52 protein-coding genes (2 of these 52 only partly in view) are annotated in these 57,671 nt (G+C 42.0%); 31 read left to right on the forward strand and 21 right to left on the reverse strand.

Annotated elements, in window-relative coordinates; genetic code table 11:
• From accD to CCS02_RS03515, 6 genes are all read left to right on the forward strand, one after another.
• Window positions 1-749: the 3' portion of an acetyl-CoA carboxylase, carboxyltransferase subunit beta gene (gene accD, locus CCS02_RS03490; protein WP_072839205.1), read on the forward strand. The gene continues 115 nt to the left of window position 1, outside the view; only the last 749 of its 864 coding nucleotides appear in the window; its start codon lies off the left edge, out of view; its stop codon occupies window positions 747-749.
• 4 nt (window positions 750-753) lie between these two features.
• On the forward strand, window positions 754-2,010 hold the full coding sequence (folC, locus tag CCS02_RS03495; RefSeq protein WP_100635813.1) for a bifunctional tetrahydrofolate synthase/dihydrofolate synthase: 1,257 nt from the start codon (window positions 754-756) through the stop codon (window positions 2,008-2,010).
• Window positions 2,011-2,013: 3 nt separating this feature from the next.
• The gene (locus CCS02_RS03500; RefSeq protein ID WP_232617150.1) at window positions 2,014-2,622 is read left to right on the forward strand and encodes an SPOR domain-containing protein; all 609 of its coding nucleotides are present in this window, start codon (window positions 2,014-2,016) and stop codon (window positions 2,620-2,622) included.
• 75 nt (window positions 2,623-2,697) lie between these two features.
• The gene (locus CCS02_RS03505) at window positions 2,698-3,231 is read left to right on the forward strand and encodes a CvpA family protein (protein ID WP_072839203.1); all 534 of its coding nucleotides are present in this window, start codon (window positions 2,698-2,700) and stop codon (window positions 3,229-3,231) included.
• Between the two features lie 77 nt (window positions 3,232-3,308).
• Window positions 3,309-4,814 (forward strand): amidophosphoribosyltransferase, encoded by a 1,506-nt coding sequence (purF, locus tag CCS02_RS03510; RefSeq protein WP_100635815.1) that lies wholly within the window; start codon window positions 3,309-3,311, stop codon window positions 4,812-4,814.
• Between the two features lie 99 nt (window positions 4,815-4,913).
• The gene (locus CCS02_RS03515) at window positions 4,914-6,089 is read left to right on the forward strand and encodes an O-succinylhomoserine sulfhydrylase (protein ID WP_198515325.1); all 1,176 of its coding nucleotides are present in this window, start codon (window positions 4,914-4,916) and stop codon (window positions 6,087-6,089) included.
• A gap of 102 nt (window positions 6,090-6,191) precedes the next feature.
• On the opposite strand, the gene CCS02_RS03520 is transcribed toward CCS02_RS03515, so the two are convergent.
• Together CCS02_RS03520 and CCS02_RS03525 are read right to left on the reverse strand one after the other, a co-directional pair.
• On the reverse strand, window positions 6,192-9,404 hold the full coding sequence (locus tag CCS02_RS03520; RefSeq protein ID WP_100635819.1) for an efflux RND transporter permease subunit: 3,213 nt from the start codon (window positions 9,402-9,404) through the stop codon (window positions 6,192-6,194).
• Between the two features lie 11 nt (window positions 9,405-9,415).
• The gene (locus CCS02_RS03525) at window positions 9,416-10,510 is read right to left on the reverse strand and encodes an efflux RND transporter periplasmic adaptor subunit (RefSeq protein WP_100635821.1); all 1,095 of its coding nucleotides are present in this window, start codon (window positions 10,508-10,510) and stop codon (window positions 9,416-9,418) included.
• Window positions 10,511-10,770: 260 nt separating this feature from the next.
• On the opposite strand from CCS02_RS03525, the gene CCS02_RS03530 reads away from it, so the two are divergent.
• The 4 genes from CCS02_RS03530 to CCS02_RS03545 are packed head-to-tail and all read left to right on the forward strand — an operon-like array spanning window position 10,771 to window position 17,819.
• Window positions 10,771-12,702, forward strand: coding sequence for an ATP-binding cassette domain-containing protein (locus CCS02_RS03530; RefSeq protein WP_100635822.1), 1,932 nt, complete (start codon window positions 10,771-10,773; stop codon window positions 12,700-12,702).
• A 3-nt stretch (window positions 12,703-12,705) separates the two neighbouring features.
• Window positions 12,706-13,314: a DUF2760 domain-containing protein gene (locus tag CCS02_RS03535; protein WP_100187688.1), complete on the forward strand. Its 609-nt coding sequence runs from the start codon at window positions 12,706-12,708 to the stop codon at window positions 13,312-13,314.
• Between the two features lie 3 nt (window positions 13,315-13,317).
• On the forward strand, window positions 13,318-15,096 hold the full coding sequence (locus CCS02_RS03540; protein WP_100635823.1) for an Hsp70 family protein: 1,779 nt from the start codon (window positions 13,318-13,320) through the stop codon (window positions 15,094-15,096).
• 2 nt (window positions 15,097-15,098) lie between these two features.
• Window positions 15,099-17,819, forward strand: coding sequence for a hsp70 family protein (locus tag CCS02_RS03545; RefSeq protein ID WP_100635824.1), 2,721 nt, complete (start codon window positions 15,099-15,101; stop codon window positions 17,817-17,819).
• Window positions 17,820-17,869: 50 nt separating this feature from the next.
• Here CCS02_RS03545 and CCS02_RS03550 read toward each other — a convergent pair whose 3' ends face one another.
• The 7 genes from CCS02_RS03550 to CCS02_RS03575 all read right to left on the reverse strand — a co-directional run bounded on the left by CCS02_RS03550 (window position 17,870) and on the right by CCS02_RS03575 (window position 24,448).
• On the reverse strand, window positions 17,870-18,703 hold the full coding sequence (locus tag CCS02_RS03550; protein ID WP_100635825.1) for an ABC transporter ATP-binding protein: 834 nt from the start codon (window positions 18,701-18,703) through the stop codon (window positions 17,870-17,872).
• Window positions 18,700-19,785 carry a FecCD family ABC transporter permease gene (locus tag CCS02_RS03555; RefSeq protein ID WP_100635826.1) on the reverse strand — a complete coding sequence of 362 codons (1,086 nt, stop codon included), beginning with the start codon at window positions 19,783-19,785 and terminating at the stop codon, window positions 18,700-18,702. Before CCS02_RS03555 ends, CCS02_RS03550 begins: the two co-directional genes overlap by 4 nt.
• Window positions 19,782-20,801 carry a FecCD family ABC transporter permease gene (locus CCS02_RS03560; protein ID WP_072839192.1) on the reverse strand — a complete coding sequence of 340 codons (1,020 nt, stop codon included), beginning with the start codon at window positions 20,799-20,801 and terminating at the stop codon, window positions 19,782-19,784. The genes CCS02_RS03555 and CCS02_RS03560 overlap by 4 nt, the downstream gene beginning before the upstream one ends.
• Before the next feature lie 5 nt (window positions 20,802-20,806).
• A complete protein-coding gene (locus CCS02_RS03565) occupies window positions 20,807-21,748 on the reverse strand; it encodes an ABC transporter substrate-binding protein (RefSeq protein WP_100635827.1) in 942 nt (313 codons plus the stop codon).
• 266 nt (window positions 21,749-22,014) lie between these two features.
• On the reverse strand, window positions 22,015-22,842 hold the full coding sequence (locus tag CCS02_RS03570; protein WP_232728810.1) for a lipase family protein: 828 nt from the start codon (window positions 22,840-22,842) through the stop codon (window positions 22,015-22,017).
• Between the two features lie 197 nt (window positions 22,843-23,039).
• On the reverse strand, window positions 23,040-23,195 hold the full coding sequence (locus CCS02_RS22125) for a hypothetical protein (protein ID WP_157789903.1): 156 nt from the start codon (window positions 23,193-23,195) through the stop codon (window positions 23,040-23,042).
• A 335-nt stretch (window positions 23,196-23,530) separates the two neighbouring features.
• Window positions 23,531-24,448: a ParB/Srx family N-terminal domain-containing protein gene (locus tag CCS02_RS03575; protein WP_100635831.1), complete on the reverse strand. Its 918-nt coding sequence runs from the start codon at window positions 24,446-24,448 to the stop codon at window positions 23,531-23,533.
• Window positions 24,449-24,645: 197 nt separating this feature from the next.
• Between CCS02_RS03575 and CCS02_RS03580 the strand changes: the two genes are divergently transcribed.
• Window positions 24,646-25,110, forward strand: coding sequence for a GNAT family N-acetyltransferase (locus CCS02_RS03580; RefSeq protein ID WP_072839188.1), 465 nt, complete (start codon window positions 24,646-24,648; stop codon window positions 25,108-25,110).
• An 84-nt stretch (window positions 25,111-25,194) separates the two neighbouring features.
• Here CCS02_RS03580 and CCS02_RS03585 read toward each other — a convergent pair whose 3' ends face one another.
• On the reverse strand, window positions 25,195-26,253 hold the full coding sequence (locus CCS02_RS03585) for a 2,3-butanediol dehydrogenase (RefSeq protein ID WP_100635832.1): 1,059 nt from the start codon (window positions 26,251-26,253) through the stop codon (window positions 25,195-25,197).
• 336 nt (window positions 26,254-26,589) lie between these two features.
• On the opposite strand from CCS02_RS03585, the gene CCS02_RS03590 reads away from it, so the two are divergent.
• A complete protein-coding gene (locus CCS02_RS03590) occupies window positions 26,590-27,201 on the forward strand; it encodes a MarC family protein (protein ID WP_072839186.1) in 612 nt (203 codons plus the stop codon).
• A 30-nt stretch (window positions 27,202-27,231) separates the two neighbouring features.
• Here the strand turns inward: CCS02_RS03590 and CCS02_RS03595 are convergent, their stop codons facing one another.
• Window positions 27,232-27,717: a putative 4-hydroxy-4-methyl-2-oxoglutarate aldolase gene (locus tag CCS02_RS03595; protein WP_072839185.1), complete on the reverse strand. Its 486-nt coding sequence runs from the start codon at window positions 27,715-27,717 to the stop codon at window positions 27,232-27,234.
• Window positions 27,718-27,818: 101 nt separating this feature from the next.
• Entirely contained in the window at window positions 27,819-28,334 is a 516-nt protein-coding gene (locus CCS02_RS03600; protein ID WP_100635834.1) for a hypothetical protein, read from the reverse strand.
• A 37-nt stretch (window positions 28,335-28,371) separates the two neighbouring features.
• On the opposite strand from CCS02_RS03600, the gene CCS02_RS03605 reads away from it, so the two are divergent.
• The 3 genes from CCS02_RS03605 to efpL all read left to right on the forward strand — a co-directional run bounded on the left by CCS02_RS03605 (window position 28,372) and on the right by efpL (window position 30,637).
• Window positions 28,372-29,526, forward strand: a complete 1,155-nt coding sequence (locus tag CCS02_RS03605) for a M14 family metallopeptidase (protein WP_100635836.1) — start codon at window positions 28,372-28,374, stop codon at window positions 29,524-29,526.
• 3 nt (window positions 29,527-29,529) lie between these two features.
• Complete coding sequence (locus tag CCS02_RS03610; protein WP_100635838.1) at window positions 29,530-29,892, forward strand: nucleotide pyrophosphohydrolase; 363 nt, start codon at window positions 29,530-29,532, stop codon at window positions 29,890-29,892.
• A 172-nt stretch (window positions 29,893-30,064) separates the two neighbouring features.
• Window positions 30,065-30,637, forward strand: coding sequence for an elongation factor P-like protein EfpL (gene efpL, locus CCS02_RS03615; protein ID WP_072839181.1), 573 nt, complete (start codon window positions 30,065-30,067; stop codon window positions 30,635-30,637).
• Window positions 30,638-30,725: 88 nt separating this feature from the next.
• On the opposite strand, the gene trmJ is transcribed toward efpL, so the two are convergent.
• From trmJ to CCS02_RS03630, 3 genes are all read right to left on the reverse strand, one after another.
• Entirely contained in the window at window positions 30,726-31,508 is a 783-nt protein-coding gene (trmJ, locus tag CCS02_RS03620) for a tRNA (cytosine(32)/uridine(32)-2'-O)-methyltransferase TrmJ (RefSeq protein ID WP_072839180.1), read from the reverse strand.
• A 185-nt stretch (window positions 31,509-31,693) separates the two neighbouring features.
• Window positions 31,694-32,998, reverse strand: coding sequence for a J domain-containing protein (locus tag CCS02_RS03625; protein ID WP_100635840.1), 1,305 nt, complete (start codon window positions 32,996-32,998; stop codon window positions 31,694-31,696).
• Window positions 32,999-33,101: 103 nt separating this feature from the next.
• Complete coding sequence (locus CCS02_RS03630) at window positions 33,102-35,477, reverse strand: EAL domain-containing protein (protein ID WP_232728811.1); 2,376 nt, start codon at window positions 35,475-35,477, stop codon at window positions 33,102-33,104.
• Between the two features lie 260 nt (window positions 35,478-35,737).
• Here CCS02_RS03630 and moaC point away from each other — a divergent pair, with 260 nt between their 5' ends.
• From moaC to CCS02_RS03645, 3 genes are read left to right on the forward strand one after another with little or no spacing between them, the layout of a single operon-like run.
• Window positions 35,738-36,220, forward strand: coding sequence for a cyclic pyranopterin monophosphate synthase MoaC (gene moaC / locus CCS02_RS03635; protein WP_100187676.1), 483 nt, complete (start codon window positions 35,738-35,740; stop codon window positions 36,218-36,220).
• A complete protein-coding gene (locus tag CCS02_RS03640) occupies window positions 36,213-36,467 on the forward strand; it encodes a MoaD/ThiS family protein (RefSeq protein WP_100635843.1) in 255 nt (84 codons plus the stop codon). Before moaC ends, CCS02_RS03640 begins: the two co-directional genes overlap by 8 nt.
• Window positions 36,468-36,917 (forward strand): molybdenum cofactor biosynthesis protein MoaE, encoded by a 450-nt coding sequence (locus CCS02_RS03645; RefSeq protein ID WP_100635845.1) that lies wholly within the window; start codon window positions 36,468-36,470, stop codon window positions 36,915-36,917.
• Window positions 36,918-36,964: 47 nt separating this feature from the next.
• On the opposite strand, the gene CCS02_RS03650 is transcribed toward CCS02_RS03645, so the two are convergent.
• A complete protein-coding gene (locus tag CCS02_RS03650) occupies window positions 36,965-38,212 on the reverse strand; it encodes a tyrosine-type recombinase/integrase (protein WP_100635846.1) in 1,248 nt (415 codons plus the stop codon).
• A 332-nt stretch (window positions 38,213-38,544) separates the two neighbouring features.
• Between CCS02_RS03650 and CCS02_RS03655 the strand changes: the two genes are divergently transcribed.
• The 3 genes from CCS02_RS03655 to CCS02_RS03665 are packed head-to-tail and all read left to right on the forward strand — an operon-like array spanning window position 38,545 to window position 39,456.
• Window positions 38,545-38,817 (forward strand): hypothetical protein, encoded by a 273-nt coding sequence (locus CCS02_RS03655; protein ID WP_100187672.1) that lies wholly within the window; start codon window positions 38,545-38,547, stop codon window positions 38,815-38,817.
• Window positions 38,818-38,869: 52 nt separating this feature from the next.
• Complete coding sequence (locus CCS02_RS03660; protein WP_100187671.1) at window positions 38,870-39,142, forward strand: hypothetical protein; 273 nt, start codon at window positions 38,870-38,872, stop codon at window positions 39,140-39,142.
• Window positions 39,143-39,174: 32 nt separating this feature from the next.
• Window positions 39,175-39,456, forward strand: coding sequence for a hypothetical protein (locus CCS02_RS03665; protein ID WP_100187670.1), 282 nt, complete (start codon window positions 39,175-39,177; stop codon window positions 39,454-39,456).
• Window positions 39,457-39,520: 64 nt separating this feature from the next.
• Here the strand turns inward: CCS02_RS03665 and CCS02_RS03670 are convergent, their stop codons facing one another.
• Window positions 39,521-40,942, reverse strand: a complete 1,422-nt coding sequence (locus tag CCS02_RS03670) for a M48 family metallopeptidase (RefSeq protein ID WP_100635848.1) — start codon at window positions 40,940-40,942, stop codon at window positions 39,521-39,523.
• A 35-nt stretch (window positions 40,943-40,977) separates the two neighbouring features.
• Here CCS02_RS03670 and CCS02_RS03675 point away from each other — a divergent pair, with 35 nt between their 5' ends.
• Together CCS02_RS03675 and CCS02_RS03680 are read left to right on the forward strand one after the other, a co-directional pair.
• On the forward strand, window positions 40,978-41,223 hold the full coding sequence (locus tag CCS02_RS03675) for a sulfurtransferase TusA family protein (RefSeq protein ID WP_072839169.1): 246 nt from the start codon (window positions 40,978-40,980) through the stop codon (window positions 41,221-41,223).
• A gap of 12 nt (window positions 41,224-41,235) precedes the next feature.
• Window positions 41,236-42,297 carry an AI-2E family transporter gene (locus CCS02_RS03680; RefSeq protein ID WP_100635849.1) on the forward strand — a complete coding sequence of 354 codons (1,062 nt, stop codon included), beginning with the start codon at window positions 41,236-41,238 and terminating at the stop codon, window positions 42,295-42,297.
• 105 nt (window positions 42,298-42,402) lie between these two features.
• Here the strand turns inward: CCS02_RS03680 and CCS02_RS03685 are convergent, their stop codons facing one another.
• Entirely contained in the window at window positions 42,403-44,028 is a 1,626-nt protein-coding gene (locus CCS02_RS03685) for an alpha-amylase family glycosyl hydrolase (protein ID WP_100635851.1), read from the reverse strand.
• A gap of 189 nt (window positions 44,029-44,217) precedes the next feature.
• Here CCS02_RS03685 and CCS02_RS03690 point away from each other — a divergent pair, with 189 nt between their 5' ends.
• A complete protein-coding gene (locus CCS02_RS03690) occupies window positions 44,218-45,369 on the forward strand; it encodes an MFS transporter (protein WP_100187667.1) in 1,152 nt (383 codons plus the stop codon).
• A 28-nt stretch (window positions 45,370-45,397) separates the two neighbouring features.
• On the opposite strand, the gene CCS02_RS03695 is transcribed toward CCS02_RS03690, so the two are convergent.
• Window positions 45,398-46,279: a LysR family transcriptional regulator gene (locus CCS02_RS03695; RefSeq protein WP_100187666.1), complete on the reverse strand. Its 882-nt coding sequence runs from the start codon at window positions 46,277-46,279 to the stop codon at window positions 45,398-45,400.
• Between the two features lie 93 nt (window positions 46,280-46,372).
• On the opposite strand from CCS02_RS03695, the gene leuC reads away from it, so the two are divergent.
• The 6 genes from leuC (at window position 46,373) to hpf (ending at window position 52,325) form a co-directional block, all read left to right on the forward strand.
• A complete protein-coding gene (gene leuC / locus CCS02_RS03700) occupies window positions 46,373-47,800 on the forward strand; it encodes a 3-isopropylmalate dehydratase large subunit (protein WP_100187665.1) in 1,428 nt (475 codons plus the stop codon).
• A gap of 11 nt (window positions 47,801-47,811) precedes the next feature.
• Window positions 47,812-48,462, forward strand: a complete 651-nt coding sequence (gene leuD, locus CCS02_RS03705) for a 3-isopropylmalate dehydratase small subunit (protein WP_100187664.1) — start codon at window positions 47,812-47,814, stop codon at window positions 48,460-48,462.
• Between the two features lie 29 nt (window positions 48,463-48,491).
• Complete coding sequence (gene leuB / locus CCS02_RS03710; protein ID WP_100635852.1) at window positions 48,492-49,571, forward strand: 3-isopropylmalate dehydrogenase; 1,080 nt, start codon at window positions 48,492-48,494, stop codon at window positions 49,569-49,571.
• Window positions 49,572-49,649: 78 nt separating this feature from the next.
• A complete protein-coding gene (asd, locus tag CCS02_RS03715; protein WP_100187662.1) occupies window positions 49,650-50,768 on the forward strand; it encodes an aspartate-semialdehyde dehydrogenase in 1,119 nt (372 codons plus the stop codon).
• Window positions 50,769-50,932: 164 nt separating this feature from the next.
• The gene (locus CCS02_RS03720; RefSeq protein WP_100635854.1) at window positions 50,933-51,610 is read left to right on the forward strand and encodes a YoaK family protein; all 678 of its coding nucleotides are present in this window, start codon (window positions 50,933-50,935) and stop codon (window positions 51,608-51,610) included.
• 322 nt (window positions 51,611-51,932) lie between these two features.
• A complete protein-coding gene (gene hpf / locus CCS02_RS03725; RefSeq protein ID WP_072839160.1) occupies window positions 51,933-52,325 on the forward strand; it encodes a ribosome hibernation-promoting factor, HPF/YfiA family in 393 nt (130 codons plus the stop codon).
• A gap of 199 nt (window positions 52,326-52,524) precedes the next feature.
• Here the strand turns inward: hpf and CCS02_RS03730 are convergent, their stop codons facing one another.
• Window positions 52,525-55,326, reverse strand: a complete 2,802-nt coding sequence (locus CCS02_RS03730; RefSeq protein WP_100185749.1) for a bifunctional aconitate hydratase 2/2-methylisocitrate dehydratase — start codon at window positions 55,324-55,326, stop codon at window positions 52,525-52,527.
• Between the two features lie 400 nt (window positions 55,327-55,726).
• A complete protein-coding gene (locus CCS02_RS03735; RefSeq protein WP_100185750.1) occupies window positions 55,727-57,484 on the reverse strand; it encodes a formylglycine-generating enzyme family protein in 1,758 nt (585 codons plus the stop codon).
• 88 nt (window positions 57,485-57,572) lie between these two features.
• Here CCS02_RS03735 and CCS02_RS03740 point away from each other — a divergent pair, with 88 nt between their 5' ends.
• Window positions 57,573-57,671, forward strand: partial view of a tRNA-(ms[2]io[6]A)-hydroxylase gene (locus CCS02_RS03740; RefSeq protein WP_100185751.1) — the beginning only. 513 nt of this gene lie beyond the right edge of the window; the window shows 99 of its 612 coding nt (coding positions 1-99); its start codon is at window positions 57,573-57,575; its stop codon lies beyond the right edge, outside the window.

The following is a 57,671-nucleotide window of genomic DNA, read 5'->3' on the forward strand; positions in this document are numbered from 1 at the left end:
TATATCGTCCAGAGTTGGAAAAAAACTTAGATGTTTGTCCAAAATGTAATCATCATCTTCGTGTTGGTGCTCGTCGTCGTTTGGATATTTTCTTGGATAAAGAAGGTCGTCATGAAATCGGTGCTCATCTTGAGCCTGAGGACAAATTAAAATTTAAAGACTCAAAACGCTATAAAGATCGTCTGGCTGATGCTCAAAAAGCAACGGGCGAAAAAGATGCTTTGGTTGCGATGCAAGGTGCTTTGAATGGAATGCCAGTGGTTGCTGTTGCGTTTGAATTTAGCTTTTTGGGCGGTTCGATGGGCGCAATAGTCGGTGAACGTTTTATTCAAGCAGTTAATGTTTGTTTGGAAAAACGTATTCCACTTGTGTGTTTTTCTGCCAGTGGTGGAGCGCGTATGCAAGAGGCGCTAATTTCCTTGATGCAGATGGCGAAAACAAGTGCTGGTTTGGAGCGCCTGAAGCAAGAAGGCATTCCATATATTTCTGTTATGACAGATCCAGTTTTTGGTGGTGTATCTGCTTCTTTGGCTATGTTAGGCGACTTGAACGTTGCTGAGCCAAATGCCTTGATTGGTTTTGCTGGTCCGCGTGTTATTGAGCAGACAGTTCGCGAAAAATTACCTGAAGGTTTCCAGCGTAGTGAGTTTTTGTTGGAAAAAGGTGCGCTAGATATGATCATCAAACGTGATGAAATGCGTAATCGCTTATACAATATCCTGTCTTTGCTGACTAATAAGGTTGCTTAATTAGATGACGCACACGTCATTAGCTAGCTGGCTCTCATATATTGAGAGTCAGCATCCTTCAGAAATAGAGTTAGGTCTAGAAAGAGGGAGCAAAGTATTAGCTCGATTAAATTTATCTAGACCTAAGCATAAAGTGATCACTGTAGCTGGAACAAATGGTAAAGGCTCAACCTGCGCCATGTTGACTCAGTATCTGTGCGAGCAAAATTATTCTGTTGGTACCTATACTTCTCCCCATTTTCTTGCTTTTAACGAACGCATAGCATTGAACGATTTGCCTTGTGACGATGAGATTCTTTGTTGTGCATTCGAGGCAATTGAGGCGGCGCGTGAAGGCATCACTTTGACCTATTTTGAATTCAGTACACTTGCTGCGCTATGGATCTTCGATCAATCCAACCTGGATTATTGGGTGCTAGAAGTGGGGCTGGGTGGTCGCTTAGATTCTGTCAATATGATAGATACCGACGTTGCTGTTGTTACCTCTATTTCTTTAGATCACATAGATTGGTTGGGCGATAACCTAGATGTTATTGCGAGAGAAAAAACAGGCATTGCGAGAAAAGATAAGCTACTCATCAGTGGTGTTGTTAATCCTCCTAGTACTATTGCTAGCACAGCGTTAGAGGTGGGGGCGCATTTGCGTCAAAAAGGTGTCGACTTCCACTTTAAGTTAGATAGCAATACCTGGTCGTGGTCTGGTGATGGGCTTCAGTTTGAAACATTGCCGATACCATCACTTCCTCTGCAAAACGCAGCTACAGTTATTGCAGTTTTGGTTTATATGGGCTTTTCTCCTACGCATGCTGATTTAGTTTCTTTATTTAGCCGTGCGCAGCTAATGGGGCGTTTTCAGAAAGTAGCTACGTTTCCTGATGTGTACATTGATGTGGCCCATAATCCTGAAGCTGCTATTGAATTAGCTCATCGCATAAGCAATTTGCCGATTCAACCAGTTGCTGTCTGCGGTATGTTAAAAGACAAAGATATTGCTAGTGTTATGAAGCATCTTGCAGGCAGTTTTTCTGATTGGTTTTGTTGTGATTTAGCTGGACCAAGAGGGGCAAAGGCAAGCGAGCTTGTTAAGCATATTGTGCATAGTTCACCTTCTCTCGCTTTAAACGCAAAGGCTTTTCAGTCTGTTGGTGATGCTTTTAGTTCAGCTTTAGTGAAAGCTCAAGATGAGCAGCGTTCAGTGATTGTTTTTGGCTCCTTTGTAACTGTCTCGGATTATTTGGCGCTTAATCAATCAAAAGAGTGATTTATGATAGATAGAACCATTACATACAGACTTATTGGCGCCGGCATTATGGTGTTATCAGCGGCCATAATATTACCTTTGATTTTGGATGGTGAGCGTCCAGCTGAGCTTGATGTTCAGGTTCAAGTCACTACTCCCCCGGCTTTTCCCATTGTTGAAATTGCCCCAGTTCAGTCTGTCGATAATTTACCGATAGAGCAATCAATTGGTGAAGATAGGGCGGCAGAGGATATTCGTTTGATTCCAGTTCCTCAATCTGCTAATGACGTTTCAAGTATTAGTGGAGTGGAGTCGACTGTTTCCGCTAAACCTGAGGCCAAACCAGAAGCGAAACCTGCAGTAGAGAAAGAGCCTGTTGAAAAATCGGCACCTGTGCAGGTTGCTGATCGTTGGGTACTTCAGATTGCTACTTTTAAGAGCAAAGAAAATGCTGTTCGTTTAGTCGAAAAGCTTAAAGGGGCAAATTATGATGCCTACAGTTTGACGACCAATTCACTTTATAAAGTGTATGTTGGTCCTGAATTCAAGCGAGAAACCTCCGAAAAAATGCGTGAAGAGATTAAGAAAAAATTTAACTTAAACGGAATTGTTGTTAAATATTCAGTGAATTAGTTCGAGGTTTGGTGTCGTGGTATTTGGAAAATCCTAGGCATCTGTTAAACTTCGCAGCGATTTTTAGAGGTATTCATGGGGCAAATAAGTTCAATGTCGACAATTGATTGGTTGATTATTGCTGTAGTGGTTCTTTCTACTCTTTTGAGTTTAAAAAGAGGCTTTGTTAAAGAGGTTTTATCACTTCTTACTTGGGTTGTTGCCTTTGTTGTGTCGGTAAAGTTCTCAGATCAGATGCAGGCATTGCTTCTTGATCAAGTTCAAAATGACCAGATTCGTTATATTGTTTCTTTTGTTTCCCTATTTATAGCAACGTTAATTGTTGGGTCCTTGGTGAGTTTTTTACTGGGTTCTCTGATTCAAGTAACGGGCTTGTCGAGCACTGATAGAGTATTAGGCATGTTATTTGGCTTTGCTCGTGGTGGTTTGATTGTTGTGGCTTTCGTTTCTTTATTGAGCTTGAGTCCAGCGATAGAAAAAACTGAGTTTTGGAAAACTTCACAATTGATCCCTCAACTGGGTCAGTTGAATGACTGGACGCGTGATATGTTAGGCAAGAGCTCGGATCTTATGGATTCGTCTCTCATTGATCGCGCCCTTGGAAATTAGTTGCTCGAAGTAGCAATCAAATAGATAAAGAACCTTTGCGGCGTTTGTCGCAATTCCCCAACACGAGGATCTAGAACATGTGTGGTATCGTTGGTGTCGTAGGCACGTCTGTGGTTAACCAAGCAATTTTTGATGCGTTAACCCTTCTTCAGCATCGTGGGCAAGATGCTGCGGGTATGGTTACAAGCCATAACGGACGATTATGTTTACGCAAAGACAATGGTCCGGTGAGTGAAGTATTTCGCACTCGCCATATGAAAAAACTACACGGTAACATAGGTATTGGGCATGTCCGTTATCCAACGGCAGGGACTTCTAGTTCAGCAGAAGCTCAACCTTTCTATGTTAACTCTCCCTACGGCATTTCACTTGCACACAATGGTAATTTAACGAATACCGCTAAACTGAAACAAGAAGTGTTTGAATCTGACTTGCGTCATATCAATACAACTTCTGATTCTGAAGTTTTGGTAAACGTTTTGGCTCACGAACTTCATGAAGAAGGGAAGTTGGTGCCAACACCTGAAGATATCTTTAATGCGCTTGAGCGTGTTTACAAGCGTATCGAAGGCGGCTATGCGGTAGTCACTCTGATCACAGGTTATGGTATTTTGGCTTTCCGTGATCCAGATGGCATCCGCCCATTGATTTATGGCTCCCGTCAAACAGATGAGGGCGTTGAATATATGGTCGCTTCTGAGAGTGTGGCGCTTGATGCGGCAGGCTTTAAAATTGAGCGGGATATTCAGCCAGGTGAAGCGATCTTTTTTGATCTAAACCACAATGTTCATGTCCGTCAGTGCACACCAAAAAAAGTAGCGCGTCCTTGTTTGTTTGAATATGTGTACTTTGCTCGCCCCGATACCGTTATTGACAGCATCTCAGTATACAAAGCACGTATTAATATGGGGGATCGTCTTGCAGCAAAAATTCAGCGTGAATGGATAGATCATGATATTGATGTGGTTATTCCAATTCCTGATACAAGCCGAACAGCTGCTTTGCAAATCGCACAAACATTAAATATTCCGTTCCGTGAAGGTTTGGTTAAAAACCGCTATATCGGTCGTACGTTTATCATGCCGGGTCAGGCTATTCGTAAAAAATCTGTACGTCAAAAGCTGAACCCTGTGCCTTTTGAATTCAAAGATAAAACGGTATTACTAGTTGATGACTCCATTGTTCGTGGTACGACGAGTAAAGAAATCATAGAGATGGCGAGAGAAGCGGGTGCGAAGAAAGTATATATAGCATCAGCTGCGCCAGAAGTTCGTTACCCGAATGTTTACGGTATCGATATGCCTGCAGCAAAAGAGCTTATTGCACATGATCGTAATGTCGATGAAATTTGCGAATTAATTGGTGCTGATAAATTGATATTCCAAGATTTGCAAGATTTGATCGATGCATGTATCGATGAGAAGCATTCAGATGTTCGTGAATTCGATACGTCTGTGTTTGACGCAAAATACATTACAGGCAATATTGATGCTGCTTACTTGGCGGGCATTGAAGGCGCGCGTAATGATTTAAATAAAGCTGCGGTTGAAGACCAAGCTAGCGATATGATGCACCCTATGTAATATTTGCATTATCTCGTGACGGATAAAACTAAGCCAGGTCACGCCTGGCTTAGTTGTTTTTGGGAAAAGATTTTTTGAAGCATGTCTTGGAGTGAAGTAATGGCTGATTATAAAGATGCAACGAATGCGATTCGTGCAGGTATTCGTCAAACGCAAGAGCAAGAAAACAGCGAAGCCATTTTTATGACCTCGAGCTTTGCTTATGGTAGTGCAGAAGAGGCGGCAGGGAAGTTTTCCGGTGAAGAGGATGGTAATGTTTACTCTCGTTTTACCAATCCAACAGTAGAGTTATTTGAAAAGCGCTTAGCGACCTTAGAAAAAGGCGAAGCTGCTATTGCAACAAGTTCTGGCATGGCGGCATTAATGACGTTGGCCTACAGTTTGTTAAGTGCAGGTGATCGGGTTGTTTGCTCCCGCAATATCTTTGGCTCAACAGTTAAGTTTTTTAATGCCTATACAACAAAATTTGGTGTTGAAGTGCTTTATGTGGATGCGACAGATTATGCAGCATGGGAAGAGGCGATTAACGAAAACACACGTTTTTGTTATTTCGAAACGCCTTCTAACCCACTGTATGAAGTGGTTGATGTTTCTCGTGTGGCTGCCTTGGCGCATGCTAAAGGTGCGTTGCTTTGTGTTGATACGGTTTTAGCGACACCAGCGTTGCAGAATCCTTTGACGCAAGGTGCTGATATTGTCATGCAATCAGCGACTAAATTTATTGATGGTCAAGGCCGCTGCTTGGGCGGGGCTTTAATTGCCAGCCAAGAAATAGTTGATGTCTTCACTGCCTTTATGCGTAGTGCTGGGCCATGTATGAGTCCGTTTAATGCTTGGGTGTTGTTAAATGGTCTAGAGACCTTGTCTTTGCGTATGACAGCACATTCTGCAAACGCTATGAAGCTGGCTACATATTTAGAAGCGCACCCTAAAGTGCTTAAAGTAAATTACGGCGGATTGCCGAGCCACAAATATCATGAGCTGGCTAAACAACAGCAAAAAGACTTTGGCGGATTGTTGTCTTTTGAAGTGGAAGGTGGTCGCAAGTCTGCTTGGGCGGTCATTAATGCCACGAAATTGATGTCGATTACAGGCAACTTGGGTGATACCAAAACTTTGGTGACTCATCCGGCTACTACGACTCATGGGCGATTGACGGACGATGAAAAAGCCAAAGCTGGTATTACAGAAGGATTGATTCGTGTCTCTGTTGGTTTGGAAGACATCGACGATATTATTGCGGATGTTAAAAAAGCGTTGGACCAATTGGTTTAAGCCTCATTTGTAACCAAATAATCGGTTATAAAAAAGCGGACTTAGAAGGTTTTCTAAGTCCGTTTTTTTGTTTTCAGTTGTTCTATTTTTGACAGCCAAATTTTAGTTGTCTTTGTCAGGTGCGTTCTTATTGTCAGCCGTTCCAAACGGCAGGTCTTGTGTTTCTCCCTTTGGAGCTTCTCTTTCCAATGCCTGTTCTTCTAATACTTGCAGCTGCTTTCGCTCTTTACGTCGATAACCTAAAACCAATAAACAGGGCGTCAGAATAAGCGTTAATGGTGTGGCAAAGGTTAGGCCACCAGCAATGGCAGTGGATAGTTGGGTCCACCATTGAGCCGATGGTGCGCCTATGCTGAAGGATTGGTGAATCAGATCAATATTGAATTGAAACACCATAGGCACCAAGCCAAGGATAGTTGTGATAGTGGTTAGCATAACAGGCCTGAGGCGCTGAACGCCTGTTCTGATAGCTGCTTCACGCACCAACATGCCTTGTTTACGCAAACCGTTGAAGGTGTCGATTAGAACGATATTGTTGTTAACCACAATGCCTGCCAAAGCAATAACACCAACCCCGCTCATTACAATGCCAAATGGCTGCCCTTTTACCATTAGGCCAATGAATACACCCATGGTTGAAAAGATTACCGCACTCAGAATTAATAAACATTGGAAGAAATTATTAAACTGAGTAACCAAAATGATCGCCATGATGAAAAACGCTACACCAAATGCTTTGATCAAAAATACCATGGATTTTTGTTGGTCTTCAGTGTTGCCGCGGAACTCATAGCTAACAGATTTATCTATACCTGCAGCATTTAGTTTTACTTTTATGGCTTTTATTACTTCATCAACGACTAAGCCGTCTTTCACGTCGGCATCAATTTTAATGGTTTTTTTGCCATCGGTCCTGTTTATCACACCTTGCTTCGGTGCTGCATATCGATGAATGAAGTTGCTGGCTGGAATACTTCCTTGGTTTGTAGGGATCTGCAGTTGATCTAATTGATCAAGGCTGCGTTGATTAACGGGATAGCGTAAAACAATATCAATTTTGTCATCGGCTCCTTCCGGTAAGAAATCGCTCAGAGTTATACCTGTTGTAACTAGTTTAATGACATTGCCGAGACTGTTAACGTCGACTCCGTATCGACTGGCTTCTTCGCGATTGATATCAATACGCCATTCAATGCCAGCCAAGGATCTGTCATCACTAACCGTTATTATCTCATCTCTCAACAATAGCTGTTTGCTGATCTCATCAGCGGCAAGATTAAGGGCTTCAGTGTAATTGGAACTAAGCTGTAGCTGGATATCAGCCCCAGATTGTGGCCCACCTTGTTCTTTTTCTGCGCTGATTTCAATGCCGGGTATTTGCTTGGTTCTTTCTCGTATACGATCCAAAATAGCGCCAGCGGAGTCTCGTTTGTACCACTCAATAAACTCCATACTAATGGAGCCAATACTATCTGGTGCAGCGCCATTTCCAGGGGTGGCGTAAGATGTTGCGACGACACTTTTTAGTTCTCTTGTGCCGATAATTTGTTGCTCGACTTGTCTTACCAAAGCATCTTTTTCTTCTAAAGAAAGATCACCCCGGGCTCGTATATCCAAATTAGCGGATTCGGGTTCGATATTAGGGAAAAACTCAATGCCTTTACCAAACTTACCATAACTAGCAAAAATGCTAAGCAGCAGAGCAATGGTGAATAGTAAAACCCAAATAGGATATTCGACTAAACGAGTTAGCGTTCTTCCATAGAAACCTGTTGGTCCAGTAAGTTCGCTTAGGTCACCCGTTTCCGTGATGCGTAAGGCGTGCATGGTTTTTTCGGTGTAGGCACCTTTTTTGCCAATAATAGAACCGATGGTTGGTAATACAATTAACGCCATTACCAAAGACGAAGAAAGCGTCGCTATGATGGTGATCGGCATAAAACGCATAAACTCCCCAACTATGTCGGGCCAAAAAAGCAATGGCATGAAAACCGCTAAAGTAGTAGCAGTAGAGGCTGTGATTGGCCATGCCATGCGTTTAGCTGCTTCACTGTAAGCTTGTCGCTTGGACGCGCCTTCTGCTAGTTTGCGGTCTGCATACTCTGTGACAACGATAGCGCCGTCTACCAGCATGCCGACACTAAGGATTAGGGCAAACAACACCACCATATTGATGGTGTAGCCTTGTAAATCGAGAACCAAAATACCAGAGAGGAAGGCGCCGGGAATAGCGAGGCCAACCAATATGGCGCTTCGTACGCCAAGTGCCCAGACAATAACTATCATAACTAGCAAGGTTGCTGCCAAAACGTTATTGAACAGATCGTTTAGGGAGGTTTCGATGTCGATGGATTTATCACCAGTAAGGTCGTATTCAACACCATCTGGCCATTGTTCGCTTTCGTTCTTTACTGTGGCTTTAATTGCTTCAATGGTCTCTATAATATTTACGCCGACTCGTTTGGATACGGCAAGTGTTATACTGCGTTTGCCTTCTACTCGAGCGTAACTGGTTGGGTCTTCAAAAGTTAGTTCGCCTGTTGCAATATCGCCTAGTAAGACGACTTGATCGCCATCAGCCTTGATTGGCAAATTCAGAATGTCTTCTTTTGTCTTGAGTAGGCCGGGGACTTTTAAAGAAAAGCGCCCAGCGCCAGTATCTAGATTACCTGCCGCAACCAATTTGTTATTGCCAGAAACAAAACTGGCAACGTCAGCCAGAGAAAGATTATACGATTCAAGTTGCTCGGGACGAATGATGATCTGTGCTTGTTGGTCTCGGTCACCACTAATTTTTGCTTCTAATACGCCATCAACCGCTTCAATAGAATCTTGCAGGTTTTTTGCAATGCGACTGAGTGTTGCGAAGCTTACATTGCCAGATAAATTGACTCGTAGTACAGGGAATGTTGAAAGGTTTACCTCTGTTACGGTCGGTTCATCGGCATCGTCAGGCAATTCGCTTTTAGCTCGATCTACCTTGTCTCTAGTATCGCTAATTGCTTGGTCAATATTTACACCGGATTCGAATTCAAGCGTGATAGAGGCATGACCTTCAGAGGCGGTAGATTTTAGTTCTTTTAAACCTTCTAGCCCTTTGAGTTCTTTTTCTAACGGATGAACCAACAAGCTGTCAGCATCTTCTGGTGAAATGCCGTCTAGAGAGACAGAGACATAAGCCATTGGAATGGTAATGTCAGGATCACTTTCTTTGGCGATTTCGATGTAAGAAACCGTACCCATAATTAATATGAGGACGAAAAACATCAGTACAGTTCGAGAGCGAGCTAAGGCCGCCTCAATTAATAGTTGCATATTGGGCCTCCTTAGTTTTGGTAGTGAGCTTCAATTTTATCACCCGCAGACACAAAACCTTGTCCGACGGTGATAATGTTCACATTATCAGGAAGGCCGCGTACCCAAACTTGATCGCGTTCTGATTTAATGATTTCTACAGGTGATACAACGACAGTATTGTCGATGCTGATAGTTTTTATGGCCGTTCTGCCTGAATCATCTAAGGTCAGTAGTGCTGGCGAAAAAGCATGAGCTCTTTGTTGATCTAGAATGAAATCAACGGCAGCAGTTAAACCAGCAGGTATCGCATTGTCTGGATTATCTACCTGCATTTCGACACTGATAGTACGACTAGATTCGTTAGCGGTCGTGCTGATATAAGAAACAAAGCCTTCTGCCTCATAGCCAGATTCGAGGCGAATGTTGCCTTGAGTGCCAAGTTTTATAAGTTGAATCTTATTCTGTGGAATATTGACACTAACTTTTATTGGGTTTACAGAAACCAGAGTGCCAATTGTTGCACCAACAGCTAATACTTGTCCTTCTTGAACTTCTAAGGTATTTAGTATGCCGGTGAAGGGCGCTGTTACATTTGCGTTTTCTAAATCAACTAATAACGATTTTTCTGTCGCTTTTGCAGAAGCAAGATCTGTTTCTGCTTGGGCTAGATTGACCTTTGAAGTCAAATTACCTGCATTCAGTTTTCTTATGCCATCTAGTTCAAGCTGTTTTTGTTTGACGAGTAAGCCAGCTTGCTCTATTTGAACCTTTAGCGTGCGAGTGTCTATTTGCACTATAGATGAGCCTTTTTTAATAAAACGACCTTTTTCTACAGGTAATTTTATTATGCGTCCCTGATAACTGTTAATAAGTTGTAAAGTCTCATCTGCTAATGTCTTTCCGCTTAATGGCAAGTGCATTTCAATGGTTTTAGTAATTAATGTTTTGGCTTGAACTGGATACGCAAGTTTGCTTTCTTTTGCCTGAGATGAAACGGTATCTTCATTGGGCTTTTTTTCAGTTTGACTAACCGTAATGCCATTGCCTCCTGCAAACATCCAAGTCACGGTTGCGATGGCAATGACCACAGCAGTAATTGGCCCTACCTTACTTTTAAACTCCATTTGTTACTCCATGAACCAGAAAGTTTATCGTTATGTTGGTTAAGTATATTCAGAAATAATGAGGAAGGAAGAAGTTTTGTTTAAACCTTGTAAAGAGAATAGCGAGATTAAATTGTTGTTTTCTGAGTGAAGTTGCTAAAAAAATTTTCTGAGCGCAAAAAAGCGTTTCTTTTTAATGACTAGTCACGTCTATTTGATGAACCTTCGCTTAGAAGGATGATACTATACTGCCACAAAATTTTTACTTTATATGGATAGATATGAGTCTATTGTCGTTAGAACAGATCAGTGTTGCTTTTGGGCATAATCCGCTGCTGTCAAAAATCAGTTTTTCAGCAGATGCTGGAGAGCGTGTTGCAATTATCGGTCGTAACGGTGCAGGTAAATCCACACTGTTAAAAGTCATTTCAGGAGAGCAAATTGCCGATGAAGGTATGGTTCGTCTAGAAGGTGGCATGACCATCGGACAGTTACCGCAAGAACTGCCTGATGCAAATGAAAAAACCGTACGTGAAGTGGTCAGTGAAGGTGCTGGTGAAGCACATTCATTAATGACTCGTTACTTTAAGTTATTAGAAGATTTCGAGAATGACCATTCAAATGAATTAGGTGATATTCAGACCGAATTAGATCGAATTCAAGGTTGGGATTTAGAGCAGCGTGTGAATCATATGATTCAACGTTTGGCTTTGCCAGCTGACAAATTGATGTCTGAGCTTTCTGGTGGTTGGCGTCGTCGCGTTATTTTAGCGCAAGCGTTAATTTCCAATCCAGATGTGTTGCTACTAGACGAGCCAACTAACCATTTGGACGTTCCGACCATCGAATGGATGGAGCAACAGCTGCAGCAATTTCGTGGTTTGATCTTGTTTATTACCCATGACCGTCGCTTCCTAGAGAAGTTGGCTAACCGTATCATCGAACTTGATCGCGGTAATTTGATTTCCTTCAGCGGTAATATTACTGCGTTTCTTGCCTTTAAAGAAAAAATGCTTGAAGAAGAAGAGCGCGCAAACGCATTGTTCGACAAACGTTTGGCCGAAGAAGAAGTATGGATTCGTCAGGGAATTAAAGCGCGTCGTACTCGTAACGAAGGCCGAGTTCGTGCTTTGAAAGCATTACGTGAAGAACGTTCTGAACGTATTAATCGTCAAGGCAATGCGAAAATGGCGATTGAGACTAAAGATAAGTCTGGCAAGCTGGTGGCGGAATTCACTCAAGTTGGTCACTCTTTTGCAGACAAAGTAATCCTACAACCAATGGATTTTGTGGTGAACCGTGGAGACCGAATTGGTCTGATCGGTCCAAATGGTTGTGGTAAAAGTACCTTCCTGAAAATTCTTTTAGGGGATCTTGAGCCTGAGACAGGTTTGGTTCGTCAAGGTACTAAACTTAACGTGGCGTATTTTGATCAGCTACGTGAGCAACTTGATCCAGAACAAACCGTTGCTGAAAACGTTGGTGAAGGCAAAGACGTTATCGAAATCAATGGCCAGAACAAACACGTTATTGGTTATCTTGGCGATTTCCTTTTCCCGCCTGAGCGTGCTCGTACTCCAGTAAAAGCCTTGTCTGGTGGTGAGCGAAATCGTGTGTTGCTGGCGAAACTATTTACTCGTCCAGCTAACCTTTTGATCATGGATGAGCCAACCAACGACCTTGATGTAGAAACATTAGAGCTGCTTGAAGAGCTACTGATGAACTACGATGGAACCTTGTTATTGGTAAGCCATGACCGTGCTTTCCTAGATAACGTTGTAACCAGCGTGATTGCTTTTGAAGGTGAAGGCCGAGTGAAAGAATACGTTGGCGGCTATCAAGATTGGATTCGTCAAGGTGGTAAATTCCCAACAGAATCTACTTCCCAAACAGATGACGCCCCAAGCAAAAAAGAAAAAGCCAAAGCAGAAGCAAAAAAAGCGGAAGATGCTAGCCAGAAATCTACTGTGCAGGCCAAACCGAAAGCCAAGCTAAGTTACAAAATTCAGCGCGAATTTGATGATATGCCAGCGACCATTGCGAAGTTGGAAGAAGAAATTGCGGCTTTACATGTAACAACCAGCGCAGCAGAATTTTATGCTGGTGATGCGGATAAAGTTCAAAAAACCTTAGCAAAGCTAGCTCACAAAGAAGAAGAGCTTGAAACAACCATGGAGCGTTGGTTAGAGCTTGAAGAGATGCAAAACGGGTAAATTATGACGAATAAAATAAAACCAGTTTCATTTGTACCGCGCTTTTTTGGCGCATTTGGTCAGTTTTTTAAATACATGGGGAGCGGCGACTATGCCGCTCGCTGTGACACGGTTGGTCAAGGCGAGCAATTTGCCTTTGAAGTTGAACCAAAAGTCATTACAGAAGAAGTTGAAGTAATTCGTGAAATCGAAGTCGCTGCGCCTGTGTTGGACACTGTCAACGCTGACGGTGCTCATCAGTTATTGCAACTATTGCAACAGGAAGCGCGCTTTATCGACTTTATTCAAGAAAGCATCGATGATTACAGTGATGCGGATGTGGGGGCGGCATCTCGCCAAATTCACGCAGGTTGTTCGAAAGTATTGAAGCAACATTTTACCATTGATGTCGTGTCTATCGATGTAGTGAACACCGCGGCAGAAAATAGTCGTGTTGAAGTGCCATCTGGTTATGATGCAAAACAGATCAAACTGGAAGGTCGAGTGGAAGGCGATGGCCCATACGCTGGCACGCTGATTCATCCCGGTTGGAAAGTAACCGAAACGCGTCTGCCAAAAGTAACCAATACTGAAAGCCTGAATATTCTAGCGCCTGCTGAAATCGAGGTATAACTCATGAGTCAATATTTCATTGGTATCGATCTAGGTACCACGCATTCGGCTGTCTATTATTCTCCGTCTAATCAGGCTGAAGCAGAAACGAATAAAGTGGGGCGCATTCAACAATTGCTCATTCCGCAGTTTATCGCGGCTGGCCAAGTGGATGCTCGTCCTTTATTACCTTCGTTTGTATATTTTCCTCATAAAACTGAATTCTTAGAAAGCGATCTGCAATTGCCATGGGGCAAAGCGCCTTCCATTGTGGGCCAGTTGGCTCGTGAACTGGGTGCAAAATCTTCTGGTCGATTGGTACAAAGTGCTAAAAGCTGGTTGTGCCATTCTCGAGTTAGTGCTGATGAAGCGGTTTTACCTGTTGATGCGCTTGAAGAAGTCGAAAAAGTCTCCCCAGCACAAGTAACAGAAACTCTGTTAGCATATTTAGTCAGTGCGTGGGCAAACCAATTTCCTAATGCGCCGATTGTTGAGCAAACAGTAGTCATCACAGTACCAGCCTCATTTGATCCCGCTGCTCGCGCCATTACCGAGCAAGCAGCGGAAAAGGTCGGCTTGCGTGCTCGTTTAATCGAAGAGCCATTAGCCGCGTTTTACGCATGGTTGAGCGATCAACAAAATTGGACAGATAGCCTAGACGTCAATGAGCATATTTTGGTAGTTGACGTTGGCGGTGGCACGACAGATTTATCCTTGATCCAAGCGGTCGAACAGGAGGGTGCTCTTGGCTTAGAGCGCGTGGCGGTTGGACGTCATATTTTGCTTGGCGGCGACAATATGGATTTGACTCTGACCTATCATTTAGCTGCTCAATTAGCACAAAACGGTACCAACCTTGAACCTTGGCAAATCAGCGGTTTAACGCAAGCTTGCCGTGAAGCGAAAGAGCGTTTGTTATCGAATGCCGAGTTAGATGAAGTAAGCGTTATTGTGCCAAGTCGCGGTCGTAGCTTGTTCAATAACAGCATTAAAGCGACCTTGACGCAAAACGATGTGCAGCAGCTTTTGATCGATGGTTTCTTCCCGCAAGTGCAGTTAGGTGAGCAAGCTCAAAAAACAGCACGCAGTGGTTTTAGTGCGATCAATTTGGATTACGAAGGTGATCCTGCGATTACTCGTCATATTAGTGAGTTTTTAGCTCAACATGATGTGAAGCCAACGAAGATCTTGTTAAACGGCGGCGTGTTTAACGCCAATGTGATTCGTAGCACTCTAGAAACTCGCTTAGCAGCAATGCTGTCTGAGTCGTTGAGCGGCAGAGAATTAACCATGTTGACACCATCGCATTTGGATCACGCGGTTGCCAAAGGCGCGACTTACTATGCACAAGTGCAAGCGGAAGGCGGTGTTAAAGTAAAAAGTGGTTTAGCGGCTAACTATTACATTGGTGTGGCTAGCCCAATGCCAGCTATTCCGGGCATGGCACCACCTGTCGATGCTATCTGTGTTGCACCTTTTGGTTTGGAAGAAGGCTCAGAAGAGCAAATGCTGCCGAATGAATTTTCGCTTATCGTTGGTGAAAGCGTGACCTTCCGTTTCTTCCAATCAAAAAACAGTGAAGAGCAATCTGTCGGTAAAGTTATTGCGTCTTTTTCGGTTGCGCAACTTGATGAATTGAATCCTTTGTCGGTTCGTTTGGATGCGGGTCATTATCAAGCAGGCGACATGGTGCGAGTATATTTAACTGCTCGTGTTACTGAATTAGGATTGTTGCTATTGCAAGCACACGATACCCAATCTGACCTAAGTTGGACAATTGAGTTTCAAGTTAGGGAAGCATAACCATGACACAGCCAGCTTTTCATTCTGCTTATCGAGTTGGGATTGATTTAGGGACGACCAACTGTGTCGTCTCTTACATTCCAATATCGGAGCATTCGACTTCAAATACGCCAGCTTTGCTGCCCATTCCGCAAGTGATGGCGGATGGCTCGGTACAAGAGTTTACTTATTTGCCGAGTGCAATTTACGTTTTGGCGTCAGATGAAATCGGTAAAATTAATCATGTTTTGCCTTGGCGTCATCATGATAAAGAACGAATCGTTGGTGTAGGGGCGTTAGCTTTAGGCCAACGTAGAGCAGGGCAATTAATACAAAGTGCGAAAAGCTGGTTGAGCCATCGTCAAGTAGATCGTCGTTCGGCGATCTTACCTTGGGCGAGTGAGTTTCCTAAAAAGCTCAGCCCACTCGAGGCGAGTAAGATTCTTTTATTACATATTAAACAGAGCTGGAATCATCGCTTTGCTGATGCACTGTTAGAATCTCAAACCATCGCGTTAACCTTGCCAGCATCGTTTGATGAAGAAGCACGAGCCTTAACCTTGGAGGCTGCTAAACAGGCTGGTCTAAACGATTTATATCTTCTTGAAGAGCCGCAAGCGGCTTGTTATCACTACATTAGCGATGACGAAAAACTCGCCGCGTTAGCCGATAAAAAAATGCTCTTGGTGGTCGATATTGGCGGTGGCACTAGTGACTTTAGTTTGGTTGCTATTCAGCCTACATCAGCCAAGGCGAAAAGCGTTTCGCTTAAACGAATCGCGGTAGGTGAGCATCTATTGCTTGGTGGTGATAACCTTGATCAAGCCTTGGCGTTTCAGTTAGATCCTAAGCAGATATCTACGTTATCTGCTACGCGTTTAGCGGCTTTGGTCCAGCAAACCCGTCAGGCCAAAGAAACCTTATTAGGTAAAGACGCACCGGAATCGTTAAGTATCACCGTACTTGGTGGTGGTAGTCGTTTAATCGGTGGTTCGCAAAAATTTGATGTATCAAGAGAAACCTTATTGGAACAAATTCGTAGTGGATTTTTTCCTTTGGTTAATCAGGATGAAAAGGTGCAAAAGAGCGATTACGCCATGCATACCTTGGGCTTGCCTTATGAGTCAGATCCTGCGTTTACACGACATTTAGCGGCATTTTTACAGCAACATAAAGCAGTAATCGAAGCGGCAACAGGCTCTACCATGCCGGATGCGGTGTTGTTTAACGGCGGTTTATTTAACAGTCCTGTGTTAAAAGCTCGTTTACTAGAACAGCTGAATACTTGGTCTTCTAAGCCTATACTTGCTTGTTCTGCAGACGAACCTAACGATGCGGTTGCCAAAGGTGCAGCCATGTATTTGAACGCTTTGGCGGGAGAAAGTACTCGTATTGAAAGTGGTGTGGCGCACAGTTTGTATTTAAAAGTTGGCGAGGATCAATTCGTCGGTATCTTGCCAAAAGGCACCTTAAAAGGCGAAACTATTCGCTTAGAACAAGAGTTCTTTGTCACCCTTGGTCAACAAGTACAGTTCCCTTTGTATCGATCCGACGATCATATTGATTGTGGGGTTGGCAAAGTGCGTGATCAAGAGGGATTGCACTATATTTCTACCTTGATGACAGAACTGGACGGCTCCATTGATTCCCAAGAAACAGCGGTAACGCTATCGGTACAAATGACCGAAGTGGGTGTGTTGCAAGTGGTGTTAAACGCGAACAACCAGAAAGACCAATGGCGTTTAGATTTTTCAACCCAAGTCAGTTCTTCGCAAGAGTCTGAGCAATCCGATGACAGTGGTTTACTGCATGCCAATATGGGACAAGCAGAAGAACATTTAGCGAAGTGCTTTTCTAGCGCGGGTCAAAAGCAAAATCCGGACTTGGTAAAATCTCTTAAGCAGGATTTGGATCAGTTACTGGGTAATCGTGATGATTGGAACCTTACCACTTCGCGACGTTTGGTCGATAAGCTTTTAAGTCTTAAATCTGGTCGAACCAAAAGCGCTCAACATGAACGTCAATGGTTGCAGCTTATGGGCTATTGTTTGCGCCCAGGTTTCGGTGCGGCGGATGATTTGGCTCGTGTGCAGCAAGTGGTAAATGCCACTAAAGCCGGTACTCAGTTCGATACGGCGCCAGTTTGGGGGCAATATTGGACCTTATATCGCCGTATTGCTGGCGGCTTATCGACAGAACAACAGACACACTTGTTCAAACAATTTAGCCAATATTATTCGCCAACAGGGCAAAGATCACGAGATAAAATGAAAGCGCTAACGACCAAGTCTAGTGATGATTTGATTCGTTTGGTTGGTGCGTTGGAAGGTTTGTCGAATGAAGATAAAGTCACAACGATTGATTGGTTGTTGAAGCGTTTGCAAAAGACCTCTGAGCCGGACACAGCTTGGTGGACGATAGGGCGAATTGCCTCACGCCATCTATTGTCTGGCAAGCAAGAGCAAAGAATTGCTGAAGAAAAACTGTTTCCGATCCTAGAAGTTACGCTAAAAGAAGATTGGAAAAAGCGTAAGCAAGCAGGACTTGCAGCTGTTTTGATGAGCCAGGTCAGCGTTGGTGAATCCGACAAACTCAGCGCGTTGCGCAAGAAAGTGGCCAATAAACTCAATAAAGACAAATGCCCAGCCCAATGGCTTGAGCGTTTGGAAAGCCAGATTGAGATTAACAGCGACGAGCTAAATGCATTAGTCGGGGAGAGTTTACCGATTGGATTACGCTTGTAGTTACGTGACAAACAGATCTGATTTTCAGATCTGTTTGTCTCATTCCTTATTTAGCTTCTGACTCGTTTCATATTAATTAGAATGGGGCTGCCAGTCATTGGATCTGGAATTAGGTCGCATTCAACACCATATAATTCACGAACAAGCTCTTTGGTCATCACGTCTTTTGGGCTGCCTTGGGTAATGATCTCGCCTTTTTTCATCGCAATTATATGATCAGAATATCGGCAAGCGCTTGGTAAGTCATGGACTACCATGGCGAGAGTTTTGCCTTGTCTTGATAAATTACGTATGAGCTCGAAGACTTCAATCTGATGCCCTAAATCCAGCGCAGACGTAGGCTCATCCAACAATAGCAAAGGCGTTTCTTGGGCAATCGACATGGCGATCCAAGCACGTTGGCGTTGTCCACCAGATAGCGTGTCTAGTAATCGATCTTTAAGCCCTTCTAAATCGGCAGCATTTAAAGCGTAGTTGATGGCTTGTTGGTCATCCATAGCCCATTGTTTTAGTAGACTTTGGTGGGGGTGGCGGCCAAAGCGAATCAATTCTTCAATGGTAATGCCATCTGGCGCTAAAGTGTCTTGTGGTAATAGTGCCAGTCGTCTAGCGACCTCTTTGGAAGGTAGAGAATGAATATCTTTACCGTCTAATAGAACAACACCAGAACTGGGTGAATGAACACGAGATAAGCCATTCAACAAGGTGGATTTGCCACAGCCATTTGGCCCAACGATGGCTGTTACTTTCCCATTTGGAAGAGAAACATCTAGATTTTCAATAATGCTGACTTTGCCATGTTTTAAGGTGAGCCTTTCAGCCCCGAGACGAGCTAGGTTGTTTATTTCAGATGTCTGTTTAAATTGTAGAGACGTGGCCGTCATAACGAAGTCCTTGAAGTGCGTCGTACAAGTATCCAAATTAAGTAAGGACCGCCTATAACGGCAGTTACAATACCAACTGGTAGTTCAATTGGGGATAACACAGTTCTACCAAATAGATCGGCGAGAATCATCACCAAAGCGCCAGCGAGCGCAGAGCTTATCAACGGAATGCCACGATAACGAGCCAGAACTCTAGCGATCTCAGGGCCAATCAAGGCAACTAAGCCGACAGGACCAGCTACCGCAACCGCAAGCCCCGTTAGTGTGATACATAAGATTAAAGCGACGATTCGGATGTGTTTGATGTTTGCGCCAAGACCAGTAATCACTTGGTCGGAAAAGGGCATCAAGGCAAACTGTGAAGCAAAAAGTAAGCAAGCCACTAAACAGATAGCTAGACCAATGCCAAGTATATTAACCATCATTGGGTCTCGAGCACTCAAACTACCAACCGTCCAAGGATAGGCGCTGTTTGCCACATCGATACTGACTTGGCTTAATAGCAATTGCGTTACAGCGCCAGCAATAGCGCCAATGCCAATACCGGCGACAATGAAACGATAGCCTCGTGTGCCACTGCCACCAGCTAGGCCAAACGCCAACGCTGTCGCCGTAGCAGCACCAGCCAACGCCATAACAGAGGGCGCGAGTGAAACCCCCATACCAACCACTGACGACACAGCGAATGCCATCGCGGCGTTATCTATGCCAATTATGCCTGGTGTCGCTAAGCGGTTTCTCGCCATAGTTTGCATTAGACATCCAGCTAAACTAAAAGCGGCACCAGTAAATAAAGCGGCTAATAAGCGCGGTAAGCGTAAGTCTTGCACGATAAACTGACTCATTGCATTGCCGTGGCCAAATAATACTGCAATGACTTCTTTAGGCGATATTGGCATGGTGCCAATACCAAGTGTTGCTACACAAGCTATCGCCAACAGAATTAATAACCAAACATTACGGATAATCGCTTGTTTCTCAATCAATATAGTCATGTGACGACTTAGAGACAATAAGCGATGACCATTTGGTGCTGCAGTAATTTCTTCGTTATTAGGAAGTGAGAGACTTTGATTTATCATAAGGTAGGCATTCTTCTAGATCGCACAATCAACAGTAGTACAGGGGCCCCAATAATCGCGGTCAGCACTCCTAATGGCATTTCTGCTGGTTGAGCAACAAGGCGTGATACAACATCTGCAGAAATTACAATAATTGGCCCTAGAGGTAAGCATAGCCATAGAGTACGGCGAATATCAGGTCCCACTAAGGCGCGTGCGGCGAAAGGTACAACGAGGCCAATAAAGGCGACAGGTCCGGCAATTGCGGTTGCGCCACCCACTAACAAAGCAACAGCGACGATAACTACAGCGCGAACTCGCTGAGGTTTATGGCCAAGTCCAATAGCAACGCGTTCCCCGAGTGCTAACGAAGCTAATGGCTTCGCTGTATATAAAATGCAAATTATCGCAATCAGCATGGAAGGCAAAACTGAAAATAGGGTATTAGTGTCTCGACCAGCGACGCTGCCTGTTACCCAAAAGCGAATTTCATCGGCTGCTCTTTGGTCAAATAGTAACAATAGAGAAGTCACAGCGAGTAACAGACTTGAAAGCGCGGCTCCAGCCAGCACTAAGCGAATTGGGTCGTTTTGTTGTCCTTGCATTCGAGCGACACCAAGCACACACAAACAGCCTAACAAAGCGCCAAACTGGGCAACACCAACAGTTAAAGTTGCCGTGCTGGCACCTAGTACCAAAGTAATTGCAACGGCAAGGGAGCTTCCAGCACTAACGCCAAGTAAACCAGGCTCAGCCAAGGGATTGCGTGCTACAGCCTGCATTAAAGCACCAGCAATACCAAGTGTTAAACCGACAAATAAACCGATCAGTGTTCTGTTGGCGCGTAAATGAAATACGGTGAATTGAGTATCTGCGGAACCATTACCTAATAGTGTTTGAAAGGAGGCTTGGAGGCTTAACCCTCCAGCACCAAACAATAAACTGCAGAAACAGCAAAGTGCCAGCACAAAAAGTGCTGACACAAAAACACTAAACAATGGTCGTTGAGCAGGAGGAATATAGAACCAACTAATCATTTAGGTTATTTAATCTTGTTATTAATAATATTTTGAATGTCATCAAGAATGGCGTGGGCAGCAAGTGGACCAGCGGCGCTCGTCCATAACTGACCATTTACTGCGATAACTTTATCTTCTTTCACAACATTAAGACGTGAGAAAGAGGGCGATGTCTTGGCTGCTTCAAGTGCATCTTTACCTTCAGTGTTGAGTGTTGCCAAGAACAACCAGTTACTGTCGACTTTAGATAAATTTTCTAAGCTAAGAGGGCTGCTATGAGGACGGCCTTCTTTTATCACACCTGCATCGTTGATGATGAACCCAGCCGCTGCGAGAACATCGGTAGAGAAAATTTGTGATGACATAACGATAGGACCTTGAGGCATCCAGCGCGCTAATGTTGCAGAGCGCTCATTTTTTGGTAGCTTTGCAGTAATGACATCTTTCAGAGCGTTTTCACGATCTTTTATGTCGCTCAGGATGATATTCATTTGTTCGTCTTTGTTTAACGCTTGCGCATACACTTTAGCAACTTTAATCCAGTTGTCAGAAACCATTCCTGGTGAAATAGGGACAATGGTTGGCGCAATTTTAGACAAGATGTTGTATTGATCCTGAGGCAAATATGCAGACGCTAAAATCAAATCTGGACGTTGTGCAGCAATAGCTTCAAGATTGTTTTGACGAGAAGTGCCTACCATATTAACGCCACTCGCGCGTTTTTGAATATATTCAGCTACAGAATCTCCACCACGAGTCGCAATAGCTCCTAGAGGTTTCACACCCAGAGCAATTGCGCTGTCTAGAGCATCTTCGGATAATGTTACTATGCGTTTCACATCGTCGTTAACTTTCACTTCGCCATATTTTGTAATGACACTATGTTCGCCAGCAAAAACACTGAACGATGTTGTAATGCAGGCACATAGCAAGATTTTTTTAAAAGAGAGGCGATTAAGCAACATAACGGATTCCTTTGATTTGAATATCTACAGCAGCTTTAATGGGGCATTGTTGAAAAACAAGTAATCAAGAATACTTGAAGCGCTTGGTAGGCTAATAAACTATGCTAATGATAACGCTTCTTATTATTCTTTTTAACTGTTTATATTCAATTAGATGTGACGAAATGCGCAACGTGACGTTTTATAAATCGCGTTGCCTTTTCTGATGTTGGAGAGTTGATTAGATGTTGCTTGCTAGTTAGCTAAATAGGCCAGCATAGAAAAGGCTAGTCGAATGAATAGCCGAATAGACTAATATCGGTTTTATAAGGGATTTCTTTCGGTGAGGCTTGTAGTTGCTCTATTAAGCTCAGATACGTCGCCATTTGATGTGCCAATAGATTCTTATCGCTTGGAATCGACGTGGTGAATTTTGTGGCTCTTAGCATACTTTTTACGCCATTAGTTTGGGTGAATTCTTTACTACCTAATAAAATTACTTCTTCGCCCATATGCCAAAAAATATCTAAATCTCTAATTTGCATCGGGCTAATAGGCGGAACCAAAGGAACGATATCGTTAAGCGTTACCACTCTGATTAGAGGTAAGTCATCGAATTTGTTTGCGCCTGTGATATTGGTGACTTTCGGCTGGCCAAAGGTAATTACTTGTTTCACAGGGTAGCCATCTTTTTGTAAATACATAGCCAATATGACAGCAATAGCGCCACCTAAACTGTGTCCAGTTAGTTGGATTGGCTGGTTTTTGACTAGAAAAGGTTTGATGTCCTCGTAAACGGCTTTTGCACCAGAGCCAAAACCTTGATGCAGTTTTATATCAAGAATAGTGTCTGACTTTAACTCAAGATCTAAATCCAACATGGCATTTTCTAAATTCGCCGTGCCTCGAATGGCAATGGTCTGAACGCCATTGGCACGACTTAAAAAATAACTGACTTGAGACAAAGAAATTAAAGACTGATGCACTAATATTTGGTCTTGTTCTTGCAGACGTTTTTCGAGCGTATTGGCATCTAAATAGGTATCATCTGATAATTTGGCTTGAATTTTTATAATGGCAAAATCGGGTGCAGCAAACGCTAATTGGAAAGGCATAACAATCAAAAGAGACAGTAAAATGAACGTGTTTTTCAGCATGAGGGAATAAAAGCAACATAGTAAATAGAGAGGCGCAGAGTACTAAAAAATAGCTTTTACTAACAGCGGTTTATCGTGGGCTGATAGCTTTGGTAAGTAGGAACACTGCTTACCAAAGTATCGAAGAGGAAGAGGCGGCACTAAAATTATAAAAACTATAAGTCGCAACCACTCCAATTAATACGTCTAACGCCATCAATGTTAAAGGTTGATAGTGTGTAGAAGTTACCTTTCATCATATATACCGCATAAGCGCGAGCCAGTGCTTTTTTGACTTTTTGTAGCGTGTCTTTTATTACAATTTTTTGCATGGTATTTTCCTCTTCAGGTTGCTTGATGCACTGATAATAGAGGCACAAATTCTGCTCAACAAACGACGTATTTTCACTGAAATGATGAAATAAATTCACTAATTTTGACGCTGTTATAAAACAGTTAAATTAGAGCTAAATTACAGATAAATAGAAGGTTTTTTGCATATTATATTCATAAATATAATGGACTGTGATGCATTTGAGGATGTTGAAGGTTTAATGTTCTGACCGATTGGATATATATGTTGAAATGCATCAAACATTGTTATGGCGCTTCTGTCAAAAAAAGACTGAGAAGAAGCGCCAAGGGTTCTACAAAAGACAGTTTTATCTTATAGGTCGCTCTTATATTGCAGCATAAATGTTGCTTTGCCTTTTTGTGCATCAAACAATTTATCTAGATTTTTTTCATTGAAGCTATCGAACTTCCCCATCTCTTTTGTCGATTTTCCTGAACCACCTACATTGTCGCTTTTCATGGCAACTAAATAATGGCTAACGTCAGAGACCGCTTGGCGATAGCCATCTGTTGTGGCTAAGTCATACTTATCGAGATCAATCCCTTTTCGTAGTTCTCGTGACCAGTAGAACTCCAGAAAAGGCACTGGTGCTGCTGGTTTATCCCAAGCAATATCTCGTGAAAAATACATAAGTGAGCGGTATTTATCGTTTTCGAAATGTTCCATTCCAAGTGATGTTGGTAAAGTTTTATAAGAAATGGTATTGCCTGTACTGTTTTGTAGCCAAGTATTGCCATCCGCTATCATCACGTTCCAGAATTGACTCATATTGGTTAGATTACGATAATCTTTGGCGACAACGACATTTATTTTAAATTGCTCTCCGCCGCCTTGCATGTGCCAAAATGCATTAAAAGTATGGTGTCCATCTGTTAAGTAGTAATGGCCGTTAGGAGCAATCACAATGGTTTTCATGTCTTTAAGGTGCGAACCTATTGGTTCATCGCATTGAAAGCTTGTGGCATCGTTTGGTGTTGAGTTTGTATCGAAATGCGCCAAGCCCTTTTGGCCATTTGCCTCACAGATTTCATCAAATTTTTTCTTACTATCCAGCTTATAGCGTCCCAATTTGTAATACACCTGATCATATCCAATCGATGGTTGAGTAGGGATCAAATCACGAAGCGTTACTTGAGTTACCTTACCGGCGTATAACGTCTCGGCATTGGCAAACGTAGAAACAATAAGCAATACAGCGGAAATAAGCGGTAACAGAGCTTTAAATTTCATTAAATAGTTCCTTAGGGCTCAATTCGAAACGGGCATTCTACAAAACTATTATGACATTAATGTTTTGCTGGTCGTTTTTGCAATACTATTGAAGCTGTTGTTTACACATCTACGTTTTATTTTTCTGCGACTAATGCGTATTAAAAAGTTTATGCTTTTTTAGATAGCTGAAAAAGTTCGAGTTTTTAGGAAAAAATATGATCAAAATTCGTCAATATCAAGCTAAGGATGCAAAGGCTCTTTGGCATTTATTTTTCAATACGGTTCGTGCTGTGAATGCTCGGGATTATGCTCAAGCTCAGGTCGAAGCTTGGGCGCCAGAGTCTTTTGATATGACTGTTTGGCAAAACAAAATGAATGATATTCAACCTTTTGTCGCTGAGTTGGATTGTGTGGTTGTTGGCTATTGCGACTTACAGCCTGATGGTTTGATAGATCATTTTTTTTGCCATCATGAATATCAAGGTCAAGGCATTGGAAGGGCGTTGATGAATCATATTTTATCCTTAGCAGATGAACGAGACGCTTCTCGCCTTTATTCTCATGTGAGTATTACTGCTAGACCTTTCTTTGAGCACTTTGGTTTTTCGGTTATGAATGAGCAGAGAATATCTTTACGTGGGCAAGAGTTGACTAACTTCGTGATGGAAAGAAGGTTTTAATAAACACTTAGAGCGCTTATTTGCCGTCTTCTTATTGAAAAAAAGAGAATGGTATCGGGTATAAGCCGATACCATTTGGTGGTATTAAGGACGAACAATAATTTTCACAGCCGATTCATTATTATGAATTAACGTATCGAACCCTTGAGAAATCAGGTCATCTAATTCTATTCTTTGAGTAATAAAAGGCTCTAAATTTACTTTACCTTCTTCAACCAATTTAATTGTTTCTTCATGGTTGTTTACATAAGCAATCGTACCGCGAATGTCTAACTCTTTCATTACAACACTATGAACATTCACTGTGGCTGGATGGCTCCAAATGGAGACAATCACAATTGTCCCTGTCGATCTGGTGCTTTCAACTAAAGTGTCCAAAACCTTGTTGTTACTGGTGCATTCGAAGGCAACATCTACACCACGGTTTTCCGTAATCTTCATTACCTCGTCTGTGACGTTCACTTCAGTTGGATCTAAAATGTAATCCGCTACGCCTGTATCAAGGGCTTTTTCTTTACGCTTTGCACTCAGCTCTGTCATGATGACAGTGATGCCTTTTGCTTTTAAAACTGCTGATAACAATAAACCGATAGGGCCACCGCCGCCAACTAGCGCAACATCACCAGCTTTTGCTCCACTGCGGACAAACGCATGGTAGCCAACGGCCAACGGTTCAATTAAAGCAGCTTGATCCAATGGAATTGAATTAGCAATAGGATGAACCCAACGGCGTTTCACGGCAATTTTTTCGGATAAACCACCACCACAACCACCAAGACCAATAAAGTTCATATTCTTAGAAAGATGGTAATTTTCACCCGGTCCAGTAGGCACGTCATCGGCAATAATATAAGGCTCCACTACCACATGTTGGCCGATTTTAATATCTTCCACGCCTTCACCTACAGCGTAAACAACACCTGAAAACTCATGCCCCATGGTCACTGGTGCAGACTCTCCTGAAATAGGGTGCGGATGGCCACAAGGCGGAATAAAGATTGGTCCTTCCATGAACTCATGTAGATCCGTACCGCAGATGCCACACCAGGCAACATCAATGCCTACCGTACCAGGTTCAACACTAGGCTCTGGAATATCCTCAATACGGATATCACCTCTATCGTAAAAACGAGCAGCTTTCATTTGGCTTTCCTTGTGTTTGATTAAAAAAATGACTAGATAAAACTACTTAGCACACTAAAGGATGTCAAATTGAATGATCAGAATCGCACTGATCACTGACAATTATCAATTAATTTGAATTAGAAGCTCTGAAGATTGCAGTGCGGATATCAATGCGCCATAAAAGAGTTGATTAATTCGCTATTACAAGATCTTTCTCTGAGAATATTGATGTTTTGCTGGTGAACGAATGAAGGGGATTAGAACGAAAAGCCAAATAGCATCAGCTATCACCACAAGTTGTAATGCGTTAAACTACGCGCCCACAATTTTCTGTAACACTAGCCTGAGTATCAAATGAGCGCTGAGTTTTCTATTTTATCTGCCACTTTGTTGTTTTTGTTTGTTATCGATCCGTTCGGTAATATTCCTATTTTGTTGTCTGTAATGAAGGGCGTTCCGCAGAAACGTCAATATCAAATCGTGGTGCGAGATGGTTTGATTGGCTTGCTTATTCTGGTTTGTTTCTTGTTTTTCGGTGCGGAGTTTTTGGCGCTGTTGCATTTGGAAACGGAATCCATTTCGATTGCCGGTGGTGTTGTATTGTTCGTTATTGCATTGAAAATGATTTTTCCTTCGCCTTATACGAAAGACGCTGGTCCAGTGATGGAGCCGTTCATAGTGCCGATTTCTATTCCTATGCTGGCAGGACCGTCTACTTTAGCGACGTTATTGGTGATGGTTAAGAGCTACCCAAACGATCAGCAAGACTTACTTATTTCCGTTGGTGCAGCGTGGGGGATTTCTGTGGTCATTTTGGCTATGGCTCCTTTGTTGAACCGAGTATTGAGAGAGAAAGGCTTGGCTGCACTAGAACGTTTGATGGGTATGTTGCTGCTGATGATGTCAGTACAGATGCTCGTGAACGGTGTGCGTAGTTTGTTCACGCACACGTTAGCTTCATTGTAGTTGGATCCATTAGCTGAACCATTAACCCTTCTATGGAAGGGCTAATGGTTGTTTGGATACGACGATACCATTTAGGTCGCAATAAATATAATCCCCTTGGGCGATCGTCATACCCGCAAAGCGAAGTGTTTTTCCTAGATCGCCCAAGCCGCGTTTTTCCGTTGGCATTGGGTGCGCGCATAAAGCGTGAATGCCAATGTTTAGTTGTGATTGAGCTGCTATGTCGCGAATTGCTCCGTTTATCACAAATCCTTCCCAGCCATTATTGACCGCTTTTTCAGCCAGCATATCGCCAAGCAAGGCGCGTCGTTTACTGCCACCGCCATCAATGACCATGACTTTTCCTTTGCCATTTTCAGCGACTAATTCCCTTACTCGACTATTGTCTTCAAAACAGGATACGGTCACGACTTCACCATAGAAATGAGTGCGTTTTCCATAAGAGATAAAAATAGGCTCAGCGATTTGTAGCTTTTCTGGGTACAAATCGCAAAGGTCAGGGAGAAGGTCTTTCATGTTGGCACCTACTTAGAATCAAAGAGTACGTCTTCGACTCTAAGTAGGTGAGTGTTAAATAGCCAGTGGTTCTGGTGGATATTCAGTATTCAGTGATGTGATTAGTCTTCTATTGCCGGGATGTCGTTAGGATCGATTAGGCCGTGTTCTACTGCGATTTGTAGCAGCTGAATGACAAGTTCATCTGGCGGCAGTAGGTGTAAAGGCGTTGTTTGGCCTTGTTCTGCTACGGCGTCGTCTAGGTCAACGTCACGTTCTTGAAACCAAGAGTGAATGCTTTGTACTTCGAAACTTGGCTCTAAGCCTTTTATATCGTAAGTAGCTTCGACTAAAAGACTAAGTGACTCAGGCTCAAGAGCGTAAATCACATCAGTATCAAATTCATTGATCCATTCTGCTAAGATATCGCTGGCTTCAAAGCCAAATTCGTAGAGTTGTTGTTCATCAAGGTTGTGTGCGTTAGGCTCGATACGATGGTTTTCTAGCCACTCGTCGTCAGGGATCACTAGCACTTCTTTGACTTGTGCTTCGTGAGTCGACCAAGTGAAAAGTAATGGGAAAGCTGGCTCGTCTGAAGAGTTGGCGACAGCCGTCATGAATATAGGTAAACTTGCCATAATTTAGAGCCAATGTTTGATTGTTAAGGAAGAATAAATGACCAGCCGAATCAAGATCAGTAGTGCGTTTGATGGCGGTAACATCTCCGTTATTAATGCTTCGGAGCCGGACAATATTAGAGTAAAGATCCCTAATGATACAAACTCTAAATTTTTGCAGTGGTTTTATTTTCGTTTACAAGGCGGAATGGGTGAGCAATGTGTCATCCATTTTGAGAACGCCAACGATGCCGCTTACCCAGATGGCTGGGTAGATTACCAAGCGGTAGCGTCTTACGACCGCGAGTATTGGTTCCGAGTACCTACCGAATACGTGGATGGTAAATTGGTGATTACTCATCAACCAGAACAAGACAGTGTGTATTATGCTTATTTCGCACCTTACAGTTACGAGCGTCATTTGGATATGATTGCTTGGGCTGCCAGCAATGAAGATTGTATTACTGATCATTTGGGCGAAACGGCTGAAGGTCGTGATATCACTTTGTTGGAGATTAGCAAAACCCAAGGGTTAGCAAAAAACATTTGGATTATTGCTCGCCAGCATCCTGGTGAAACAATGGCTGAATGGTTTATCGAAGGTTTACTTGAGCGTTTGTTTGATGAGTCTCACCCGATTGCACGCTCGCTTTTAAAGCAATGTCGTTTTTATGTTGTACCAAATATGAATCCAGACGGTGCTGTGCATGGTAATTTGCGTGTGAATTCCAAAGGTGTAAACCTGAACCGTGAATGGAAGAACCCAACGGCAGAATTCAGTCCAGAAGTGTTAGCTGTGCAAAAGAAAATGGCTGAAACGGGCGTTGATTTATTCTTGGATATTCATGGTGACGAAGCTTTGCCAGTTAACTTTGTGGATGGTTGCCAAGGCGTACCGTCGTTTGATGCTCGTATGGAAGCGATGGAAACCTTGTTTAAAGATGTCTTTACGGCTGTTAGTCCTGATTTTCAGACTGAGATCGGTTATACACCATCACAATTTGGTGAAGCGAATTTAACCGTGGCAACCAAGTGGGTAGGGGAAAAGTATAAGTGTTTGTCTTTCACCCTAGAAATGCCGTTTAAAGATAACAAAAACTTGCCTGATGATGTTGTTGGTTGGTCTCCAGAGCGGGCGAAAATTCTGGGTGCTGATGTCTTGTACCCAATTCATCAAGTGATTATGAGTGCTCACATGAAGGCAAATGATTGATTTATGTCTGCTACAAATAACGACTCCTTAGAGTTATTAAAACTCGCCATGCGCCAATTTACACAAGAGAGAGAATGGGAGCAATTCCACTCTCCTAAAAACTTGTCGATGGCGTTGGCGGGCGAGACGGCTGAATTATTGGACTGCTTTCGTTGGCTAACAGAAGAGCAATCTTATCAGTTGGATAATAAGCAGATGTTTGCGGTGAAAGATGAGCTAGCGGATGTGTTGCTTTTTACTGTTCGTCTGGCCGATAAACTGAACGTCGATCTGTTAAGCGCAGCACAACAAAAAATCGCTAAAAATGCCGAGCGTTATCCAGTCGAAAAAGTGAAAGGTAATGCGAAAAAATACAATCAGTATTAGCTTTTAGCTGTTAATACTTCTATTTGTAGCCATTTTCCGTTAATTGTAAGGTAAATCTTGATTTAGTGTCTAGCGAACTTGGGCAAACTGGATTAGGATCTGGCATTCGAAATTGCAATGAATTTAATACCCATATTTATTTTTATAAAACGTAATTTTAGGACGAAGAAAAATGCCTAAGGCAAGTGAAATCAAAAAGAATATTGCTATCAGCTATGACAATAAAACGTACATAGTAAAGGACATTGAGCGATCTGTACCACAGGGTCGCGCTGGCGGTAGTCTTTATCGTATGCGTATGTACGACGTGGTAACTGGCCGTAAATTGGATGAAACGTTCAAAGATTCCGATATGATCGATCTTGCCGATCTTGTTCGTCGTCAAGTGATGTTTTCTTATTCTGATGGCGATGAATTTGTGTTTATGGATAACGAAGACTACACGCCTTACAGTTTGAACAAGAGTGCTGTTGAAGAAGAGATTCTTTTTGTTAACGAAGAGACAGTGGGTATTCAGGTCGTTTTGGTTAACGAAGTGCCTGTTGTTATTGAGTTGCCAACTAACGTTGAGCTAGAAGTTATCGAAACAGATCCTTCAATCAAAGGCGCATCTGCGACTTCTCGTAACAAACCCGCTAAATTGTCTACTGGCGCGATTATCCAAGTGCCTGAGCATATTTCTACCGGTGACCGTATCAAGGTCAACGTAGAAGAACGTAAGTTTGCGGGCCGTGCTGAGAAGTAATACTTCCAACACTTTGCCAAAAATATAAAATGCAGCCAATTGGCTGCATTTTTTGTTTTAGACATTAGGTAAAAGAAGGGGGTGGTGTTTAATCTTTTTTAGCCGCTTCTTTTAATGCGTCTTTGGCCTTTTTCTCTGGATGGTTGTTTGCTTCTGTCAGTCCAGCTTCGCGTTGTACCGCAGCCAACACTCCGCGTAAAATTCCTAATTCTTGTTTCTCTGGACGAGAGCGATTAAAAAAGCGATGCAACTTATCTAGAACCTTGCCTGGATGGCTACGGATGATGAAGTTGATACCATAAAGTGTTTCTTCTAAATGTTCGTAGAAAAGATCCATGTCTTTTTTATGTGGATATTCTGGCGTTTCTTTTTTGTAGTTTTCTTTGTTTTGATTTGCCATCCAGATTTCATAAGCGACAATTTGTACCGCTTGTGAAATATTTAATACCGGATATTCATCATTGGCGTCGATATAAACTTGGCGATGACATTGAGCAATTTCATCGTTTAATAAACCTGTGGTCTCACGGCCAAAAACAATAGCAACATTATGATCAACGGCTTCTGGAATTACGCTTTCGGCGCATTCACGAGCATTCATAATAGGAAGCTGAAAAGTGCGATGACGAGCGCTTGTGCCAATGACAAGACTACAGTCTGCGATGGCTTCTTCTAATGTAGAAACGATGGTGGCATTTTCAAGCAGATCAACAGCACCGGCAGCGCGGCTGGTGGCTTCTTCTGATGGGTAGTCATTTGGGTCAACTAAATAAAGGTTGGTTAATCCCATATTCTTCATGGCTCGGGCAATAGCACCGACGTTGCCAGGATGAAAAGTGTTGATCAGTACGATTCGGATGTTACTTAGCATGGGTCGTGAAGTACTCTGGGTTGTTTGTCTCTTAGAGACCTTTGCACGACTACTCTGCTCGCCAATACTTTGTTAAAAATAGACTCAAAATGCTCATTTATAACTCATAAACACTGCTTTCTCGTGTATTTTTGCCTCGTCTTGGCTTCGCTCGTGACTTCGTGCAAAGGTCTTCAATAGTCAGATTATGGCTTTAGCGTGAGTGACTGCTCAGTGCTGGCAAAATCGACATTGTCTAAGATGACTTTGGTTGTGTCATTAAAGAGGAATTGGTTACAGGCGTGATGATACAGGGAACCTGTCTCTAACACCAACCGGTAGTTGCCTCTGGGGATGTAATTGGCTGCGTATGCTTGTTTTCCATACAAGTAGATAGAAAAGGGCGCTTGTCCGTCATAGGACTCGAAGGTGAGCATGCTGTGCTCGGGTAATTGGTTCAAAATGCGCAAACGGCTACTTCCGTCAGCCACACCAATTAACTCGCCATGCTGAGGTGCAGCACCGGGCTGGCCAAAGCAACCGGTTTGAAGTGCGTGTTGAATACTACCAAAGCCAATATTTTTTGTTTGCACCCATCCATTCATGCCGTTGTAACGGACAGTCAACCAGTTGCCTTGCGATTTAATACTTTGCAGATCTGATTGAGTTGGGATGGTTTGCAAGATGGCGCTGGATACATCTGGCTCTGCATAAAGCGTGGTGTCGGCTAAGGTGTAACTTATTCCAACACGAAACTGGGGATATAAGCCACTGATGTAGGTGGCTACTTTTTGCTCGGAGGCTGTTTCCTGCTTGGATGATTGCCAATACAGCGTGCTGTAAATGCCAGCAGCAAAACAAGCGATATAGGTAGCAGCGCGAAATGCAGCCTTTGCTGCGTCTAATTTAATCGGTTGGCTAACTGGTTCGTTATAGAACGACTGTGTGGATTGTGTGTATTCTTCTTCATCGTCCACAAAGGATTGGTAAGGTGGTATATCTGGTTTTTCGCCGCTTTGGTTGTCTGTATAGCTGTAGCCTTGTGAAGTAAAGTTTTTGGATGCCTTGAAGGCTTCTTCGTAAAGGGCTTTAACGCGTTTTTCATTTATGGTATTACGTGCTGCTTTGATAGCGTCATTACGTGTTTTTTCATGGTGAGCGTTGTTGCGCTTCATTTCTTCGTAGGCACGTTGTCGCTCTTTGACAAAGGCTTCCTGTTCTTTGTCTGTGGCGGTCGAAAAATTCGTATAACGGTTTTTGGCGCCAGAGCTTTGTGTGTTTTCTTTGGTAAAGGTAAAAGGTTTCCAGTCGTTGACTTGCGCACCTTGGCGAATGGCGTTGGTAACATTTTCGTAAGCAGCCTGAAGACGCTGAAAAAGCTCCGTTGTGTCTTTATCAGGATTTTTATCAGGATGATAGCGCCTTGCCAAACGTCTAAACGCGGTTTTTGCTTCCTGCTCGCTGGCGGTGGTTGGGATCTCCAGCAGTTGATAATCGTCTATTAGGCTCATGCGATGTTAGCTATTAACCGTGTTATTGTGGTGAGTGGATTCTGATGTCATTAATGTTTACAGCATTATGCACGATTTGTTGGCGCTGACAAAGGCGGAACTTTTAATCTAATAATTTGAGATAATCGTTCGGCGACATAGGTCGGTAGAGGTGATAACCCTGTCCAATTTGGCATTGCCATTGTAGTAATAGTTGTAAGATTTCTTCGGATTCAATACCTTCAGCAACACTAACGATATTAAGTGCCTTACAGAGATCTATCATGTTGCGGCATAAGGTCTGGCTTTGGGGATCATTTAATAAGTTCATTACAAAGAATTGGTCAATCTTTAATTCATCTGTTTCTAAAGCAACGAGATTTTGCATAGAGCTATAACCTACGCCAAAATCATCGATAGCAAGCTTAAAACCTGCATGATGTAGCTGTCTTACGTTGTTATGTACTATGTCGTTATTTTGGAAGATGCTGGTTTCAGTGATTTCTATAGTGAACTTACAGGCTGATAAATGATGATTTTGAAGCTTTTCAATGACTTGATTGGCAAAGTCTTCTTGAAGCAAATCAAGTGCAGATATGTTGATGGATAGGCGCTGTGTTGACAATGCAGCTGGGTGTTCAAAAGCCCACTGAAACACTTTTTCAAGCAACATATCTGTGAGCTTGTATATAAGACCTGTTTGTTCTGCTAATGGAATGAATTCTGCTGGCGATACTTGCCCTAAGTGCTTGTTGTACCAACGAACAAGAACTTCACCACCGATAATACTTCGATCTGCTAAATTGACTTGAGGCTGAATGTGAAAATAGAGCTTTTCATGTTCAATATCATCTGTCAGCTGAGTGATTAAACCCAATTGATGGGCGTGATTACTTTTTAGATTATCGGTAAAAGCAGCCCAGTTACCGGATGAATAAGTGACCGAGTGGTTAGCGATGAGTGCGTTCTGATACAGTTTGTCTAAATCCGCTCCCTGTGTAGGGTAAAGTGCGCTACCTATTTTATATTGGTGTCTGAAATGAATTTTGTTTACCAGTGTTGGGGTATCAAGAATCCGCTGGATTTTTAGTATCTGTTGCTTGATTTGATCTGGAGTTGTACTGATTAAGATGATATTGGTTGCTGTTATCCGAATGACTTTATTAATACTTTTATTGGGTAAAGGAAAAGATAAAACGCCTTCCATCCTTAGGGCTTGTTGATGAATACTTTGAATGATTTCTGATATAACGGAGTCTGCTTTGGCAGGGCCAAAAGCTTGGTTCAAAGTTTGGTAGTTGCTGATGTCTATCATGACAAGTGCTAGCTGTGGAGAGTGTGGCGCTATTGATGCTAATAGTGTTGGCAGCTTATCAAAATAATAGGTTCGGTTTGGGAGATTGGTTGATGAATCAGTGAGCGCTTGTAGTTTTCGATTACGTTCAAACTGCTTGGATTTATCTGCAAAAGCAAAGGCAAAGCCAAGTAGTTGTAGCATGCTAGAAATAGGAAGAATAGATTCCGTAAAAAGGTTTATGGGTAATATTTTCCAAAAGATAAGAGTGTTTAGTATGCTGCCAATGATTAAAAAGAACCAAGAAAACAAATAAAAGCGTACCGCAATAAAGCCTTTTAGATAGGCTTTTATGCCCCAATAGATACAAATAAAAAACAGAAATACTTCGAGGCAAGCAAACAGGAGCGCAGCGGTTTTAACCGAGAATAGTTGTGTCGAAAGTAAGAATATGATGAAAATGCTGTCACCATATTTTCTAATCAATGATTGAGAGGAAGGGATCCGAACTTCTTTTAAAAAATGTATGCTGAAGCGAAATAGTATCCAAGCTCCGATACCAAATATGACAAATAGGTTTCTAATGATCCATTGGCTAATTTCTTCTGAAAAAATCCATCTACTGAACCCTGTGACAACGGATAGCGCAATAAATATAATGATATTTAGGCCAAGGTAGTAAACAAAGCCTGGCTGTCTTAGTAGGATAAAAACAAAGACATTGTGAGCGAGTAGAATAACCAAACTACTGATGATAAAGGTCCAGAAAATCAGTTTTTCCTCTTTTTTGGCTTCAGCGTTTGTATCATCAAACAACATAAAAGGTGTTAGTAGCGGACTATTACCCTGTTTACGGACTAATAGCGTTGTATCCTGCTCATTGGACAATGATATCGGTATCCAAATGCCGTTGTAGCGTTTTGTATCACCTTTCCAGCTTTCTAGTGCGCCTCTTTTCCATTGTGACTGAAGCTGATCTCCATGAAATAAATAGAAATCAAGGTGTTCGATGACGTAGTAGTTTAAGGCAAGATGAATCGTTTGCCCCATGTTTGGTGTTGTGGTTTTGGGAAAGCTTAACTTATGCCAGTAAGCGCTTTCTGAGAAGCCTTGGGACTCTTCATAAATGCTTTGTTGAAATTCCCCATTTGATAGTACATCTTTAGCTGAAATGGGCTGTGTTTCTTTGAAGGTTGGAATTAGCACGTTGATCCTTGGATCACTTCCATTGGAAATGATCGTATTTTCTGCCCATAGCTGCGTTGCTATAAAAAGAAAAAAAAGAAAACACTTTGATGCCATTCCTACTGTTCCTAACTGAAAAAGGTGATGATTAGGGGAGATCCGTCTAAGAGCGGTATTATAAGTATGTTAGTGCAGTATCTCTAAGACTTTACTTGCATTCCTACTGGCTTTCTTAAAATATAGGCGACATTTTTAATCTATGTATACTGTTTAGGATTTTTATGAGCGATAAACTTACCCACTTGGATCATCAAGGCCACGCACATATGGTTGATGTCTCAGACAAAGACATTACAAAACGCACGGCAACCGCTCAGGCAATTCTTTTAATGCAACCAGCTACGTTAAAAAAAGTGATAGAAGGAGGTTTGCCAAAAGGCGACGTGTTGGCAACAGCTCGTATTGCAGGTATTCAAGCGGCAAAGAAGACATCTGACTTGATTCCATTGTGTCATCCTTTGATGTTAACGAAAGTGACGGTCGATATTATTGTTATCAGTGATTGTGAGTTGGAAGTGTTATGTACTTGCTCACTATCCGGTAAAACGGGTGTTGAGATGGAAGCCCTTACGGGTGCTAGTATCGCAGCATTGACGCTTTATGATATGTGCAAAGCAGTTGATAAGGGCATAGTTATTCGGAATGTGTCTTTGTTAGAAAAAAAAGGCGGTAAAAGCGGTGACTGGAGTAAAGGGAATGTCTAAGGTGAGGGTGGTATTTTTTGCGTCTTTGAAAGAAAGCATTGGTCAGAGCGAATACATTGCAGAGTTAGCATTACCTTTGAGTATTAGCGAATTAAAACACCAATTGGCTAATGAATTAGATAAAGGACAAGCGCTGCTTGAGAAAGGTATCCAATCCTCTATTGATTTCGAATTTGCTAGAGGCGCAGATATTGTCCCTGAATCTGTCAGTGAAGTGGCTTTTTTTCCACCTGTCACCGGAGGCTAAATGATTCTCGTACAGGAAGAAGATTTTCACGTTGATGTTTTATATAAAAGCTTATTGAAGGCTAATCAAACGGGTGCTGTTGCCATGTTTGTTGGTTTGGTACGCCAATTTTCTGACTTACCCAAAGAGGCCTGCAGCTTCGAGCTTGAGCATTATCCAGGAATGACAGAACGGAACTTACAAGTCATTGTTGATGAAGCCAATGCACGTTGGCCTTTATTAGACGTTTGCGTTGTGCACCGTGTGGGTCGTTTGTCAGTAGATGATCAGATCGTATTTGTTGGTGTCAGTGCCTCTCATCGTGCCGAAGCTTTTCAAGCGTGTGATTTTATTATGGATTATTTAAAAAGCCGAGCAGCGTTTTGGAAAAAAGAATCTGAAGGCTCAGATAGTCGTTGGGTAGAGGCCAATACTAACGACGAAAAAAGCCTAGAGCGTTGGTCAAAATAGCACAACTCACAATAAAGAGAAGTGCTAGTTCTTGTTGTGAGTGGTAATTAATGAGGTCGAAGAGTTTTCTTTCGGCCACTTGCATGGCGCTCCCGATATTCGGTATCAATGTATTTATCTGTTGTAGCCATGCTGGCATGGCCTGCGTCTTCTCTAACGTGTTCTTTTGGTCTCGTTTTTACGTCTTCCGATATGCCTGTGTGTCGTAACCAGTGAACGGTTGCAACACGTAGGTCATCAGCATCGGCTCTCATGCCATCTTCACACATGCGTTCATAAGCTTTGTCAAAGCACAGCTGAACTATGTTGCGAACCTGTCGTGAGCTTGTCATCGCACCTTGCCCTCGGTTTTTAGGTACAAGAGGTGTGTTTTCAGCAATGGTTGGCAGTAATGGTAAATCTCGAAACTGTCGATAGCGTTTTAACGCATTCAACATATCATCAGATACTGCAACAAGTCGTTCTTTATTACCTTTTGAAAGAACTTTAAACCACCAATGTCCGTCGGCGTCTTTTATAAAGTCGCCCATCACTGGCGCAGATCGTTCATCGGCGACTAATTCAGAAATTCGTAAATACATGCCAAGTAAAGCATTCATTATAAATAGAGTGCGTTCATGGTGTGCGGGATCTTCTTCAGCCAACATCTCTGCTGTTTCTATTACATAATCCCACTGTAAATTAGAAATACGTCTGACTTGTTTACGAGTGATTTCTTTTTTTACAAATTTACTTTTTTGTCGAATCAATGCCACAGGATTTTGCTGTGCAGCATCCTCTTGCATAAGAAATCCATAATAAGACGATAGGATTGAAAATGTTGCCCTGATGGCTGCTTGAGATAATGAGTGTTGTTTGGCTTTAGGTACATCACCATTTTTAAATTCTAATTTACTCACATGCGCAACAAATGGTCGCCAATCTTTATTGGCTGTTCTCTGCCCCATATGTAATTTAAAACGAGCGACGTTTTTAGTGCCAATCCAGCTTTCTGGAGGTGTTATACAAAAATGTATAAATTCTTCGATCTGATCACGACGTAACTGGGTTGTTGGGCATAAGGCGATATGCCATGACCAGAGGAGTAATCGCTCAACTTCTCGTCTATAAGAGTTGAATGTTGCTTGTGAGCCGTTGTAACTATAGATAAAGCATAATGCTAGCTGAAGATCTCGTCGATACTCAGGATCATTGATATGAGGTGTAGAGCTTTCTAAATGAGCAGCAATACCTTCAAACTGAGTAAAAGGATTCGGTAAATGTTCTAAGTTATCTATTAAAGCAAGCGGTGTCATAATCTTTTATATCCAAACAGATGATGTATATTAGCAAATTTTTCGATCTATCCCTATCGATTTGTCTCTATATCGGGAATCGCTCTTAAGTGAAAGTCACGTGTTGTGTATTTATTCCTTATTCGACTGTTTTTTTGCCTTATTTATTTTGATTTCTACCTATTTTTTGTGATCTTTACTCGAATTGATGTTTGTTAGTTCGTATTTGGAACAAACGTGGAAGATATTGTTTTGGGCTTTTTAATTTTCAGTAAAGGACTATTATAAAATTATCGAAGCGATAAACGATTTGAATTTTAAATATTAATGATTGCTCTCTCAAGGAGAAAAATATGAAAACTATCACTAAAGTAACTTTGGCTCTATTAACTGCTTCTGCAATGACAACTGCAGCTTTTGCTGAAACAGGCATTGAACGTGTTCAAAGTGCAAAAGGTAGTGTTGAGGCGTTAGGTGTGACTCTTGAAAATATGGGCGCTAATGTTGATACCAGTGTTGATTTAAATGGTGCTTATACTTTTGAACAGAAAACAGCTGTTTATAATGCGAAACATGCTGAACTTCAAAATCAATTTGACGCTTTGCATGCACAATCTGCAGAGTAATTAAACGCTTGATGATCGATTCAAATACTATTTAATTTTAAAGGTGAATATTATGAAAAACTTAAATAAAACTATTTTAGCGCTATTGGCTGCTTCTGTAATGACGACAGCAGCTTTTGCTGAAACAGGTACTGAACGTGTTCAAAGTGCAAAAGGCAGTGTTGAGGCGTTAGGGGTAACACTTGAAAATATGGGTGCTAATGTTGATACCAGTGTCGATTTAAATGGTGCTTATACGTTTGATCAAAAAGCGGCTGTATATGACGCTAAGCATACAGAATTGCAAAACCAATTCGATGCATTACATGCTCAAACAGCGGAATAATAACCCCATTTAACAGATTAAAGGATAACGATATGAAAACTTTAAATAAAACTATTCTAGCTCTAGTAACAGCATCTGTAATGGCTACAAGTGCGTTTGCAGCTTCTGGTGAGAGTCCTACTGACCGCATTCAAAGTGCTAGAGGTAGCGTAGAAGCACTTGCTGTAACACTTGAAAACATGGGCGCTGATGTCGATGCAAATGTTAATTTGAATGGTGCATATAGTGTAGATCAGAAAGTATCTGCATACGAAACTAAACATGCTGAATTGCAAGCACAGTTTGATGAACTCCACGCACAATCAGCAGAATGATGCTGACTTGCTGTAGATAAAAAAGCCAAACTTTTAGTTTGGCTTTTTATTTTTTTATATTTCGCTAATTTCTATTTTCTTCTTCTAAGTCTTCTTGTTTTTCTGCTTCATTAATTATTTTAAATTTTGCTGCTGTCTCTTGTATGGCATTTTTGTCGTTATCTTTAGCGTCATTTTCGGCTCGTTTAATTAAATACTCTGCAGTTTTATCCTTTCCTTGGCTAAAGTCTAATAAAGCTCGATAGTTTAGTGCCATAGGGATGTTGTTTCTAGATTGATAATATTGAATGTTTGCTCTCCAAATTAATCGCTGCTCATAAAGATAATTTGAATAAACTGAGATAGGTTTTGTCTTAGTTAATTGTGCATTAAGCATTGAAAAAAGAATACCTTTTGGTGCAAGGTCTAGCCGCATATTTATGATGTTAAGGCCTTGCTCTGTTTGGCCTGAAGCAGCAAAACTAAGCGCTTGTAAGTAATCTGTGAATTGATTGTGTTTTTCTAGTTTATTTAAAAAAATTAGGGCTCTATCGGGAGATTGGATAAGATAAGAAAAAAGTCCTTTGGCGAAATTTTTAGCGTCGTTATCCTGTATCTTTTGATCTAAATAGGTAAACGGTTTGTCCTCAATACCTGCTCTGTACGCTAGTAGGCTTGCTCTAAAAAATTCAAAGTCTGTTGTTCTATTCTTGCTTAAGATAGTTTCTTTAGTCTCGGTACTAAAGGAATCAGATAGCCTTGAGTTTGGCGAAGGATGGCTTGATAAATATTCCAGTTTGGGTCTTCCCAGTGCTTGCTTAAAGAAAGCCTGAAATAATTTTGTCATACCCTCAGGTGCGAGTCCTGCGTTGATTAGATATTCTCGACCACGTCGATCGGCTTCTTGTTCTTGGTTGCGACTATAAGTTAGAGTATTTTCTGCCTGATTCGCTATACCCCCTAGCCAAAGTGCTGTTGTGGCATCAGAGCCGGCGCCAGCTAGGGCTGCAGCTATTCCTGCTCCCAGCATGACAAGAGTCTTCTGTAACTCTTCACCAGAATGTTTGGTTTGGCGCTCATAGTGCCGAAGGTCCAAATGAGCAATTTCGTGTCCTAATAAGCCAAATAGCATGTCTTCACTAGTTATCATCTCCATAATATCTGAGTAAATGAAAAGATGATTGCCTGGAATGACAAAAGCATTACTTTGCGAGCTGTTCAAAAGTGTCATTTCGACTGTGGTGTTATAAAGATTCGTTTGCGGAAGAATTTGAGATAGTGCATCTTTTAAGTAATCGTAGGCTGGAGGGAAGTCGATTAATGCTCGGCTTCCATTTAGTTTTCGAAACCAATATTGTCCTAGTATGTAGGAGGGATTAGACAAGGCTCTTTCGTCTTTGTTCGCTTCCAGATCAGGAATGCTGGCTGTACTTATATTGGACAAAGTACTTGTAAAAACAACGGCTAAGATGGTTAAGCCTGTTGTAACGTTTGAAAATAGTCTCATAATATGGCTAATGTATTCATTGGGTAAATTATAAAATGACGATCAATCTAGGCAATCAGTATGACGTAATCTTGGATGCAAGAGAAGATCGTTGCCCAATGCCTTTGTTAAAGGCAAAAATGGCGTTAAGTAAGATGGCGGTGGGAGAGCGCTTATGTGTGACAACCTGCGATGCAGGTTCGTTAAAAGATATCCCTCAATATACGGCACTCGTCGGATTTACTTTATTGTCAACATGTGAAGACAATGATGTGTATACCTTTGTTATTCAAAAAAGCTGAAACGGACTCGATATGTTTAAAATTGTTGATACGCTGATTAAACGGTATTTTTCTAATGAAGAAGTAGTGGTCTTTCTTTTATTACTGATTACTACGCTCTGTGTTTTGGCTTTTTGGGGCGGGATTCTAGCACCAATATTAATTGCTATCGTCTTAGCATTTTTACTGCAGGGTTTAGTTGATCGGCTGCAACGTCTCCGACTTGGTCATCTCACATCTGTTTTTATTGTATTTTTCACTTTCTTAACCGCCTGTAGTGTTTTTATCGGTGTCATGGTACCAATTATTTGGCGCCAGGCTGTACGACTCGTGCAAGATGCACCGAGGATGTTTATGGTAATTCGCAATGAAGTGCAGCAATTTGCTGAAGGGCATAGTGATTTAGTTAGTCAAGCGGCGATAGATGAAGTAACAAATTCACTGGCCAATGAGTCAACGAATCTTGGGCAATGGTTGTTATCTTTTTCATTGTCGAGCATTCCTTCGTTGTTCTCAGTTGTTATTTACGTGGTATTAGTGCCATTGGTGATTTTTTTCTTGTTAAAAGACCAAGATAAAATACTTGATTATTTGACGTCTTGGTTGCCTAAGGAAAGAAAAATGATGCGTAATATCGCTCATGAAATGAATGGCCAGATTGCAAATTATATTCGAGGCAAGTTCATTGAGATGTTTGTCGTTGGTGTAGTGACTTATGTTGTATTTTTGGTGTTTGGTTTGAAATACGCAGAGTTGCTGGCCTTGTTAGTCGGTTTGTCGGTGTTGATTCCTTACATCGGTGCGGCTGCCGTGACTATTCCAGTTGTGTTGGTGGCGTTCTATCAATATGGAACTCAGAGTGAATTCATCTATGTGGTGGTTGCCTATTTAATCGTTCAAGCATTGGATGGTAATGTGCTTGTCCCTTTATTGTTTTCAGAGGCAGTGAACTTGCATCCGCTGGCAATCATTGTTGCAGTTTTGTTTTTCGGTGGTATATGGGGATTCTGGGGGATATTTTTTGCGATTCCATTAGCTACTTTGGTAAAAGCTATTATTAATGCGTGGCCAAACCAAGAGCTGTTGTCCTCATAGTTTTTTCTTTTGCTGCATAAGCTTAAAGCCCCGCTCTTATTGCTTTAAGAGTGGGGCTTTTTCTTAGGTCTAAAAAGTAAGTTTAAAAAGGGTAGGTTTAAAAAGTTAGTCTAGAACGGATGCGAGCAAAATACTAAAAGGAGGAAGGACGATAGTCTTTCCATCTATGTACCCACTGTGCATGGCTTCTGGCAAGGTCAATGCTGATAGTTTGAGTTCGACTGGTAATATGATGTCTTGGTTAGCGGTATTGATTGCCACGTAAAGACGTTTGCCATTATAGCTACGAAGGAATGTCAGTGTTGTTTCATCGTTGTAGATAAACTTAATGTCACCATGGCGTAACTCAGGATGACTGCGCCTTACATGAAGAAAATCTCGATAAGCATGCAAAACAGAATGGCGGTTGCCTTCCTGTTCGCTAACCGCTAATGGTTTTTGGTCTTCTGCAATGGGTAGCCAAGGTTGAGCGGACTGAGTGAACCCTCCCAGTGTTTCGTTTTTCCATGGAATAGGGGTTCTGCAACCGTCTCGACCTTTAAACTCTGGCCAGAAAGCAATACCAAAAGGATCAACTAATTGATCAAATGTCAGCTCTGCTTCAGGTAGTCCAAGCTCCTCTCCCTGATACAAACAAACACTCCCGCGCAAGGTTAAAAGCATTGCCATATAGATTTTGCTTTTGGCAATTGGGTCATGGTTATTTCCCCAGCGTGTAGTTACTCGTTCCACGTCGTGATTGCCGATCGACCAACAAGGCCAGCCATCGCCTAATCCCGCTTCTATTGTTTCCATTGTGTTGCGAATGTGAGCCATCGAGGAATCATGAGTGAGTAGGTCGAACGAGTAGCACATGTGTAACTTATCTTTGCCTTGTGTATAAGCTGCCATGGTTTCAAGTGCAAAATCACAGCCTACTTCACCAACGGTTGTAGTGTTTGGATATTGGTCTAATAAGGTGCGTAAACGTTTTAAAAAGGCAATATTTTCAGGTCTGGATTTGTCATATAGATGCAGCTGGTAAGCGTATGGATTGTCGAGTCGTACCCCAATACTTCCTTCCACCACTTCTTTTTTGGGAGGGTTACTTTTTAGCTCAATGTCATGATAGTAATAATTTGCTGTATCTAGTCGGAAGCCGTCTACGCCGCGTTTTAACCAAAACTCAACGGTTTCAAGTAATGCGTCGACAACGACAGGGTTATGGAAGTTTAAGTCTGGCTGGCTGTCTAAGAAATTATGAAGATAATATTGTCTACGACGGCTATCCCAATGCCAAGCTGGACCACCAAAAACAGACAGCCAATTATTAGGGACTGAACCATCTGGATTTGCATCCGCCCAAACATACCAATCGGCTTTGCCGTTGTCATGACTACTGCGAGACTCAACAAACCATGGATGCTGATCTGAACTATGATTTAGAACTTGGTCAATCATAACTTTAAGGCCGTGATGATGAGCGGAAGCAATCAGTTCATCAAAGTCGGCCAGTGTTCCGAAAATAGGGTCCACGTCACAGTAGTTGGAAACATCATAACCAAAGTCTTTCATGGGTGAAGTGAAAAACGGAGAGAGCCAAATCGCGTCAACGCCTAATGAAGCGATGTAGCTCATCTTCGCCGTTACGCCGGGAAGGTCGCCGATACCATCGTTATTTGAGTCGAAAAAACTACGAGGATAAACCTGATAAATTACGGCGCCACGCCACCATTCTGTTTTGTTTGTCATGATTGTCCTCGTTGTAAATAAGAAAATTATTAATATGAGCAGGGACAGGATAGGTTAAATTTGTAGCGGACTTGCACCATTATCTGTCGTGCTTTTTTACAATATTTCCAGCATACTTAATCATTATAATTAATGCATGATCTTTGTTGTCTTATTTGGCAGTAAACATCGTAATTTTTTGGAGCCATGATGTTTTCTGAAAATGCTCGCCCTGTGGCTTGGCCTTTATTTTTCTTTTACTTTTTTTTCTGTGCTGTTATCGGCGTCATGATGCCTTATATATCGATGTATTATAAATCGATTGGCTTAACCGCTTCCGAGATTGGTCGTTTGATGTCTACTTTCACTTTGTCTGGCATTTTGGTACCGCATTTTTGGGGATGGTTAACTGCGAAAGTAGGTTTGCCAAAACGCATACTTCAATTAGGCATTTTAGGTTGTTTTATTGCCGTCATTCCGTTTAATTGGAGCGATCAATTTGAAACCTTGTGGCTATTGACCTGTACTATGGCGCTGTTTTATTCGGCACTTATCCCGATGACGGACTCTTTGACTGTGCGTAGTATCCGACAATTGGATGTACCCTATACACGTTTAAGAGCCGGTGGTTCAATTGGTTATGTGTTTGCAGTAACTGGAGCTGGTTTTTTAATCGGTCAATTTGGGATAGGTGTCGTTATTCCTACAATGTGTGCATTTATGGCACTTGCAGTTGTGACGTCTTTTTTCCTTAAAGAACAGGCCTATGAGACCAATCAACCCAAGGCGACAACTTCTTTTTTTGCATTAGTAAAAAATCCTGAATCGATGCTGTTTTTTGTTTTAGCATTTTTGGCTTTTATGTCACATGCGCCTTTCAATGTTTTCTTTGCCGTGCATCTGTCTAACTTTGGTTACAGTGGCGAACAAATTGGCTTATTGATGGCTTTGGGTGTGGTGATTGAAATTTTCTTGTTCTTATTTTTTGGTAATACAATTAAGCGCTTTGATGTGGTCCACATTATTACACTTTGTTTTATTTGCGGTATTGTTCGTTGGTTATTAGTCGGCTGGTTTGCCTCTATTGCATGGGTGCTTATTTTTACGCAGTTGCTCCACTGTATTACGTTTGCACTGTTTCATATGGTTTCCATTGAGCAGATTAGACGTCTTTTTCCAGAACGATTTGCTGGTCAAGGTCAAGCCATGTATAGCGCTTTTGCTATCGGCTTAGGCGGTGGACTGGGAATGGTAATTACTGGTTATCTTTGGGAATGGTTGGGTGGAGCTTGGGTTTTTACTCTAGCAGCTTGTGTTAGTACGCTGGCACTAACAATACTTCTTATTAGTCAGCGCCGTTAGTTTTCCTAAAAGTCTTTTCCTAAATATCCTATAAACTTGTGCTGTCGCATTTAAGTAATTCAATAAAAGCGATAGCAGCACGGCTAAGTGTTCTTTGCTTATGATGAATAACTCCTAGTTTTCTTTCTACGTTCAAATCCGGCAAGTTTAATACGACGAGTTTTTCGTCGACTAGTGTCGAAGGAAGTAGTGACCAACCCCAGCCAATGTTAACCAGCATCGCTAATGTTTCTAGGTTGTTCGTGTTCATTCGCACCTGAGGTTTTAGGCCTTGTTTGCCAAATGCTTGTTCTGCTATTTGTCTTGTGAAAGTGTTTTTGTTGGGCAAAACGCAGGCATGCTGTGCTAATTCAATTAGACTCAAGTTTTTAGAAAGCGCGAGAGGGTGATCTTTACTGACCACACAGGCAAGTGGATCAGACCAAATAGGCAATGATTCAATGAGCGGATTTTCTTTATTAGATAGAGTAATAATCCCCAGTTCTGCTCTTCCTTTTAATACATCTTGATAAGCTTCTTCAGATTGAACAAATTCAATTTCTAATTGTGCGCTTGGGAAATCTTCTTGAAATCGTTTGAGAGATTTAGGTAAGCGGTGTAAGCCAACGTGATGGCTAGTGGATATGCGTAATTCACCGCTTACATCTTGCATTTGTAGTGTCATGCTGCGCTTTATGTCTTGCAGGTCCTCTGCCATTTTTCGTGCTTTGGGTAATAGACGAATACCAGCTTCGGTTAATTGAACCTGACGCCCGATGCGATCAAAAAGTTTTACTCCAAGACTGCTTTCAAGTGAGGCAACACGTTTGCTAATAGCGGGTTGGGTAACAAAAAGTTGATCACCAGCTGCTGAAAAAGAGCTGGTTTCGGCGACTTTTATAAAAGTAAGCAGTTCGGCAATGTCTATCATTCCAAAAAATTATCCAAAACATGAAAAATATGAATTTGAGTAATTTAAGCCAAAGTTTTAGGATAGCGCAATAGATTTCTGAGGAGAGAACTTATGTCAGGCAAAACACTTTATGACAAGTTGTGGAATAGCCACCTTGTTCAGCAGCGAGATGACGGCAGCGCATTGATTTATATCGATTTGCAGTTGCTTCATGAAGTAACATCGCCTCAAGCATTTGAAGGGCTTCGATTGGCAGGACGTAAGCCTTGGCGTGTGTCTTCAAGTTTGGCAACGCCAGACCATAACGTACCAACGACTAAGAAAGAGCGTATTTCTGGCGTAGATGGTATTGCCGATCCAGTTTCTAAAATCCAAGTTATCACTTTAGATGACAACTGTAACGAATTCGGTATTACTGAATTCAATATGAAAGACATCCGCCAAGGAATCGTACACGTTGTTGGGCCAGAGCAAGGTGCGACGCTTCCAGGTATGACGGTTGTTTGCGGTGATTCACATACATCTACTCATGGTGCTTTTGGTGCTTTGGCACATGGTATCGGTACATCAGAAGTTGAACACGTATTAGCAACTCAGTGTTTGGTACAAAAGAAAAGCCGCAATATGCTGGTTCGTGTTGATGGTGAATTGTCTCCATGGGTTTCTGCGAAAGACGTTGTCTTGGCGATTATCGGTGCGATTGGTACGGCTGGTGGTACGGGGTACGCCATTGAATTTGGTGGAACGGGTATTCAATCATTGTCGATGGAAGGACGTATGACTGTCTGTAACATGGCAATCGAAGCGGGCGCTCGTGTTGGTTTGATCGCAGTAGACGATACCACTATCGAATATGTAAAAGGTCGTCCTTATGCGCCAAAAGGCGAGCATTGGGATATGGCTGTTGAAGCCTGGAAAGATCTTGTTTCTGATAAAGACGCGCAATTTGACGAAGTGGTTGTGCTGAAAGCTGAAGATATCAAGCCACAGGTTACATGGGGAACGTCACCTGAAATGGTTATCGCCATTGATGAGCCAATTCCTCGCCCTGAAGATCAGAAAGATCCGGTGAAAAAAGAAGGTTATGCGCGTGCTTGGAAATACATGGGTTTAGAAGGCAAAACTATGCTGGCTGATGTCACTCTTGACCGCGTTTTTATTGGCTCTTGTACTAATTCACGCATTGAAGATTTACGCATCGCAGCGCAAGTTGTTAAAGGTCGTAAAGTGGCTTCTACTCTTAAGCAAGCGATTGTTGTCCCGGGTTCTGGCTTGGTTAAAGCGCAAGCTGAAAAGGAAGGTTTGCATGAAATCTTTGAGGCGGCTGGATTAGAGTGGCGCGAACCAGGTTGTTCTATGTGTTTGGCAATGAATGCTGACAAGTTAGGTGCTGGCGAACATTGTGCGTCTACCTCGAACCGTAACTTTGAAGGCCGTCAAGGCTTTGGTGGTCGTACGCATTTGGTTAGCCCTGCGATGGCTGCGGCCGCAGCAATTGCTGGTCACTTTGTTGATGTTAATGAGTTTGTGAAACACTAGGAGAGAAGAGCATGCGTCCCTTTACTAAACACACAGGTTTAGCCGCTCCTTTGGATTTGGCAAACGTTGATACAGATATGATTATTCCGAAGCAGTTCTTGAAATCCATCAAGCGTACTGGCTTTGGTAAAAATTTATTTGATGAGCTTCGCTACGAAGATGAAGGTCAACCAGACCAAGAATGCGATGGTCGTCCTATTCGTAAGGATTTTGTTTTAAACCAAGATCGTTACAAAGGCGCGAGTGTGTTATTGGCTCGTCAGAACTTTGGTTGTGGCTCTAGTCGTGAACATGCGCCTTGGGCATTAGATGATTACGGTTTCCGCGCGATTATTGCTCCAAGCTTTGCGGATATTTTTTACAATAACTGTTTTAAAAATGGTTTGTTACCGATCGTTTTACAAGCTGAAGAAGTGGATCAATTGTTCGCTGAAGTGGCATTACGTGAAGGTGCTCAAGTGATTGTCGACCTTGAAAACCAAACTGTTACATCGCCTTCTGGTGCGATATTTGAGTTTAATGTCGATAACTTCCGTAAACATTGCTTGTTGAATGGTTTGGATGATATTGGTTTGACGTTACAGCAAGATTCTGCGATCCGTCGTTACGAAGAAAAACGCATGAATGATGCGCCTTGGCTTTTCTTGCCACGCGGTCAGTAAACAAAAGACATAGCTTTTAAGGGTTTAAAATGACTAAAAATGTATTGGTATTACCGGGTGACGGTATTGGTCCAGAAATCGTAGCGCAAGCGGTTCGAGTATTGGATGCGGTAAATGGACAGTTTTCATTGAATATTCAACATGAAAGCGCCTTGGTTGGTGGTTCTGCTTATGATGAGACGGGTTCTCCATTGCCTGAAGAAACATTAGCAAAAGCGAAAGCAGCAGATGCTATTTTGCTTGGCGCTGTGGGTGGTCCTAAGTGGGATAAGTTAGACATGTCTGTTCGTCCTGAAAAAGGCTTACTTGGCTTACGCTCTAACCTTGAGTTGTTTTCGAATCTTCGTCCTGCAATTTTGTATCCGCAGTTAGCGGATGCGTCTAGCTTGAAACCAGAAATCGTTGCTGGCTTGGATATTCTGATTGTTCGTGAATTAACGGGCGGTATTTATTTCGGTCAACCTCGCGGTATTCGTGTATTAGAAAATGGCGAACGCGAAGGCTTTAATACCTATGTTTACAATGAATCAGAAATTCGTCGCATCGGTCGTTCAGCTTTTGAAGCAGCTCGTCAACGTGGCAAGCGCGTCTGTTCAATTGACAAGTCCAACGTACTAGAAGTGACGGTTCTTTGGAAAGAAGTCATGGAAGAAGTAGCGAAGGAGTATCCTGACGTCGAATTGACTCATATGCTAGTAGATAATGCTGCGATGCAGCTTGTTCGTGCACCAAAACAGTTTGATGTAATGGTTACTGGCAATATGTTTGGTGATATCCTTTCTGATGCTGCGGCTATGTTGACAGGTTCTATTGGTATGCTACCTTCTGCTTCTCTAAATGCTAAAGGTCGCGGTATGTATGAGCCATGTCACGGCTCTGCGCCAGATATTGCGGGTAAAGGAATCGCTAACCCATTGGCGACAATTTTGTCAGTTGCTATGATGTTGCGTTATTCTTTAGACGCAAAAGATGCGGCGGATGCTATTGAAGCGGCAGTAAGTAAGGTTCTAGATCTAGGTTTAAGAACCGCAGATATTGCATCAAAAGGATGCGAAACTGTTAGTACGCAAGCCATGGGCGATGCAGTTCTAGCAGCATTAAAAGCGTAATATCATAACGATATTGGGCATTCATTAGGGATACTGCTCTTGGTATGAGTGGCCCCACAAAAAAAGGTAACATTAACCATGTCAAAACAAACTGTAGGTTTAGTCGGATGGCGCGGAATGGTCGGTTCCGTGTTGATGCAACGAATGATGGAAGAAAAAGACTTTGATCATATTGATCCAGTTTTTTTCACTACATCTCAAACGGGGCAGAAAGGTCCAGAAATTGGTAAAGATATTCCATTGCTTCAAGATGCAAGTGACATTGAATCATTGAAAAAGATGGATATTATTATTACCTGTCAAGGCGGGGATTACACCAAGGCTATTTACCCACAGTTGCGTAATGCTGGTTGGAAAGGTTACTGGATTGATGCGGCGTCTTCGTTGCGTATGGATAAAGACGCGATTATCGTACTTGATCCTGTTAACTTAAATGTTATCAAGCAAGGTTTAAGCAATGGCGTAAAAACGTTTGTAGGCGGTAACTGCACAGTTAGTTTGATGCTATTGGCGCTAGGTGGGTTGTTCGAGAAAGGTCATATTGAATGGATGACCTCTATGACTTACCAAGCTGCTTCTGGAGGCGGTGCACGCCACATGCGTGAATTGATCAATCAAATGGGTATGTTACATGGTTCTGTTGCGGCTGAGCTTGCAGATCCTGCTAGTGCGATTCTAGAAATTGATCGTAAAGTCGCAGAAACAATGCGTTCTGGTGTATTGCCAACTGACCAGTTTGGTGTGCCATTAGCTGGTTCTTTGATCCCTTACATTGACAGTCAGCTTGATAACGGTCAAAGCCGTGAAGAGTGGAAGGCGCAGGCGGAGTGTAACAAGATCTTAGGTATCGATGGTAAGCCAATTCCAGTTGACGGGTTATGTGTCCGCATCGGTGCGATGCGTTGCCATAGTCAGGCTTATACTATTAAGCTAAACAAAGACATTCCTATTGCTGATATCGAAGGCATGCTTGCTCAACATAATGATTGGGTAAGTGTTATTCCTAATGATAAGCAAGCAACTATGGAGCGTCTAACTCCAACAGCGGCGACTGGAACATTGAATATTCCTGTTGGTCGTATTCGCAAGTTGAACATGGGGCCTGAATATATCAGTGCTTTCTCTGTTGGTGATCAGTTATTATGGGGTGCAGCAGAGCCATTGCGCCGCATGTTACGCATTTTGCTAAATGACTAGAATCGCCTAGTTTATTTTCCAAAAAAAGCGCCAGTCATACGTGACTGGCGCTTTTTTTTGCTTGCTTGGTTGAGTAGGGCATGATGTTATCAATGAGTGGTATGGCTCCATTTTTTGATAGTAGGATTACGTGGCCAAGACAAATAGAAGCTTTAGGAGGGTGTGTGTTATCAAGATTGCCAAAGTGGGTTGAGTATGGTGCATTTTTGCTTGCTTTGATCGCTGGAAGTGTTAATGCAGTTGCTTTGATAGGTTTTCAGCATCAAGCAGTGTCGCATTTATCGGGTACTGCTACGCTTATTGGTAGTGCTTTGTTAAATCCAATACCGGGGACACTTTTGCATCTAATTGGAATACTGCTAAGCTTCTTATTTGGTTCTGCGCTTTCTGGTTTTATGTTGACGGGAACATCATTGAAACTAGGTCGCTTATATGATGTCTTATTAATCATTGAGGCCGCACTTTTATTAATTGCCATGTATTTTTTGTTAAACAATCATACCTCAGGCCATTATTTTGCGTCAGCTGCTTGTGGTCTTCAGAATGCTCTTGCAACAACTTATAGTGGTGCTGTGGTACGAACTACCCACTTAACCGGCATCTTTACTGATTTGGGCATTATGCTGGGAGGAGCTTTACAAGGAAAGCCTATGGATAAGCGAAGGGCTTTTTTGTTTCTTATCATAGTGACAGGTTTTATTTTTGGTGGCTCAATAGGGACGTGGTTATTTCATCAATTTAGTTTTTATACTTTGTCTGTACCGGCTGGATTATGCGTATTCCTCGCCATTCTTTATCGGTTGTACAGTAGTCGTTTGATGCGAAGTGTTGAGCCAGTTTAGGAACAAAATAAATTTGCTATTTAAACTTTCTATGATGATGCTATAGCCAGTTATAGGGAAAATAAATACATATTTTTATACAATATAGACTTGAAATGTTTGCTAGATTTTTAGACTTATGATATTGATATATAAAGTTTTTTAAGGCAGATTCTTTGCGTTTGTATGTAAGTTCTTGGCTTTAATCATGATCTTGAGCAAGTATTTACAATATGGGTATTGAAATTTGGGCATACCATCCTTAGATTATAGGTAAGGGCAACGGAGGAGGAACAAGACTTAAGTTAATAAAAAACCTGACCAAAACAGAAGGAAATTCTCTATGTATACATTGAATATTAGCGGTCACCACGTCCAATCTGGTGAAGAAGTTCAAGAAGTAGTAAAAGATAAAATGGATCATTTGGCGCGTATCAATAATCAGATAACCACCATTAATGTGACCTTAAATACAGAGAAGCATGGGACTCATGAATTAATTGTAGAAGCCAGTGTTCATATTCCTGGTCATGATCTTTTTGCAATGGTACAAACAGATAAACAACTTAAACCTGCCCTTGACCTGTTAGTTGGCAAGTTAGAGAAACAGTTAATTAAACATAAAGCGAAGCATGCTGGTCGACAGCACCATATTAACGCTAAGGATGTAGAAAGCCCTGTAGAGCGTCAGTTGCAAGCTGAATTTGATGAGCTTGTTGAGCGCGAAGTTATTTAGTTAACCAAATCTTCTAGGATAAAGCCTCGCTTATGCGGGGCTTTTTTGTTTTTATTAGTCGCTATTTTTGTTGGTTACGGGCTTTATCGTTTAAGGCCAATAAAAAATGCCAGTGCAACCTCCACATATTGCCTGTAAGGCTTTTTGAAGGTTAACACTGGCATTGCATTATATTAACAATATGATCTTACAGTAGAGTTTAGATGTTGTTTACAGGAATAAACTCTACTGGAGCCATTGTCATTGCATCTAGTGGTGGAGCGAAGTCCGTTAGAGTAATGCCATCCACAGCTGCTTTGTATTCTTCCAATGTTGGGAAACGTCCCAATATTGTAGAAAGCACGACTACTGGAGTAGAACCAAGCAAAGACTCACCTTTCTTCTCTTTAGAGTCTGCTACAACACGGCCTTGGAATAATCGAGTAGAGGTGGCAATAACCGTATCACCTGGCTCTGCTTTTTCTTGGTTACCCATGCATAGGTTACAACCAGGGCGTTCTAAGTACATGATGTTTTCGTATTTAGTGCGTGCTTCGCCTTTTGGCTTAGCATCATCAAATTCGAAGCCAGCATATTTTTTCAGAATATCCCAATCACCCTCAGCTTTTAACTCATCAACGATGTTATACGTTGGTGGCGCAACAACTAATGGAACTTTGAATGATACGCTACCGTTTTGTTTTTCAAGGTTACGCAACATTTGGGCGATGATTTGCATATCGCCTTTGTGAACCATGCAAGAGCCAACAAAACCTAGATCAACAGGCTTGTCTTTATAGAAAGAAACTTGGCGAATCACATCGTGAGTGTAACGTTTAGACACGTCATCATTGTTGACATCTGGGTCGGCAATCATTGGTTCAACGATTTCGTCAAGGTCAACAACGACATCAGCATAGTAATGAGCATTGTTGTCTGGAACTAGTGCAGGTTGTTCACCTGAAGTGATACCAGCAATACGCTTGTCTGCAAGCTTGATAAGGCCATGTAGAGTTTGTGCTTCATTCTCCATGCCTTTGTCTATCATGATCTGGATGCGTTTTTTAGCTAATTCAAGGGACTGGATAAGAGTCTTATCTTGAGAAATACAGATGGAAGCTTTAGCTTTCATCTCAGCAGTCCAGTCAGTGAAGGTAAAAGCTTGGTCAGCCATAAGTGTGCCGATGTGCACTTCGATTACACGACCTTGGAATACGTTTTCGCCGCCAAACTGTTTAAGCATCTGAGCTTGGGTAGCGTGTACAACGTCACGGAAATCCATGTAGCTCTTCATTTCACCTTTAAAGGTTACTTTTACAGACTCAGGGATTGGCATAGTTGCTTCACCTGTAGCAAGAGCTAATGCAACTGTTCCTGAATCGGCACCAAAAGCAACGCCTTTAGACATACGAGTATGAGAGTCACCACCAATGATAATTGCTGTGTCATCAACAGTAATGTCATTCAATACTTTATGAATAACATCTGTCATTGGAGGATAAACGCCTTTAGGGTCACGGCCAGTTATCAATCCAAACTTGTTCATGAAAGACATAAGTTTTGGAATGTTAGCTTGGGCTTTAGAGTCCCAAACTGACGCAGTGTGACAGCCAGATTGATAAGCACCATCAACGCTTGGAGAAATAACAGTGGCAGCCATAGACTCCAATTCTTGAGCTGTCATTAAGCCAGTAGTATCTTGTGACCCAACAATGTTTACTTTTACGCGAACATCAGAGCCAGCGTGAAGTGCTTTTTTAGATTTAACACCTACTGCGTTTTTGTTGAAAATTTTCTCAACAGCCGTTAGGCCTTGATCATCGTTTGAAATTTCTTGTGCTGGAGCGTAAACAGTTGGTGTTGGGATGCCTAAAGTTTCTGCTGCAAATGTTTGTAATTTTTTACCAAAAACAACAGCGTAGGAGCTGCCTGCTTTCATAAACTCAACTTGTTGAGGAGTGAAAGCGGAAGAAACATCAACCAACTCTTTATCACCGTTGTAAAGTTTCTTTTCTTTAGTATTGATTGTTAGAACTGTGCCTGTTTCTACTGAGTAGGCTTGTTCAAGAATCGTGTCACCATTGGCATCAAGAACTGGTTTGCCATTGGCATCTACTTTCTTAACCCAGTTTTTCAGGTCTAGACCAATACCGCCAGTAACACCCACAGTTGTCATGAAAATAGGGGAGATACCGTTGGTGCCAGCAACAACTGGAGCAAAGTTAACGAATGGAATGTATGGGCTTGCTTGTTGACCAGCCCAAAGTGCGACGTTATTTACACCAGACATACGTGAAGAACCAACACCCATTGTGCCTTTCTCAGCGATAAGCATAACTTTCGCCGTTGGGTGTTTGATTTGTAATTCTTTGATTTCTTGCTGAGCTTCAGGTGTGATCATGCACTTACCATGCAGTTCACGGTCTGAACGAGAATGAGCTTGGTTACCTGGAGATAGTAAATCTGTTGAGATATCGCCTTCAGCTGCAATGTAAGTTACAACTTCAATTTTTTCGCTGATGTCAGGCAGTTTAGTGAAGAACTCTGCTTTGGCATAGCTCTCTAGAATGTCTTTAGCAATGGAGTTGCCTGCTTTATAAGCTGATTCTAGGCGTTCCATATCCGCTTCATATAAGAATACTTGAGTTTTTAACACTTCAGCAGCAGGAGCCGCAATAGCTGTATCATCAGACAATGCAAGGTCAATCAACACTTCAACTGATGGGCCGCCTTTCATGTGAGAAAGTAATTCTAGAGCAAACTCAGGTGAAATTTCTTTTACGCTGCTTTCGCCTAGGATGATTTCTTTCAAAAATTCTGCTTTAACTATCGCAGCGCTTGTTGTGCCAGGCAAAGTATTGTAGATGAAAAAGTCTAGAGATTCTTTACGGTGTTCATGCTCAGAATCTTTGATTTGAGCGATGATTTCAGATAATAAATCGCCGCCATCAATTGGTTTAGGATGCAATCCTTGGCTTTTACGATTCTCTATTTCTTGTAAGTACTCTAAATATAAGCTCATTTGCACCTCTGAATAATAATTTACGATAATGTTATGTGCTAATAATGGAATTTAGGTTAACTATATTTGCTCTAAAGAAAATAGTGCATTTAACCTTATTTCTTCATTCCCTTGACTAGCGGTTTCTATACAGATCGTTTTTGCATCAAGGGGTAGATGCAGGAATTAACCCAAGTACAAGTCTTCCGACCTGTCTACAATATGTTTCTAGCATATTGATTCCCCTTAGTTTTCATTTTCGACTTTACTGATCGTAACGTTAAAAACATTGGCTTGGTTTAAAGCAAAATCAAGTCAATCGACACTCTTATCATTTTTTGATGCGCTTATTTTATAGAAAAAAAGTGCTCAAGACTTACTATGCGCCATAACAATTTCGAATAGGTGACATTTAGCGGAATTATTCTGATTTAGGTAAATCATCAGATTGCTGAATAATCCTCACTACCCTAAAACCCCAATTACTGGCTTTTAAATCAGGTTGAGCCCTGTAACGAGTAGAGCTACGACCAACTCTTGGGATATCAAACCAAGATCCACCTCGAAGTACTCTGTTGTCGCACTGATTTGCCAACCAAACTTGGTTATTAGTTGGCGCTCCATCATAAGTATCGTGATAGCAGTCTTCTACCCATTCTGCGACATTACCGTGCATATCAAATAAGCCTAGCGGATTACTTGCTTGACTGCCAACTGGCGCTGAAGATATGCCATCCCATTGACTTCCACAGCTATCACAAACGCTATAACCTTGCTTAACATTGTCGCCATACCAAAAAGCAGTATTTGAATCTGCTCTGGCGGAGTATTCCCACTCAATTTCTGTAGGCAAGCGGTACTCTGCATTTGTTTCGCTAGAAATCCAAGCGGTATAGGCTTTTGCGTCGTACCAGCTAACATTTATAACTGGTCGCTTTCCTCGCCCCCAGCCATTATCAGGAGGGAGCTCTCGGCTAGTAGCTCTTGCAAATTTGTCGTACTGGTCAAAAGTAACTTCATATTTACTGATGTAAAAACCGTTTGGAATATCAACTTCATGAGCTGGCTTTTCATTATCATCACCCATTTTGCTTTGATCACCCATTATAAAGGTAGCAGGAGGGATTTTTTCAATTCTTGGCGCTGTTCCTCCTGATATAAGTGGTTCTTCTAGGATTTGTGGCAAGGCTTCGAATGGCGTTTCTATTACGACTTCTGGCTGCACTGCTTTGGGTGTGATAACAACCTTTTCAGGCGGTGGCGTATCAGGCCATAAGACAATCGCAGCAATAAGACTTGTGGTAACAAAAACGCCAGCACCAATAGTGATGGGAGATAAAGTGCGAATATAGCGTTTAACAGCTCGTTTTGTTGCTGAACTATCGCTAACTTCTGGTTTATAAAGATTGGCTCGAATGATTCGAATTACTTCAGTTAACGATTTGGGACGATGGCGTTCGCTTTCACGACTCCATTTTAGTAAACGGCCCCATGTAGAATCGCTTAAATTAGGGTGGGTGTCTGGAAGGCTTGTAGTGAAATCTTTATCAAGGATAGATTCTCCCAATAACGCCGCCATTAAGAGTCGCATAAAAGCAAAGCTATCCGAAGCCGCTGTGCGTTGTTGGTCTTTTTTTAGATACTCAGGAGGGAAGAAGCGTACATCCATTTCGCTGCTTTCAATTCGCTTCATCCAGTTATGAGAACCAAATCCTGTCATTAAGCCTAGGCCATTAACCACATGAATCGAATTTAAATCCAAATGGCCATGGAAGAGGCCGTTTCGGTGAACTTGATCCAATGCTTTGGCGATGTTGTCGAATAAACTAATGACGACATTAAGAGGCGCTCCGTCTGGGTATTTACCTAAAAAGCTGTAGAGGTTTTCGCCACCACAGACAGCAGAGCATGAAAACACCCACAAATTAGAATAAAACGGAGGGTAATTTGGAGTGATGGCAGGGTGTTTTACACTGGCGTATTTCCTAGAGTTTTGTAAGAAGTCTTCAACCTTGCCTTTGTTGGATTGAAAGAAGCGCAGGACAAAAGGGCGTCCACCTTGATCTGCAACCCAAGTGGTTTTATGGCTATCCATAGGGTAATTTAAAACATACGGATCTAGCTCGACGCCAACATGTTGGCCAATTTTTAGTTTTGTAGGATCATAAAAATCATTCATTACGAATTTGATATCCAAATCAAGACGTTGCTGCCTAAGTGCTTAATACAGGGTATAATCACGTTTTTTAACATAAAAAGGTAGAGTAATGTTATCAGCGTACCCAGAGCTTGTTGAATTTCTTCCCTGTAAATCTCCTGAGGCATGGGTAAATTGGGCTCTTGAGAATCAAACTCTGCTATTAAAT

This window comes from Marinomonas sp. ef1 (genome assembly GCF_002806845.1).
GTDB lineage: Bacteria > Pseudomonadota > Gammaproteobacteria > Pseudomonadales > Marinomonadaceae > Marinomonas > Marinomonas polaris.

Excerpts from the sequence above, each read along its gene's own strand:
- folC (WP_100635813.1), top strand. The coding sequence starts at position 754 with ATGACGCACACGTCATTAGCTAGCTGGCTCTCATATATTGAGAGTCAG.
- CCS02_RS03500 (WP_232617150.1), top strand. The coding sequence starts at position 2,014 with ATGATAGATAGAACCATTACATACAGACTTATTGGCGCCGGCATTATG.
- CCS02_RS03505 (WP_072839203.1), top strand. The coding sequence starts at position 2,698 with ATGGGGCAAATAAGTTCAATGTCGACAATTGATTGGTTGATTATTGCT.
- purF (WP_100635815.1), top strand. The coding sequence starts at position 3,309 with ATGTGTGGTATCGTTGGTGTCGTAGGCACGTCTGTGGTTAACCAAGCA.
- CCS02_RS03515 (WP_198515325.1), top strand. The coding sequence starts at position 4,914 with ATGGCTGATTATAAAGATGCAACGAATGCGATTCGTGCAGGTATTCGT.
- CCS02_RS03520 (WP_100635819.1), bottom strand. The coding sequence starts at position 9,404 with ATGCAACTATTAATTGAGGCGGCCTTAGCTCGCTCTCGAACTGTACTG.
- CCS02_RS03525 (WP_100635821.1), bottom strand. The coding sequence starts at position 10,510 with ATGGAGTTTAAAAGTAAGGTAGGGCCAATTACTGCTGTGGTCATTGCC.
- CCS02_RS03530 (WP_100635822.1), top strand. The coding sequence starts at position 10,771 with ATGAGTCTATTGTCGTTAGAACAGATCAGTGTTGCTTTTGGGCATAAT.
- CCS02_RS03535 (WP_100187688.1), top strand. The coding sequence starts at position 12,706 with ATGACGAATAAAATAAAACCAGTTTCATTTGTACCGCGCTTTTTTGGC.
- CCS02_RS03540 (WP_100635823.1), top strand. The coding sequence starts at position 13,318 with ATGAGTCAATATTTCATTGGTATCGATCTAGGTACCACGCATTCGGCT.
- CCS02_RS03545 (WP_100635824.1), top strand. The coding sequence starts at position 15,099 with ATGACACAGCCAGCTTTTCATTCTGCTTATCGAGTTGGGATTGATTTA.
- CCS02_RS03550 (WP_100635825.1), bottom strand. The coding sequence starts at position 18,703 with ATGACGGCCACGTCTCTACAATTTAAACAGACATCTGAAATAAACAAC.
- CCS02_RS03555 (WP_100635826.1), bottom strand. The coding sequence starts at position 19,785 with ATGATAAATCAAAGTCTCTCACTTCCTAATAACGAAGAAATTACTGCA.
- CCS02_RS03560 (WP_072839192.1), bottom strand. The coding sequence starts at position 20,801 with ATGATTAGTTGGTTCTATATTCCTCCTGCTCAACGACCATTGTTTAGT.
- CCS02_RS03565 (WP_100635827.1), bottom strand. The coding sequence starts at position 21,748 with ATGTTGCTTAATCGCCTCTCTTTTAAAAAAATCTTGCTATGTGCCTGC.
- CCS02_RS03570 (WP_232728810.1), bottom strand. The coding sequence starts at position 22,842 with ATGCCTTTCCAATTAGCGTTTGCTGCACCCGATTTTGCCATTATAAAA.
- CCS02_RS22125 (WP_157789903.1), bottom strand. The coding sequence starts at position 23,195 with ATGCAAAAAATTGTAATAAAAGACACGCTACAAAAAGTCAAAAAAGCA.
- CCS02_RS03575 (WP_100635831.1), bottom strand. The coding sequence starts at position 24,448 with ATGAAATTTAAAGCTCTGTTACCGCTTATTTCCGCTGTATTGCTTATT.
- CCS02_RS03580 (WP_072839188.1), top strand. The coding sequence starts at position 24,646 with ATGATCAAAATTCGTCAATATCAAGCTAAGGATGCAAAGGCTCTTTGG.
- CCS02_RS03585 (WP_100635832.1), bottom strand. The coding sequence starts at position 26,253 with ATGAAAGCTGCTCGTTTTTACGATAGAGGTGATATCCGTATTGAGGAT.
- CCS02_RS03590 (WP_072839186.1), top strand. The coding sequence starts at position 26,590 with ATGAGCGCTGAGTTTTCTATTTTATCTGCCACTTTGTTGTTTTTGTTT.
- CCS02_RS03595 (WP_072839185.1), bottom strand. The coding sequence starts at position 27,717 with ATGAAAGACCTTCTCCCTGACCTTTGCGATTTGTACCCAGAAAAGCTA.
- CCS02_RS03600 (WP_100635834.1), bottom strand. The coding sequence starts at position 28,334 with ATGGCAAGTTTACCTATATTCATGACGGCTGTCGCCAACTCTTCAGAC.
- CCS02_RS03605 (WP_100635836.1), top strand. The coding sequence starts at position 28,372 with ATGACCAGCCGAATCAAGATCAGTAGTGCGTTTGATGGCGGTAACATC.
- CCS02_RS03610 (WP_100635838.1), top strand. The coding sequence starts at position 29,530 with ATGTCTGCTACAAATAACGACTCCTTAGAGTTATTAAAACTCGCCATG.
- efpL (WP_072839181.1), top strand. The coding sequence starts at position 30,065 with ATGCCTAAGGCAAGTGAAATCAAAAAGAATATTGCTATCAGCTATGAC.
- trmJ (WP_072839180.1), bottom strand. The coding sequence starts at position 31,508 with ATGCTAAGTAACATCCGAATCGTACTGATCAACACTTTTCATCCTGGC.
- CCS02_RS03625 (WP_100635840.1), bottom strand. The coding sequence starts at position 32,998 with ATGAGCCTAATAGACGATTATCAACTGCTGGAGATCCCAACCACCGCC.
- moaC (WP_100187676.1), top strand. The coding sequence starts at position 35,738 with ATGAGCGATAAACTTACCCACTTGGATCATCAAGGCCACGCACATATG.
- CCS02_RS03640 (WP_100635843.1), top strand. The coding sequence starts at position 36,213 with ATGTCTAAGGTGAGGGTGGTATTTTTTGCGTCTTTGAAAGAAAGCATT.
- CCS02_RS03645 (WP_100635845.1), top strand. The coding sequence starts at position 36,468 with ATGATTCTCGTACAGGAAGAAGATTTTCACGTTGATGTTTTATATAAA.
- CCS02_RS03650 (WP_100635846.1), bottom strand. The coding sequence starts at position 38,212 with ATGACACCGCTTGCTTTAATAGATAACTTAGAACATTTACCGAATCCT.
- CCS02_RS03655 (WP_100187672.1), top strand. The coding sequence starts at position 38,545 with ATGAAAACTATCACTAAAGTAACTTTGGCTCTATTAACTGCTTCTGCA.
- CCS02_RS03660 (WP_100187671.1), top strand. The coding sequence starts at position 38,870 with ATGAAAAACTTAAATAAAACTATTTTAGCGCTATTGGCTGCTTCTGTA.
- CCS02_RS03665 (WP_100187670.1), top strand. The coding sequence starts at position 39,175 with ATGAAAACTTTAAATAAAACTATTCTAGCTCTAGTAACAGCATCTGTA.
- CCS02_RS03670 (WP_100635848.1), bottom strand. The coding sequence starts at position 40,942 with ATGAGACTATTTTCAAACGTTACAACAGGCTTAACCATCTTAGCCGTT.
- CCS02_RS03675 (WP_072839169.1), top strand. The coding sequence starts at position 40,978 with ATGACGATCAATCTAGGCAATCAGTATGACGTAATCTTGGATGCAAGA.
- CCS02_RS03680 (WP_100635849.1), top strand. The coding sequence starts at position 41,236 with ATGTTTAAAATTGTTGATACGCTGATTAAACGGTATTTTTCTAATGAA.
- CCS02_RS03685 (WP_100635851.1), bottom strand. The coding sequence starts at position 44,028 with ATGACAAACAAAACAGAATGGTGGCGTGGCGCCGTAATTTATCAGGTT.
- CCS02_RS03690 (WP_100187667.1), top strand. The coding sequence starts at position 44,218 with ATGTTTTCTGAAAATGCTCGCCCTGTGGCTTGGCCTTTATTTTTCTTT.
- CCS02_RS03695 (WP_100187666.1), bottom strand. The coding sequence starts at position 46,279 with ATGATAGACATTGCCGAACTGCTTACTTTTATAAAAGTCGCCGAAACC.
- leuC (WP_100187665.1), top strand. The coding sequence starts at position 46,373 with ATGTCAGGCAAAACACTTTATGACAAGTTGTGGAATAGCCACCTTGTT.
- leuD (WP_100187664.1), top strand. The coding sequence starts at position 47,812 with ATGCGTCCCTTTACTAAACACACAGGTTTAGCCGCTCCTTTGGATTTG.
- leuB (WP_100635852.1), top strand. The coding sequence starts at position 48,492 with ATGACTAAAAATGTATTGGTATTACCGGGTGACGGTATTGGTCCAGAA.
- asd (WP_100187662.1), top strand. The coding sequence starts at position 49,650 with ATGTCAAAACAAACTGTAGGTTTAGTCGGATGGCGCGGAATGGTCGGT.
- hpf (WP_072839160.1), top strand. The coding sequence starts at position 51,933 with ATGTATACATTGAATATTAGCGGTCACCACGTCCAATCTGGTGAAGAA.
- CCS02_RS03730 (WP_100185749.1), bottom strand. The coding sequence starts at position 55,326 with ATGAGCTTATATTTAGAGTACTTACAAGAAATAGAGAATCGTAAAAGC.
- CCS02_RS03735 (WP_100185750.1), bottom strand. The coding sequence starts at position 57,484 with ATGAATGATTTTTATGATCCTACAAAACTAAAAATTGGCCAACATGTT.